A 56,621-nucleotide genomic window follows, 5' to 3' on the forward strand; every position below is an offset into this window, starting at 1 on the left:
CTCTGCCAGATGGCCATCGGCGCCGCCGAACAAGCCTTGCAGCGTGCCGGCAAAACCGCCGCGGACATCGACGGCGTGATCGTCGCCTGCTCCAACCTGCAACGCGCCTATCCGGCCATTGCCATCGAAGTCCAGGAAGCGCTGGGCATCCAGGGTTTCGGTTTCGACATGAACGTGGCGTGCTCTTCGGCCACCTTCGGCATCCAGGCCGCGGCCAACAGTGTCCAGTTGGGCCAGGCCCGGGCGGTCCTGATGGTCAACCCGGAAGTCTGCACCGGTCACCTGAACTTCCGCGACCGCGACAGCCACTTCATCTTCGGCGATGCCGCCACCGCCGTGATCATCGAGCGCGCTGACCTGGCCACCTCCAGTCACCAGTTCGACATCGTCAGCACCAAACTGCTGACCAAATTTTCCAACAACATCCGCAACAACTTCGGCTTCCTCAACCGCGCCGCGGAAGAGGGCATCGGTGCCAAGGACAAACTGTTCGTGCAGGAAGGCCGCAAGGTGTTCAAGGAAGTCTGCCCGATGGTCGCCGAGCTGATCGCTGCGCACCTGGAAGAGAACCAACTCAACGTCAATGACGTGAAACGCTTCTGGCTGCACCAGGCCAACCTCAGCATGAACCACCTGATCGTCAGGAAGCTGCTGGGACGTGAAGCCAACGAGCAGGAGGCGCCGGTGATTCTCGATACCTATGCCAACACCAGTTCGGCAGGTTCGGTGATTGCGTTCCACAAGCACCAGGATGATCTGGCTGCCGGCTCGCTGGCGGTGCTCAGCTCGTTTGGTGCGGGTTATTCGATTGGTAGCGTGCTGTTGCGCAAGCGCTGATTTTTTTCGCTGTCGCCGAAAAGATCGCAGCCTGCGGCAGCTCCTACATGGATCGATGTTCAATCGCGATATCGCGGTTGAAACCCGATCCTGTAGGAGCTGCCGAAGGCTGCGATTTTTTTTTGCGCCAATAGAAACAGCCCAGCGTTGAAATATCGGAGGATGATGGGGACCGATAAATCAACGCCAGGCTGTAAAAGGGGCTCAGGCATCCATGCCGGAGTCGTGTAGCGGGGTCATCAGAACTTCGCTTCGGCATCCAGTTGCAGGGTGTTGATGTCGGAGTCTTTCAGGTTGACGCTGGCGTTGGTGTAGTCGGAAGTCGCCATGAAGTACGTCGCACCCAGGGTGAAGTTCTTGTCCAGCTCGTAGCTGACTTTCAGCTTGCTGCCGCGCGAACCGGTGAAGCCGTTGGCGAAGTCGGAGTCGGTGAAGGCACCCACCACCGCGTTCTGCTGTATGTCGCGGTAGTTGTAGTCCAGGCCGAAGCCGTAGAGCTTGGTCTTGACCCCGGCCAGCCAGCCAGTGTCCTGATTGTTGCTGGCTTCGGCGTTGTGTACGTACTGGCCGTAGAGCGACAGCGGCATCGGCAGGCCGCCGATATCGATCTGGCTGAAACCTTCCCACAGGCGGAACTCTTCGCCCGGGCTGTTACCGTTGACGGCCAGAGCGCATGGCGAGGTGGTGGCGGTGCAGGTGCTGTCTTCGTCGTTGTCGTAGTTGTAGAGGCTGCCGCCGACGGTCAATTTCAGGTTGTCGGTAATGGCGAAACGCGCACCCAGCTGGCCAGCGTACAGACGCAGGTCGTGCTTGAACTGCACGCCGTCGCCATCGACGTTGTCCTTGAGGGTGTAGTGACCGGCGCTGCCGAACAGTTCGGTATTGCCCAGCGGGTACTTGTAGGTCAGGGCCAGGCCTTCAGGGTTGATGTCGCTGTCCCAGATGATGTCGCCCATGCTCACCCACGGTTGCAGCATCTTGCCGCCGATCACGTGCAGGTTCTTGATGGCGTCGGGGTGGTAGTCGACATAGCCCAGGTCCAGCCAGATCTGCTTCTTGTCGAAGTAGTTGTTCAGGTCCTGGTTGGTGGAGCGAGCGTCGTCGCTGCTGCCGGTGGCGATACGGATGCCGGTGTCCACTTGCGGGTTGATTTCGCTGAACGCACCCAGGCGGGCACGAATGCGCTGGCGGTCCTGGTCTTTGTTGTTGGAAACGCCGTCGTTGTGGACGTTTTCCTGACGGAAACGCACGTCGCCCTTGAATTGGGTCTTGGCCGCCCACGCCAGTTTCTGGTCGAAGGTGCTCAGCTCATTGGTTTTCTTCGCGGTGGCCGCGATCTGCTCGTTGGTCTCTTGCTGGGCCTGACGAGCGATTTGCTGGTCCTTCTGATCCCTTGCCAACTCGGCTTGCAATTCGCTGTACTGGGCGTTGGTAATCGAACCGTTAGCCCGGAGCATGTCGAGCAGTTTGGCGTCGACTGCGGCGCTGGCCGGAACACTCATGGCCAGCAACAGGCCGCCACACAAGGCCGCCGCAGTTTTCGTGGAAGCAAGACGCATATCAATCTCCGAAGATGAGAGTGGATGGCTGGACCATCCTGGGCACAACCGACCATGGGGTGGACGGAAAACAGTGGCCGGATATAACCCGGCGCTCTAAAAACAGGCGCCAGTATCGCGATGGTTTATTACAGTGCAGTGGCAGAGTGATGGCATGTCTGTGACGATGTACAGTCGTTGCGAACCCTTGATCTAGAGCGCTGTCGTCGAAATGCCCGTGTGCAATGCACACCGATAGGCGATACTCGCGAGGCTTTCACGCCATGAAGAGTGAGGATGGTGATGCCGTTGCAACGCTTGCAAAGTCTGTCCGAAATCGACCCGCAAACCTGGGACGCGCTGGTACCCGAGAATCAACCATTCCTGCGTCACGGGTTTCTCGGCGCGCTGGAAGACAGCGGCAGTGTCGGGCCCCATTCCGGCTGGCAGCCCGAGCATTTGCTGCACATGGAAGGGGATCGGCTGATCGCGGCATTGCCCAGCTACCGCAAATGGCATTCCTATGGCGAGTACGTGTTCGACCACGCCTGGGCCGATGCCTGCGAACGCGCGGGCATCGATTACTACCCCAAGCTGCTGACGGCCGTGCCTTTCAGCCCGGTCAGCGGCCCGCGCTTGCTGGCGGCCCGGGTCGAAGACGGTTTCGAATTACTCAAGAGTCTGCCGGGCTATCTGGAGATCGAACAACTCTCCAGTGCCCACATCAACTTCAGCGACCCGTTCACCGACGCTGCACTGGCCGAACAACCGGGCTGGTTGCAGCGCATCGGCTGTCAGTATCACTGGCAGAACCGTGGTTATCGGGATTTTCAGGACTTTCTCGACGTCCTGAGTTCGCGCAAACGCAAGCAGATGCGCAAGGAACGCGAGCAAGTGGCGGGGCAGGGGATCGATTTCGAATGGCTCGAAGGCCGGGAATTGACCGAGTCGCAGTGGGATTTCGTCTACGCCTGCTACGCCAATACCTACGCGGTGCGTCGGCAAAGACCCTACCTGACGCGGGCGTTTTTCAGTCTGCTGGCTGAGCGCATGCCGCAATCCATTCGCGTGGTATTGGCCAGGCAAGGGTCCCGTCCCGTGGCGATGGCGTTCAGCCTGGTCGGCGGTGACAGTTTTTACGGGCGTTACTGGGGCTGCCTGGCGGAGTTCGATCGGCTGCACTTCGAGACGTGCTTTTATCAGGGGATGGACTACGCGATCGCCAATGGCTTTGCGCGTTTCGACGCCGGAGCCCAGGGTGAGCACAAGTTGATTCGCGGTTTCGAGCCGGTCATCACGCATTCCTGGCACTACTTGCGCCATCCGGGTTTGAAAGCGGCTGTGAAGGACTTTTTGCAGCAGGAACGGGTCGGGGTATTGGCCTACGCGGATGAGGCGAAGACCGCCTTGCCTTACCGGCAAGGCTGATCTTCGCGGTGCTGCCGGTCAGCTGCTTTCCTTGCCGAGAAAGCGATACAGCACGCCGCCGACGACCGCACCGAGCAGCGGCGCGACCCAGAACATCCACAACTGCTGGATCGCCCAGCCACCAACGATCAGCGCCGGGCCGGTGCTGCGTGCCGGGTTGACCGAGGTGTTGGTGACCGGGATCGAGATCAGGTGGATCAGGGTCAGTGCCAGGCCAATGGCGATCGGCGCGAGCCCCGCTGGCGCACGGTTGTCGGTGGCGCCAAGGATGATCAGGATGAACATGGCGGTCATCACCAGCTCACAGACAAATCCCGCCGCCATCGAGTAGCCGCCAGGGGAGTGTTCACCGAAGCCGTTGGACGCCAGGCCCGACGCCAGTTCGAAACCGGGCTTGCCGCTGGCAATGAAGTACAGCAGGGCGGCGGCGATCACCGCGCCAAGCACCTGGGCGATGATATAGGCCGGCAGTTCACTGGCCGGAAACCGTCCGCCGACCACCAGCCCCAGCGACACCGCCGGGTTGAGGTGACAACCGGAAATGTGTCCGATGGCGAATGCCATGGTCAGCACCGTCAGGCCAAACGCCAGGGAAACCCCGAGCAAACCGATGCCGACGTCCGGGAAAGCAGCGGCCAGCACCGCACTGCCGCAACCACCCAACACCAGCCAGAAGGTACCTACCAACTCTGTAGCGGAACGTTTGAACAGAGACATGAGAGAGTGTCCTTTCGAGATTTTGCTGCCTTGTGCATCCAGCAGATGGACTGCAGAACCACCTCCAGAACCTTGGCTGAGTACAGCACTGTTTTTCCAAAGTTCCAGTGGGCATAAAAAAACCGCCAGCGCCCGGGGTAGCGGGCGTGGCGGTTTTTTAGCGGGTGCAGGGCCTAATCGATCCCGACAAAACCCCCAGTCTGGTGTTGCCACAACCGCGCATACAAACCGCCATGGGCCAGCAATTCTGCGTGGCTGCCGGTTTCGGCGATCCTGCCGTTTTCCAGCACCACCAGCCGGTCCATCCGGGCGATGGTCGAGAGCCGGTGGGCGATGGCGATCACGGTCTTGCCCTGCATCAGGGTTTCGAGGCTTTCCTGGATAGCCGCTTCGACTTCCGAGTCCAGTGCCGACGTGGCCTCGTCCATGATCAGGATCGGCGCGTCCTTGAGCAATACGCGGGCGATGGCGATGCGCTGGCGCTGGCCACCGGAGAGCTTCACCCCGCGTTCCCCGACATGGGCATCGAAACCGCTGCGGCCTTCGGCGTCCGAGAGGGTGGGAATGAAACCGTCGGCCCGGGCCTTGTGCACCGCCTCCCAGAGTTCGGCGTCGGTGGCGTCGGGTTTGCCGTAAAGCAGGTTGTCGCGGATCGAACGATGCAGCAGGGACGTGTCCTGGGTGATCATGCCGATGCGTTCGCGCAGGCTTTCCTGGCTGACGTCGGCGATGTTCTGGCCGTCGATGAGGATGCGCCCGCCCTCGACGTCGTAGAGGCGCAGCAGCAGATTGACCAAGGTCGATTTGCCCGCGCCGGACGGACCGATCAGGCCGATCTTCTCGCCGGGTTTGATCGTCAGGTTGAGCCCGCCGATGATCCCGCTCCGCTTGCCGTAGTGGAAGTCCACGTTGTCGAAGCGTACTTCGCCACGGGCCACCGCCAGCGGTTTGGCCTGGTCACGGTCGGTGACGCTGACTGGCTGCGAGATGCTTTGCAGGCCGTCCTGGACCATGCCGATGTTTTCGAAGATGCCGGTGACCACCCACATGATCCAGCCGGACATGTTGACGATGCGGATCACCAGCCCGGTGGCCAGGGCAATGGCGCCCACGCTGATCAGCGACTGCGTCCACAGCCACAAGGCCAGGCCTGTGGTGCCGACGATCAACAGGCCGTTCATGCTGGTGATGACCACGTCCATGCTGGTGACGACACGGCCGGCCAGCTGGGCTTTTTCGGTCTGCTCCTTGATCGCTTCGCGGGCGTATTGCTGCTCGAAGTTGGTGTGGGCAAACAGCTTCAGGGTGGTGATGTTGGTGTAGCCGTCGACGATCCGCCCCATGAGTTTGGAGCGCGCATCGGAGGACACCACCGAACGTTCCTTGACCCGTGGCACGAAGTAATAAAGGGCGCTGATGAACGCGACGATCCAGGTCAACAGCGGGATCATCAGGCGCCAGTCGGCTTCGGCGAACAGCACCAGCGAGCTGATGGCGTAGATCAGCACATGCCACAGCGCGTCCACCGCCTGCACGGCTGAATCCCGCAGGGAGTTGCCGGTCTGCATGATGCGTTGGGCGATGCGCCCGGCGAAGTCGTTCTGGAAAAAATTCAGGCTCTGCTTGAGCACGTAGCTGTGGTTCTGCCAGCGGATCAGGCTGGTCATGCTGGGGCTGAGGGTCTGGTGCACCAGCAGGTCATGCAGGCCGACGAACACCGGGCGCAACACCAGCGCCACCACCACCATCCAGGTCAGTTCAAGGCCGTGTTCCTTGAAAAAATCCGCGTTGGGCGTGCCCTGAGCCAGGTCGATGATGCGGCTCAGGTAGCTGAACAGCGCCACTTCGATCAATGCGCCGAACAGGCCGACGATCAGCAGGGCGGCGAAACTCGGCCAGACTTGCTTGAGGTAGTAGGTATAGAACGGCAGGACCCGATCTGGCGGGGCGGCTGTCGGGGCGTCGCGGAATACGTCGATCAGTTTTTCAAAGCGGCGATAAAGCATCGGTTATTCACCCGCGAACGGGCTCTCCTTCAACGGTTTGAGCGTTGCCGGCAGAAACCGGCAACGGCTCGGACATCCTTGTCCAGCTTGGTTTCAGTCGATGCGCTTGGCCGACTTGATGAACACCGGGTCTGCCGGCACATCCTTCATGCCGCTGCGTACGGTGGTTGGCGAATTGACGATGATGTCCACCACGTCCATACCCTTGACCACTTTGCCGAATACCGCGTAACCGTCACCCTGGTCGAGGAAATCGTTGTCCTTGACGTTGATGAAGAACTGGCTGGTGGCCGAGTCAGGCACCGAGGTACGGGCCATGGACAGGGTGCCACGCACGTTGACCAGGCCGTTCTTGTGCTCGTTCTTGATCGGCGCCTTGGTTTCTTTCTGCTGCATCTGTTGAGTGAACCCGCCGCCCTGGACCATGAAGCCCGGAATCACGCGGTGGAAAATCGTGTTGTTGTAGAAGCCGCTGTCCACATACTCAAGGAAGTTCTTGGTACTGATCGGGGCCTTGACCGGGTCCAGTTCGATTTCGATCTGGCCGTTGGTGGTGTCCAGCAGAACGTGCGGCGCCTTGGCAGGCGTTGCTGCCATCAGGTTGGCGGCAAACAGAACGGAGCCAGCGGCGAGGGCGATTTTTTTCAGCATGGGTCAGTGATCCTGAGGGGTGGTGTCGACTGCGGCGAGAAACTCCAGCAGCGTCTGGTTGAAGCGTTCGGGCTGGTCCAGCGGGGTGGCGTGACGCGAATCGGCGATCACTGCCAGCCGAGCATTGGGCAGCAGTCTTACGTAGTTTTCCTTCAGCGCGACCGGCGTGTAGTCACGGTCGGCGCTGACGATGAGGGTTGGACAGGTGACCTTCGACAGTCGTTCCTGAACCCCCCAGCCAACAATGGCGTCGAAGCTGGCGAGATAAGCACGTTTGTCGTTTTTTGCCCAGCGATCGGCCATCTTTTGTCGCAATTGGGCCTGCTCCGGCTTGGGAAACAATTTGCCGCCCAGGGCTTCGCCGATGGTGCGCAGGCTGAGCGCACGCATCAGGCTCCAGCGCTTGAACCACTGCCAGTAATCGTCGCGGCTGCGCAGCTTGACCTCGGGTGCGCTATTGACGATGCACAGGCTCTTGAGCAATTGCGGCTGGTCCACACCCAATTGAAAGCCGATCATGCCGCCCATGGACAACCCTACGTAGTGGGCCGGCCCCAGGTTCAGGTGCTCCATCAGCGCCACCAGGTCGGCGCTGAACCCCGCGATGCTATAACGCTCGCGGGGTTTGTCGGAGCGCCCGTGGCCGCGCACGTCCGGCACGATCACCCGGTAGCGGGCGGCCAGCGCCGGGATCTGTTCTTCCCAGTCCAGGGTGCTGGAACCCAGGCCGTGGACCAGCAGCAACGGCGTGCCGTGCCCATATTCCTCATAGTGCAGGTTGCAACCTTCGTGTTCGAAATAGGCCATGCGTTACCTCCGTGTCAGGCTTGTTCTGGGGCGGCGAACGGTGCGTCCAGGGGTGCGGTGTCGAAAGTGCGCAGCAGCTCGATGAGAATCTGCGTCGCCGGGCCGAGCGGCTTGTCCTTGTTCGAATACAGGTAAAAACTCGGGTTACGGCTGCCGCCCTGGTCCAACGGTAGCAGCTTGAGCGTGCCTTCCTTGAGTTCCCGTTCGATCATGTGCCTTGGCAACCAGGCAAATCCCAGGCCGCTGCCAACGAACGTGGCGGCGGTTGCCAGGCTACCGACGGTCCAGCGCTGTTCGGCACCGAGCCAGCCGACGTCCCGTGGCTGCTGGCGACCGGAGTCGCGGATGACCACTTGCAGCTGGCTTTCCAGATCCTGGAAATTCAGTTCGCGATTGAGCCGGTGCAGCGGGTGTTCCGGATGGGCGACCGCGACGAACTCGACGTCGCTCAACTCCGCGCCCAGGTAACCGGGAATGCTGAAACCGCTGATGGCCAGGTCGGCCACGCCTTCGAGCAGCACCTCTTCCACGCCCGACAGCACCTCTTCGCGCAGGCGCACGCGGCAGCCACGGCTTTGCGGCATGAACGCGGTCAGTGCGCGGACCAGGCGGGCGCTCGGGTAGGCGGCATCGACCACCAGGCGCACTTCGGCTTCCCAGCCTTGCTCCATGTGATGGGCCAGGTCTTCGAGCTGGCTGGCCTGTTTCACCAGTTGGCGGGAACGGCGCAACAACACGCCGCCAGCCTCGGTGAGGACTGCCTTGCGACCGTCGATGCGCAACAACGGCACGCCGAGCTGGTCCTGCATGCGCGCGACGGTGTAGCTGACCGACGATTGCGAGCGATGCAGCGCCTCGGCGGCCTGGGCGAAACCACCGTGGTCGACCACGGCCTGCAGCGTTCGCCATTGATCAAGGGTCACGCGGGGCGCTTTCATGATGGGCTCCTCTTGTCCTAAGCTGCGCAGTTCTTATTGGAGACTGCTGAATGAAAAAAATCTGTTGTTTGTTACTGGCAATGTTGCCGCTGACTGCGTTTGCTTATCCGATCGATGTACAGAAAGAGCTCAATGGACTGAAGATCGACTACACCACCTACGCCTCCGACTACGACATGGGTTCGATCACCGTGAACAACTACGGCGACACCGCTGCCGAATGTGCGGTGGTGTTTCGCAACGGTCCTGAATCGCCAAAGACCCGCAGGATCAATCTCGACGCCAGCAAAAGCGCCGATCTTTCCGCCAAGTTCAACCGCAAGATCATCAAGCTGTACATCACCATGACCTGCAAGCCGAAATGACCTTCAGCGGAGCACGCCCATCGCTGATGCTCCGCTTATAAACGAAATTATTGATCGGTTATAGCAGTTATTTGCGCTTTTTAATCGATATGACGCTGTTTAACCTTCACTCCATCGACCTACAGCATTCTCAGATGGAGGCTACAGCCCATGTCCCGCGTTCTGATCATCGAAAGCAGTGCCCGTCAGCAAGACTCGGTTTCCCGTCAACTGACCCAGACCTTCATCGCCCAGTGGCAAGCCGCGCATCCGAAGGACCAGATCACCGTTCGTGACCTGGCCGTCAACCCGGTGCCACATCTGGATATCAACCTGTTGGGCGGCTGGATGAAACCCGCCGATCAGCGCAGCGATATCGAGCAAGTATCCCTGGAACGCTCCAACCAGCTGACCGACGAGTTGCTCGCCGCCGACGTGCTGGTGATGGCCGCGCCGATGTACAACTTCGCCATTCCGAGCACGCTCAAGGCCTGGCTCGACCATGTGCTGCGTGCCGGCGTGACCTTCAAGTACACCGAAACCGGCCCGCAAGGCCTGCTCAGCGGCAAGCGCGCTTACGTACTGACCGCTCGCGGCGGGATCTACGCCGGCAGCACCGCAGATCATCAGGAACCCTACCTGCGCCAGGTCATGGGCTTCATCGGCATCCACGACGTGACGTTCATCCACGCCGAAGGCATGAACCTGGGCGGCGACTTCCAGGAGAAAGGCCTGAACCAGGCGAACGCCAAGCTTTCCCAAGTGGCCTGAGTCGTTAATCGCCAGATAATCACCGGATGGTCTAGTGACCTGGCGCGTTACCCTTCAAGCCTGCACGCGCATCGAACCTCCCTTTGCACTTGTTGCTCCTGAGTGCTCTGGCCCGATTGAACGCTTTAGCGAGATCGGGCTTTTTTTTGCCCAGGATTTTGTGGGAGCGGGCTTGCTCGCGAATGCGGTGTGTCATTCAGCATTTCAGTCGACTGACACACCTTATTCGCGAGCAAGCCCGCTCCCACAGGGTTTTCGTATCGTTTGACTGTTCGCGATCCCCGTCAAAAACCGCTATCTTCGCCGCCATTCAAAACGAGGCGAGCATGGGCTATCTACTTTTTGTCACGCTGATCCAGGCGTTTTCCTTCAGTCTGATCGGCGAATACCTGGCCGGTCATGTCGACAGTTACTTCGCGGTGCTGATACGCGTGCTGCTGGCGGGGCTGGTGTTCATCCCGCTGACCCGCTGGCGTTCGGTGGAACCGGCGTTCATGCGCGGCATGTTGCTGATCGGTGCATTGCAGTTTGGTGTGACCTACGTCTGCCTGTACCTGAGCTTTCGCGTGCTGACGGTGCCGGAAGTGCTGCTGTTCACCATCCTCACGCCTCTGCACGTGACCCTGATCGAAGACGCGTTGAACCGTCGTTTCAATCCCTGGGCCTTGATCGCGGCACTGGTGGCGGTGGGCGGCGCAGCGGTGATTCGCTACGACCGGATCAACCCGGACTTCTTCATGGGCTTCCTGCTGCTGCAACTGGCCAACTTCACCTACGCCGCCGGGCAGGTGCTCTACAAACACCTGGTGGCGCGCCATCCGAGTGACCTGCCGCATTACCGGCGCTTCGGTTATTTCTACCTGGGTGCATTGGCGGTGGCGTTGCCGGCGTTCCTGATGTTCGGCAAATCCAACTTCCTGCCCGAAGCACCGCTGCAATGGGGCGTGCTGCTGTTCCTCGGCCTGGTCTCGACCGCGCTCGGGCTGTACTGGTGGAACAAGGGCGCGTGCCTGGTCAACGGCGGGACGCTGGCGGTGATGAACAACCTGCATGTGCCGGTGGGGCTGCTGATCAATCTGCTGATCTGGAATCAGCATGAAGAGCTGGGGCGGTTGTTGCTGGGGGGATCGGTAATCTTGATGGCGGTGTGGATCAGTCGGTTGGGCATTCGCCAATCCGCGGTCGCACACTGAAAACCTGAGGGAGAGAGCCGGCGCTAAAAAAACAAAACCCCTGAGGCCATCAGGCATCAGGGGTTTGGAAATCATGGTGCCCAGAGACGGAATCGAACCGCCGACACGGGGATTTTCAATCCCCTGCTCTACCGACTGAGCTATCTGGGCCGCGGCGGCATTAAACGTTTTTACGGCTGAGGCGTCAAGCAAGAAATCACAAAAACCTAATGAATACCTAAGCTTACGACTAGATTACATGACGTGTTTTTCAGGTGTGGGGATGTGGCTCGCGCCCAACACCGCCGGTAGCAGCCCGGCGCGCAGATCCGTTCCACTGGGCTGCTGGTAAAGGCTCAAGCCAAATTCCGGCAACACCGCCAGCAGGTAATCGAAAATATCCCCCTGGATCCGCTCGTAATCGGCCCACGCGGTGGTGCGGGTAAAACAGTAGATCTCCAGTGGAATACCCTGGGCCGTGGTCTGCATCTGCCGGACCATGCAGGTCATGTTGGGCTGGATCTCCGGATGACTCTTCAGATACGCCAGTGCATAGGCGCGAAAAGTGCCGATATTGGTCATGCGGCGGCGGTTGGCTGACATCGCTGCGACATTGCCCTGGGCTTCGTTCCAGGCCTTGAGTTCGGCCTGCTTGCGGCTGATGTAGTCCGTGAGCAGATGAACCTGGGACAGCTTCAGCTCCTCGTCATCGCGGATGAACCGCACGCCACTGGCGTCGATGAACAGGCTGCGCTTGATCCGCCGGCCACCGGACTGCTGCATGCCGCGCCAGTTCTTGAAGGACTCGGACATCAGGCGCCAGGTCGGGATCGAGACAATGGTCTTGTCGAAATTCTGCACCTTGACCGTGTGCAGGGTGATGTCCACTACATCGCCGTCGGCACCCACCTGGGGCATCTCGATCCAGTCGCCGACCCGCAGCATGTCGTTGCTGGTCAGCTGCACGCTGGCGACAAACGACAGCAGGGTGTCCTTGTAGACCAAGAGGATCACCGCCGACATCGCTCCCAGGCCCGACAGCAGCAACAGCGGCGAACGGTCGATCAAGGTGGCGACGATGATGATCGCGCCGAATACGTACAAGACCATTTTCGCCAGTTGCACGTAGCCCTTGATCGAGCGGGTGCGGGCGTGTTCAGTGCGGGCATAGATGTCCAGCAGGGCATTCAGCAAGGCGGAGACGGACAGCAGCAGGAACAGGATGGTGAACGCCAGCGCCACGTTGCCGAGGAACAACATCGCGGTTTTGCCCAGCTCCGGCACCAGGTGCAGGCCGAACTGGATCACCAGCGACGGAATTATCTGCGCCAGACGCTGGAACACCTTGTTGTGCCGCAAGTCGTTGATCCAGTGCAGCGCGGGCTGGCGGCCCAGTATTTTGCTGGCGTGCAGGATCAGGTAGCGCGCCACTCGTCCGAGGACCAGCGCAATGAGCAACAACACCACGAGTGCCAGGGCGGCGTGCACGATCGGATGCTGGTCGAGGGCACCCCAGAGGTCTTGGGCATTGAGCCAGAGCTGTTTGATATCCATGGGCAAAAAACGATTCTTCTGTGGGACACGATGGGCGATTAGAGCATTTAAGACGCTTTGTATTACCGTCGGTGACAATTCGAGCAACAAAAAAACCACTGTTTACCGCCATTTGTATAAAGAAACTCGGCCTGAGCGCTCGAAACCGGTACCCTATGCAGCTGTTTTTTTGCATTTCTTCGAGGTAGCACCCGTGTTTTCCGAATTCGCCTTGCACGAACGCCTGCTCAAAGCCGTGGCCGAGCTGAAATTTGTCGAGCCAACGCCTGTGCAAGCAGCGGCTATTCCGCTGGCGCTCCAAGGTCGTGACCTGCGGGTGACAGCGCAAACCGGTAGCGGCAAGACCGCTGCATTCGTTTTGCCGATCCTCAACCGCTTGATCGGCCCGGCCAAGATCCGCGTCAGCATCAAGACCCTGATCCTGCTGCCGACCCGCGAGCTGGCCCAGCAAACCCTGAAGGAAGTTGAACGCTTCGCGCAGTTCACCTTCATCAAGTCCGGCCTGATCACCGGCGGCGAAGACTTCAAGGTCCAGGCTGCCATGCTGCGCAAGGTGCCGGACATCCTGATCGGTACCCCGGGCCGGATGATCGAGCAACTGAATGCCGGCAACCTCGACCTCAAGGAAGTCGAAGTGCTGGTGCTCGATGAAGCCGACCGCATGCTCGACATGGGTTTCGCCGAAGACGTACAGCGCCTGGTGGACGAGTGCACCAACCGCCAGCAGACCATGCTGTTCTCCGCCACCACGGGCGGTTCCGGCCTGCGCGAGATGATCGCCAAGGTCCTGAACAACCCTGAGCACCTGCAGCTCAACGCGGTCAGCCAGCTGAACGAAACCACCCGCCAGCAAATCATCACCGCTGACCACAACCAGCACAAAGAACAGATCGTCAACTGGCTGCTGGCCAACGAGACCTACCAGAAGGCCATCGTCTTCACCAACACCCGGGCCATGGCCGATCGCATCTACGGTCGCCTGGTGGCCCAGGAATACAAGGCGTTCGTGCTGCACGGCGAGAAAGACCAGAAGGATCGCAAACTGGCGATCGACCGTCTGAAGCAGGGCGGGGTAAAAATCCTGGTCGCTACCGACGTCGCCGCTCGCGGCCTGGACGTGGACGGCCTGGATCTGGTGATCAACTTCGACATGCCGCGCAGTGGCGACGAATACGTGCACCGCATTGGCCGTACCGGTCGTGCCGGCAACGATGGCCTGGCCATCTCGCTGATCTGCCACGGCGACTGGAACCTGATGTCGAGCATCGAACGCTACCTCAAGCAAAGCTTCGAGCGCCGCACCATCAAGGAAGTCAAAGGCACCTACGGCGGGCCGAAAAAGGTCAAGGCCTCCGGCAAGGCCGTTGGCGTGAAGAAGAAAAAGACCGACGCCAAGGGCGACAAGAAAAAAGTCGCCGCCAAGACCCCGACCAAACGCAAGAGCGTCAACCGCCCGAAGAGCGACTCTCTGGTGAGCAAGGACGGCATGGCCCCGCTCAAGCGCCGCAAGCCGGAAGCGCCGGCCGCTGAATAAGGCCCCGTAAAAATCAAAAGATCGCAGCCTGCGGCAGCTCCTACACGGGACCACCTGTAGGAGCTGCCGAAGGCTGCGATCTTTTGATCTTGTCTTTTTAGCTCTCGGCTTTCTTCTCTGCCGTCCCGAGCTCCTTCAATCGCTGATCGATCAACTGGCACTTGTCCGGCAAATCCTTGGAGGCCGTTCCAAGGTCCATCTTCTGCAGCTCGTCGTTGATTTCCTTGGCCTTGGCCGGGTTCTGTTCGGTGAGCCTGGTGACTTCCTTGGCCAGCTGCTCGCGCTTGAGGGTGGCCTCCTCGGGAGTGCAGGCCCACACGGGCAGGGCGCAGGCTAGGGTGGTGGCGAGGGTGAGTTTCAGCAGGATCTTCATCTGTCGGGCCTCAGTTCCGGTTAAGGCGGGTTAACCGGTTGAGGGCTGGAACAGGGAAAAAGTTCACCCTCATCCGCCATGGCAGCAGCTCTTGGGCGCCTGATCCTCATACCGGTCATGGTGCCGCACCCAATCCATGATTTCGTCTTCATTGCGCCCCTTGGGCGTCAGGTCCAGGTAGTTGTAGGTACCGACCAGCAGATCCAGGCCCCGTGCATACGTCGAGTAAGTATGGAAAATCTCGCCGGCCTCATTTCGATAAAACACGCTGAGACCGGGAAGTTCTTCTTCGCTGCCATCGGTTTTTTCGTAGTTGTAGGTGGCCTTGCCGGCGGCGACGTCTTCGGGGCGAGCCGTCACACCGAAGTCATAATTGAAATCGCAGCCTTCGGACGACACCCAGTCGAATGTCCAGCCCATGCGCCGTTTGAACGCCTGGAACTCGGCGAACGGTGCATGGGAGACCGCCACCACTGCGACGTCGTGGTGCGCCAGGTGCTGGTTGGCGCCGTCGATGTGGTCGGACAGGAACGAGCAACCCGGGCAGCCCTCATCCCAGCCTTCAGCGAACATGAAATGGTAAATGACCAACTGGCTGCGGCCACCAAACAGGTCGGCGAGTTTCAGTTCGCCGTCGGGACCCTGGAAGTGGTAGTCCTTGTCGATTTTTACCCAGGGCAGGGCGCGGCGCTCGGCGCTGAGTCTGTCGCGTTCCCTGGTGAAGGCCTTTTCGTGGGCCAGATGTTGCTTACGGGCGGCGAGCCAGTCTTCCCGGGACACGACCGGGTGATTCTGAATGTTCATCGGGCTTTCTCCTGCGTGAGGCGGGGAGGTGACTTACACAGCCTAGTCGTTTGACTTGCCGGTAATTCGACATGCCGCCGGTCGGTAGCGCTAAAAAGGTGGGCTGAACGGCTACCCCGCACTCGTGTCACAACCTATGAAGGCCCTCTCTCACGGGTACCGGAGGTTGAAACGGGATGACGACTTATAACTGGGATTTGATTGAACGCTTGCTGCACGAAGTCCAGAACGGTGCGAGCAGCTTCACGCCACGGCCCTACGCCGAGCAGTACGCCGCAGAAAAAGCATCGGAAGGCGAGCAGACGGAAAACCTGGATCACTTGAAGGCAGTGGCCGGCGAGTACGAAAAGCTGCTGCTGGAGCGAGGTTATATCGAACCTCGGCCGGAAGAGCAGGGTGGCACCGGTTCGAATTACATTCTGACGATCCGGGGTTCGAGGTTGTTGAGCCTGATCGACAGCAGTATTCCGGGCAATGACCATCCGCGGCAGGTTCTCGATGATCAGGAAGATGCGCTGGACGAACTGACGTTCGATGAAGTGGCTTCGAAGGCGCAGATTGCCTGAATAAAAAGATCGCAGCCTGCGGCAGCTCCTACATGGATCGAGTGATTCTGTAGCTGCCGCAGGCTGCGATCTTTTGATCTTTCAACCCTGCTTAGCCGCTTTCAGGCACTTCAAATCACTGAAATCCTTCCTCACGCCCTCGATTTTCGTCAGCAAGCGTTGACGTTGTTGCGGCGTACTTTCCGCCATCAAATCCACAAACAGCGCCCGCGCCTGGGCTTCGGTCTTGGCAAAAGCCTCGCGGTAAGCCGGTGTCCACAAGCTCTCGCGATTGACCAGAAGCGTCTCGATCCGCTGTGGGAATTGTGCGGTATGGCGCTGCGCCACGGCGGCACTGAATTGTTTCTGCCAGTGGATGCGGTTGGCGATCCATTGCGTATTCTGGTCGCCCAAGGCATTCGACCAGGCCATGACCCGCTGGTGTTGAGAGGCGTTGAGCGGTCCGAGCCATTCATTCAGGCGTTTTTCCATGCGCGCGCCACGCTGCTTGATCTGCTGCTCCAACGACGGTTTCAGGTATTGCTCCTGGCGCTTGCGCTGGTCCTTGGCGAAGGCCTCGTTCATTTCCGCGACCTGATTGTCATCCAGGCCCTGCAGCAATTCGATGGCCGATGGTGTGATTTCCCGGGCCGTCTCGGCAATCGCCGCTTCGGCTTCCGCGGTGCGCGCCTGCAGCGCGGCATCGGTCACCTGATTGGTCTCGATCATTGACTGCAAGCGGTCCAGCCAGTCGAGATACCCCGGCATTTGCGTGGTGCAATGCCAATCCAGGTGTTCCTTCAGGCGTTCGCTCAGCCAATTCTTTTGCTCACCGTTCATGTCCAGGTAGTCGCTGAGCGTCCAGGGAATGATCACGTCGAGGTTGCGATAGGCCAGGCCCATGCGGCTGCACGCGCCGAGGGCAAGGGTGAACATGAGCACAAAGGCGATGTTTTTGATCCAGCAAGACATGGGCGAATCCTTGCGAAAGCCTGGCTTCTGCAACTGTTTTTCATCTGAACGCAGAATCAACCCGGCAGTTCAGCCCGTCAGTAGAACGCGCGTTCGGCCTTGAGGGTGAGAAGCGCGTCGCACTGGCTATTTTGCCCGGTATAAGCTGAACAATAGCTGCTGCTGAGGCTGGAGTCGCTGTAGATCAGGTCGAGGTCGATGCCCATGAACGGTCGGGACAGTTTGACCGACCAGTCGGTGAAGCTGCCGACGTAACCGCCGTCTACCGCGACCGGCGTGTTCAGCTGATGGGTGGTGTATTTCATGCTCACCCCGATGCCGAACGGCTGGTTGCCGCGCAGGTCGGCAAACAGGGTGCTGTTCTGTTTGTCCGGGTCGTTGCTCAATGCTGCACCGAATCGGCTGCCCAGCAGGGTCAGGCCACCGAACACTTCCTGGCTGTCGAGGGTATCGACTTCGGGGTAGCTGTAATGGATGACGCCCACTTCGTAGCCAAGGACCTGGTCGAAGGGTTGCTTGAAGCCGGCGTAAGAGTCGATCTCGAGGTTTTTTCCCGGGCTGATGCCCATGCTCGGCGACCATTGGCCAAAGTAGAAGCCGCTGTCATGGGTCAGGTCCAGGCCGCCATGAAACGAGCCGACGGCCGATGGCTTGACGAGGCCCTGGGCCATGCTGCGGCTGGGGCTGGTTCCGAGCTTGAGGTCGAAATCCCCCAGCTCGCGCTGAAAGATTTGCCCATGCACCGCCGGACACGCCAGCAGGCCGGCAAGCAGCAAGGATAAACAAGAAGGTATGCGCATGCGTCACTCCATGAACAGCGAGCGCAAGCTTGGGCCTGCTGAAACGCTTGATCCAGACGCGTGCAAGGATACCGACGAATGACAGGCAGCGTGGCCCGTTCGTCGATTTCTACAAGATTGGAGGTTTTGCAGCGGGGGTGTAGCGGGGTTCCAGTCCAAGCGCTTCGAAGCTCAAAGCGCTTAGGGACCAGGTGCAGCGCAGGGTATTACTTCTTGCCGAGCGTGATCTGCTTGGACGGGCCGAATGTCTGGCCGCTGACACCTTTGGCAATTTGCTGGATTTCACCACCGGATTTGAGAAACGCAGCGATCTGGCTGTTGATCGACTCGCTGGTTTCGACGGCTGGAGCTGGCTTTGCTTTGCTGTTGGATGCTTTTACACGCATGGCGGCCATTAACCTGTAGAAAATTAACTTGGCCAGGCATCGTACAGGATTGACTGCCTATTTGCTTGGTAAATATCCGCTTGAGGACATTGGGTGGTGGTGCGACAAAATGCAAGTTGTTATTTGCGATATTGCCCTAAGCCGCTGTTTTAACTAAGAACCTGGCTTGGAAAACAGCGTTCCATCCAGCGTGGGCGGCAGGGAAACTGACGGATCAGTCAGACGAGCGGCCGATCAGTGAGCGCAAAACCGAGAAAAATTAAGGCTTTGCGGGGAATTTCTGGCTCCACCGGGCTGACCGCCGAACCTGACCGCTAAAACCGGGTAGAATGGCGCCACGCAATGAGGGTATTGGACATGGCTTTAGTCGGGCGTTACAACAGTTTGCAAGTAGTTAAACACACTAACTTCGGTTTATATCTGGACGGTGGCGCGGATGGCGAAATCCTGTTGCCGAATCGTTATATTCCAAAGGACATTCCCAGCGAAGATGAAGACTGGCTCAACGTTTTTGTTTATCTGGATAGCGATGACAAACTTATCGCAACTACTGAAAAGCCGAAAGTTCAAGTCGGTGAATTCGCCAGCTTGAAAGTTGTTGAAGTCAACAGCATTGGCGTGTTCCTGGATTGGGGGCTGCCCAAAGACCTGTTGCTGCCGTATTCGGAAGAAAAGCGCCAGATGCAGGCCGGTGAATACGCCGTGGTGCATGTCTACCTCGACAAGCACACCCGCCGCATAACAGCGACGGCGCGTCTGGACCGGTACCTGGACAAGACGCCCGCCAACTACACCCCCGGGCAGGAAGTTGACCTGCTGGTGGCCGAAGCGACCGACATGGGCTTCAAGGCGATCATCAACAACAAGCACTGGGGCCTGATTCACAAGAACGAAATCTTCAAGTTCATGCGCGCCGGCAAAGAAGAGAAGGGCTTCATCAAGGAAGTTCGCAGCGACGGCAAGATCAGCCTGAGCCTGCAACCGGTGGGCGTCGAAGCGGCCAGCAGCCTGAACTCGAAGATCCTCGCCAAGTTGCGCGAGAACAACGGTAGCCTGGCCGTCAGCGACAAGAGCGATCCGACCCTGATCAGCAGCATGTTCGGCGTCAGCAAGGGCAACTTCAAGAAGGCCATTGGTGCGTTGTACAAGAACGGCCAGATTGTCATTCATGCCGATCGTATTGAACTGAGCTGACCGTCCCATGTTCCGTGTTGCCGAGGTAGAACGGTGAGCGCCACCCGGCGCAGCGCCGATGGATTTGCCCTGCAAGTGATGGTGGGCTTGTGCCTGGTCTGGGGCATTCAGCAGGTGATGATCAAATGGGCGGCGCCGGATATTGCGCCGGTCATGCAGGCAGCCGGGCGTTCGGGCCTGTCCGCGCTGCTTGTGGGGTTGTTGATCTGCTGGAAGGGCGGCTGGGATCAGGTGGGCGCCACCTGGCGCGGCGGGCTGTTGGCCGGGGCCCTGTTTGGCCTGGAGTTCCTGTTCATTTCCGAAGGCCTGCAGCTGACCACGGCGGCGCACATGTCGGTGTTCCTCTATACCGCACCGATTTTCACCGCGCTGGGCGTGCATTGGTTGTTGCCCAGCGAGCGTTTGCGCCCCGTGCAATGGCTGGGCATTTTCCTCGCCTTCGTCGGGATCGGCATTGCCTTTGCCGGTGGAGTGTCCTGGGATAACCTCGATCGCCGCATGTTGCTCGGCGATGCCCTGGGCGTCCTGGCGGGTGCCTGCTGGGGGGCGACCACCGTGGTGGTGCGTGCATCGCGCCTGTCTGAGGCGCCGGTGACCCTGACCCTGTTTTACCAACTGATCGTCGGTTTCGTCGGCCTGTTGCTGATTGCGCTGCTCAGTGGCCAGATCACCCACGTCAGCCTGACCCGCGTGGCGGTGGCCAGCGTGCTGTTCCAGGGCGTCGTGGTGTCGTTCTTCAGCTACCTGGTCTGGTTCTGGCTGCTGCGTCGTTACCCGGCGGCCAACCTGGCGGTGTTTTCCTTCATGACGCCCTTGTTCGGCGTGACGTTCGGGGTTGTCCTGCTGGGGGAGGCGCTGAGCCTCAATTTCGTCATCGGTGCCGTGCTGGTGCTGCTGGGGATAACCTTTGTCAGCGCCGAACAGTGGGTACGTCGCCGTTTGCGCAGGGCGCTCGGGCAGTCTTGAGTATGCCGGTCGTCATCTGCAACGCGCCTGGCTGAACGCTTGTCGTCGGATTGTGATCCATTCAGTAACAGATCGTTGCTATGTTTGGCGAGCATTGCTCGGCACTTCGGACTATTATCAGTGCGAAGCGACTACAGAATTCCGGTCGCCCGGCACTACCCTGAAGGGGGCATCATGAAAGAGAAAATCCAAAACTGGCTGCACGACCTGGGTGTTGCGCTCGGTTTGATTGAACCGCCTCTGCAACCTGTGCCTATTCGTACCGACGACGAACAACGCCGTCGCCAGCAGCGTCGCCGGTAAACGCGACGCCGTTTTGCAGCAGCAGCCAAAGGCTGCTGCTCGATAAGCAATGAGTGCTTCCAGGGAGATCGGCCAGGTCAACGCCGTCCGATCTCCATCAAGAACCGGCTCAAGTCGTTCGCCGTCCTGGCGGTCTTGAGCATCCGGTTTTCCTCGACGGTGAACGCCGTCAAGCCGAGTTCGTCTTCCAGATGGAAGATCAGGTCTTCGGTATCCGCTTTGTCCAACCCCAACGACTTCAGGCGTGCGAGCGTTGCCACTGGTCAATCATGTGGCGCAGGTGCTCCCCGGAAAAACTGCCGAAATGCCCGCCATGCACCGTACGGATCGGCAGGGCGCGCAAGCGCTGCAGACTGTGTGCGTAGTCATCGAGGTTGGAGTGGTAGGCGTCTTCGATCAACGGCCCGTCGTAGATGATGTCGCCGCTGAACAGGGTCTCGGTGGCCGCTTCGTACAGGCTGATGCCGCCCGGCGAGTGCCCCGGCGTGTGCAGCACTTGCAGCACCCGGTTGCCCAGGTCCAGTACATCGCCTTCCTCGATGGTCCCGGTGGCCGGTGCGGCCTTGACCCGATATTCGGCGTAGCACAATGGGCAATCGGGGGGCGCTTCGAACATGTCGTCGCCGACGAAAGCCTTGCTCAAGTCATTTTCGCCGTCCGGTGCGGCCAGGATGTCCGCCTCCGCTGGATGCACCAGGCGCTCGGCGAATTCGTGGTGCCCGGCAATGTGGTCGAAATGGCAGTGACTGGCCACCGCCACCAGCGGCCGCTCGGTGATCCACGGCAGCTGTTCGCGCAGGCTGACCAGTCCCGAGCCGCTGTCGAGCAGCAGGTCTTTGTCGCGGCCTTGGATGTGCCAGAGGTTGCAGCGATAGAAGGGGCGAATCCAGGGTTCGTGAATCAGGCGGATGCCGTCACTGAGCTGTTTGACTTCGAACCACTGATCGCGGCTGACGATCTTCATGGGGCAGTTTCCTTCAGGCGAAAAAAAACGAGTGTGGCAACCGACGCCACACTCGTCGAAGAAAGCATCAAGTCGTTATATTCAGCTTAGGCGGCGCTGGCCAGTGTCATCGGGCGACGAGACAGCAGGCTGACCACCACGAAGCTCACCAGGCCTACGCCGAGGCTGTAGTAGATCGGCGTGTTGGCATCCAGGCCGTCCTTGAACATGAACACCAGCGCAGTGGCGAAGCCCAGGCCCATGCTGGCGATGGCGCCGGCGGTGGTGGCGCGTTTCCAGAAGATCGCACCGATCAGCGGCACCAGCATGCCGCCCACCAACAGGTTGTAGGCCAGGGTCAGGGCGCTGATCACGTCGTTCACCACCAGGGCGATACCCAGCACCACAATGCCGGTGAGCATGGTGACCAGGCGGTTCAGGCCCAGGCTCGACTGTTTACCGCCGCGCAGTTTTGGCAGCAGGTCTTCGGTCAGGGTGGTGGCGGCGGCGAGCAGGCCGGCGCTGGCGGTGGACATCATGGCAGCCAGTGCTGCAGCGATCACCAGGCCACGGATACCGTCCGGCAGGGACAGCTTCACGATGGCGGCGAAAGCGTTGTTGACGTTGTCCAGGTCCGGGATCAGTACGTGAGCGGCCATGCCGATCAGGGCACAGGCCAGGCCGTAGATGATGCAATAGATACCGGCAGCGGTACCGGCAACCTGGGCGACTTTGGCGGTCTTGACGGTGAACACCCGTTGCCAGATGTCCTGACCGATCAGGATGCCGAAGAAGTAGATCATGAAGTAGGTGATGATGGTGTCCCAGCCGATGGTGGTGAAGCTGAAGCTTGCCGCCGGCAGTTTCAACACCAGCTCATCCCAACCACCTACACGGTACATGCAGATTGGCAGCAGGATGAACATCAGGCCGACGGTCTTGATGACGAACTGGACGATGTCGGTCAGGGTCAGCGACCACATGCCGCCAATGGCCGAATAGATCACCACGACGCCACCGCCGAGCAGTACCGAGACCCAGAATGGCAGGCCGAACAGCACTTGCAGCACGGTGCCGATGGCCAGGATCGAGGTCACGCCGATCATCAGCGCGTACGCCAGCATGATCACCGCGCTCGCGGAGCGGGCCATCGGGTTGTAGCGTTTTTCCAGGACCTGGGTAACGGTGTAGATCTTCAGCTTGAGCAATGGCTTGGCGAGGAACAGGTTCAGCGCCACGATCCCGCAACCCAGGGCCGCGCACAGCCAGAAACCGGAGATGCCATGCACGTAGCCCAGGCGCACAGTGCCCACGGTGGACGCACCGCCCAGGACGGTGGCGGCCATGGTGCCCATGTACAGGCTCGGACCGAGGTTGCGACCGGCGACCAAAAAGTCTTCGTTGGTCTTGGCCTTGCGCATGCCGTAATAGCCGAGTATCAGCATCGCAGCGGCGTAGATGAGTACGACGAATAAATCCAAAGCCATGATGGCGTGTCTCCGATTGTCTTTTTTATGTGAGGCTGAAAATCAATCCCCTGTGGGAGCGGGCTTGCTCGCGAAGGCGGCGGCACATTCAAAATTAATGTGACTGACCGATCGCTTTCTCGAGCAAGCCCGCTCCCACAGGGGTAATGCGTTTACTCAGGCGACCTGTCGCATCGCCGGTTTAACGAGCGGGTCCGTGCTCTTGCTGCGTGGATCATTCGGGCCGAACACCGCGCGGGGTTCCGGGAACAGGCTCAGCAGCGCCAGGTACACCAGCGAAGCCAGGCCCAGGGTGACCGGCAGGCTGACGTCGATACCGCCGGCCAATTCGCCCAGTGGTCCGACGAACTGCCCCGGCAGGTTCACGAAGCACAAGCCGACGGCCGCGCTCGGGATCCAGGCGCCCAGGCCACGCCAGTTCCAGCCGTGGGTGAACCAGTAGCGGCCACCTTTCTCGCCGCGGGTGAACACTTGCAGGTCATCCGGGCAGTAGAAGCCGCGACGCACCAACAGGCCGATGATCATGATCACCATCCATGGGGTGGTGCAGGTGATGATCAGCACGGCGAAGGTCGACACGCTCTGCACCAGGTTCGCCGCGAAGCGTCCGATGAAGATGAAGGCAATCGACATCACCCCGATCAGCAGCGTTGCCTTGACCCGCGAAAGTACCCGTGGGAACACGCTGGACATGTCCAACCCGGTGCCATAAAGCGAGGTGGTGCCGGTGGACATGCCGCCGATCACCGCAATCAGGCACACCGGCAGGAAGAACCAGCTCGGCGAAACCGCCAGCAGGCCACCGACATAGTTGTTGGCCGCGATGTAGTCCGGTGCCTTGATCGCTACGATGGTGGCGGTGGTCAGGCCGAACAGGAACGGGATGAAGGTCGCGATCTGCGAAATCACCACCGCCGCCATGATCCGGCGCTTGGAGGTTTCACGCGGAATGTAGCGCGACCAGTCGCCGAGGAACGCACCGAACGAGATCGGGTTGCTCATGGCCACCAGTGCGGCGCCGATGAAGGCCGCCCAGAAACCCGGTTGCCCCATGTTCACAGTGCCGGCGTAGTTCGCATCGAAAGGCCCTGCAAACGCGAAGACGCCCAGCAGGAACAGCAGGCTGGCGCTCCACACCGCGATCTTGTTGACCCACAGCAGGAAACGGAAGCCGTAGATGCACACGGTCAGCACCAGGATCGCGAACAGACCGTAGGCCAGGCCCAGGGTCAAGTCGGTTTCCGGCAGGCCGATCAGGCGTTTGGCGCCACCGATCAGCGCATCCCCCGAACTCCACACCGAGAGCGAGAAGAAGGCGATGGCGGTCAACAGCGACAGGAACGAACCGACGATCCGCCCGTGCACGCCGAAGTGCGCACCGGAAGACACGGCGTTGTTGGTGCCGTTGATCGGACCGAACAGGCCCATCGGCGCGAGGATCATCGAACCCAGCAACACGCCCAGCACGATCGCCAGCACGCCCGCCTGGAAAGACAGGCCGAACAGTACCGGGAAGCTGCCGAGCACGGCGGTGGCAAAGGTGTTGGAACCCCCGAAGATCATCCGGAACAGGTCCGTGGGGCCGGCGGTGCGTTCGTTGTCCGGGATCTGTTCGACCCCGTGGGTTTCAATCTGCGTAAGGCTTTGGTCGTTGTTGTTGTTATTCATGATCTGCTCCGATCATAAAGGCGCGCTCATCGTGTGTGAGCGTCACCTGTTTGGCTAAGGGGTTGGCAGCCCTTCCGGCATCGCGGACAAATGTTCGTGGCAGGCCAGCCATAGGCCTTGTTGTTCTTGGCCAGACGCTTGTTTCTTGAAAACAATCGTCTCGCGCTCCTGGCTGAAGTGTTGCTCCCCTTGCATGCGCAGCTCGGTGGCCACGTCATGGATGAAAATCGCCACGTCACCCTGCAGGCTGACGAAGGCGTTGCTCGAGGTGCACGAAAGCACCTCGAAGCCGTCCTCGGCACGCCAGCTGTCCCACAACGCCTGGTAGGCATCGCGCGACAGCAGCGGCTGTTCGAGGGTGTAGAAGACGAAGCTGGCGTCGGCACTGAACGCGCCGAAGTAGGCTTCGCGATCGTTACGGGCGAAGGCGGACACCAGGTCGGCGGCCGCTTTCAAGACCTGATCACGTTCGTTCATGACCGACCCTCAGCGATGGACCACGCCAGGCAGTACGCAGAGCATTTCGTACAGCAGGTTGGCGGCCAGCAGCGAGGTGTTACCGGTGGTGTCGTAAGCGGGCGAGACTTCTACCAGATCGCAACCGATCAGGTCCAGGCCTTGGCAGCCGCGAACGATCTCGATGGCCTGAATGGTCGTCAGACCACCGATTTCCGGGGTGCCGGTACCCGGTGCCCAGGCCGGATCGATACCGTCGATGTCGAAGCTCAGGTACACCGGACCGCCGCCGACCTTCTCGCGTACTTCGGCCATCAGTGGCGCCAGGGATTTGTGCCAGCACTCTTCGGCCTGGACCACACGGAAGCCCTGGTTGCGGCTCCAGTTGAAGTCGTCAGCGGTGTAGCCCTGGGCGCGCAGGCCGATCTGGACCACACGGTCCGGATCGATCAGGCCTTCTTCAACGGCGCGACGGAAGGTGGTGCCGTGGGCGATTTTCTCGCCGAACATGTGATCGTTGACATCGGCGTGGGCGTCGATGTGCACCAGGCCGACCTTGCCGTGCTTTTTATGGATGGCACGCAGGATCGGCAGGGTGATGGTGTGGTCGCCGCCCAGGGTCAGCGGGATTACATCGTGTTCGAGGATGTTGTCGTAGGATTCTTCGATGATCCGCACGGCATCCAGCAGGTTGAAGGTGTTGATCGCCACGTCGCCGATATCGGCAACCGACAGCGAGTCGAACGGTGCAGCGCCAGTGGCCATGTTGTACGGGCGGATCATCACCGATTCGGCGCGGATTTCGCGAGGTCCGAAACGAGTGCCAGGGCGCAGGGAGGTACCGATGTCCAGCGGCACGCCGACAAAAGCAGCGTCCAGACCTGCAGCGGTGGGTACATGGGGGAGTCGCATCATGGTGGCGATGCCGCCGAAGCGCGGCATTTCGTTGCCGCCCAGTGGTTGGTGAAGAATCTTGTCCACGGGTAGGGCCTCATCGTCGTTGTTTTATTTATTGGGTTTCGCCGTTCGCGGAAGGCACGGGCGAACCTTGTGGCGGCGATTCTGCGAAATGTAGTGGCCGGGAAGAATCGCTACGGGCAAATACTTAGTTCAGATTTTTCTAAACTAATGGCGGGAGCGGCGATAGACTTCCCGGCTTGAGAGATGTGTTGTCTGGGCGGGCTGATCGCCAGCAAGCCGGCTCCTACAGATTTGCGTTACGTCGGACCTGATCGCTGAACCTGTAGGAGCCGGCTTGCTGGCGATCGGTTGCGCAGCAACCGCCCATCCGACAACGCGGACTCACCTGAACAGGTTACGGAGCCCCCATGGCCAACGCTTTACCCGACCTCAAACTTTTGCGCATTTTCGTCAGCGTGGTGCGCCATCAGGGCTTCGCCAACGCCCAGCAAGAGCTCAACCTCTCGACGTCGGCCATCAGCACCTACATGAGCCAGCTCGAATCCGCCCTGGGCCTGGTCCTGTGCCATCGCGGCCGTGGCGGGTTCAGCCTGACCAGCAAGGGTGAACTGTTTCATCAGGAAACCCTGCGCTTGTTAGCCGAGCTTGAAGGTTTCGAACAATATGCCGCCGCGCTCAAGGGCGAATTGCGCGGCACCCTGAACCTGGGGGTGATCGACTCCACGGTCAGCGACAAGGCCCTGCCGTTCGCCGAAGCCATCGGCGCCTACAGCCAGGAGCACCCGGCGGTGCACTTGCACCTGTCGGTGATGAGCCCCTATGAACTGCAATTGGGTGTGCAGGACAACCGCCTGGACCTGGCCATCGGCGCGTTTTCCACGCGCATGAGCGGCTTGGTGTACATGCCGCTGTACCGCGAACAGCACTGGTTGTATTGCAGCACCCGGCATCCGCTGTTCAATGAGCGGCGCATCCCCGAGCAAGTCATCACCCAGCAACGCATGGTCGGTCGCGGCTACTGGAGCCAGGCCGAACTGGCCCGTCATGGTTTCAAGCACAGCGCCGCAACCGTGGAGAGTATGGAGGCGCAGCTGATTCTGGTGCTGTCCGGCGCCTACATCGGTTACCTGCCGGAACACTACGCCCAGGCCTGGGCCGACAAGGGCGACCTGCGCGTGCTGTTGCCGGCCACCTTCGGTTACCAGGCGCCGTTCTCGATGATCGTGCGCCGGGGCCGCAGCCGCGAGCCGCTGATCCAGACCTTTCGCGATCTGCTCAAAGCACAACTCAACCAGGCGTGAAGAAGATGCCGAGAATTCAATGTCCCCGCTGCCTGCGCCCGCAAAGCCATTGCCTGTGCCCGCTGATCCCCAGCCTCGACAGCCGCACCCGGGTGTTGCTGTTGCAACACCCCAGCGAAGTGAACCATGCCCTGAACACCGCGCGGTTGGCGGCGCTTGGTTTGAAGAATGCCGAGTTGATCGTCGGTGAGGTGTTCAAGGATCTACCGACGTTGTTGAACCAGCCGGGCTATCGGGCGCGGTTGCTGTTTCCCGGGGACGACGCGCAGCCGATGCAGGCCTGTGCCGCCAGCGATGAGCCGCTGTTGCTGGTGGTACCGGATGGCACCTGGCGCAAGGCGCGCAAGATGCTGCATCTGAATCCGTTGCTGGCAGCGTTGCCGAGGGTGACGCTGGCGGAGGGCGGGGTGTCCCGTTATCGCTTGCGCAAGGCCCCGGGGCCTGGGGCGTTGTCGACGGTGGAGGCGATTGTGCAGGCGTTGGAAACCCTGGAAGCGCCAACCCGCTTTGCGCCGTTGCTCAGACCGTTCGAGGCGTTGATCGAGGGGCAGATTGCGGCGATGGGGGAGGAGGTTTTTCAGCGTAATCATGCTGACAGGTAAGGGTTGATTGTGCCGGCCTCATCGCGAGCAGGCTCGCTCCCACATTTGACCGAGTTCCTTCAGGACAAACGCGATCAAGGGTGGGAGCTAGCCTGCTAGCGATGACGGTATAACAGCCACCAAAAAACTCCAGCCAGACTACCGCTCTCGCATCGCCTCGGTCCGCGCTTTCAACACCGGTTTCAGCAGATAATCCAACACCGTCTTCTCCCCGGTAATGATATCCACCGTCGCCACCATCCCCGGAATGATCAGCAACGGTTTCACATCCCCACCCAAGTGGTTTTTGTCGGTGCGCACCTGGATCAGGTAGAAACTGTTGCCCTTGTCGTCGGTGATGGTGTCGGCGCCGATCAGCTCCAGCTTGGCACTCAAGCCGCCATAGATCGTGTAGTCATAGGCACTGAACTTGACCATGGCTTTCTGGCCCGGATGCAGGAACGCCACGTCCTGTGGCCGGACCTTGGCCTCGATCAGCAGGTTGTCTTCCAGCGGCACGATTTCCACCATGTCACTGCCCGGCTGGACCACGCCGCCGATGGTGTTGACCTTCAGCATCTTGATGATGCCCTTGACCGGCGAGAGCACCGTGGTACGGGTCACGCGGTCGTCGATGGCAATGCTCGAGGCTGTGATTTTCGACAGGTCGGTGCGTTTCTCGTTCAGCTCTTTGGCCGCCTCCGAGCGGAATGTCTGTTCGGATTCATCAATCTTGCTGCGGATCTCGGCAATCGCCGATTCCGCCCGGGGAATGGCCAGGGTGGTGGCGTTCAGCGAACCACGGATTTCCACCGCGCTGCGCTTGAGCCGCAGGATCTCCACCGGCGACACGGCGCCGGTCTTGACCAGGGGCTCGGACATGGCCATTTCCTGGTTGACCAGCGCCAGGCTGGAGCCGTATTGCCCGGCTTTGGAGCGAAATTCCGCCAGTTCCTGGGTTTTTTGCCGCAGTTGTTCGGTCAGCGTGCGTTGTTCGCTGGCCAGTCGACGTTGCCGCTGTTCGTACAGCGAGCGTTCGTCTTCGGCCACTTGCGGCGCCTTGGCGATCACTTCTTCCGACAGCTTGAAGGGCCGGCCTTCGGCTTCGGCCGACAGGCGTTCGACCTGCGCGGTCAGCGTGTAGCGATCGACCTCGCTTTCGCCCTTGTTCGACAGGTAGCGCGTGTCATCCAGGCGCAGCAAGGTGTCGCCCTTGTTCACCATCTGCCCTTCACGCACGAAGATCTCGGTGACGATGCCGCCCTCGAGGTTCTGGATCACCTGGACCTTGCTCGACGGAATCGCCTTGCCTTCGCCCATGGTGACTTCCTGCAGCACCGCGAACCTGGCCCAGGCCAACGCGCTGATCAGCAACGCGGCGGCCAGCCACACGGTAATCCGCGACCAGCGTGGGGAATCCTGCAACGCGGCGCCGGCCGTTTCCGGCATGAACTCGGCTTCGGCACTCTTGCTGAAGCTGTCGAAGTAGCCACGTGCTTTCGAAGAATCCGATGAAGCGGACATAGGCAACTCCTAGACGGCCGCAGAGCCGACACGGCCCTTGCGCAGTGCATCGATGACCGCTTCTTTCGGGCCGTCGGCGACGATCCGCCCGTTGTCCAGCACGACCAGGCGATCGACCAGGCTGAGCATCGAGGTGCGATGGGTCACCAGCAGCAGGGTCTTGCCCTGGACCCAGGTGTGGAGTTTTTGCCGCAGGGCGTCTTCGCTGCTGTTGTCCATCGCACTGGTGGGTTCGTCGAACAGCATGATCGGCGGGTCGAGCAGCAACGCCCGGGCCAGCAACACGGCCTGGCGTTGACCACCGGAGAGCAATTGCCCGCGCTCGCCGACAGGACGGTCGAAGCCTTGCGGGTGTTGCCGGGCCAGTTCGGTGACGCCGGTCAGTTCGGCCACTTCGAGCATGCGCGCGTCACTGATGTAGCGCGCCCCCAGGGTCAGGTTGTCGCGCAGGCTGCCGGCCAGCAGCGGCAGGTCATGGGCGACGTAGCCGATCTGATGGCGCAGGTCCGCGACGTCCAGTTGCCGCAGGTCCAGGCCATCGAGCAGCAATTGGCCCTGGGCCGGTTCGTAGAAGCCCATCACCAGGCGCGCCAGGGTGCTTTTGCCCGAGCCGCTGCGACCGATGATGCCGATCCGTTCGCCGGGTTTCACGCTGAAGCTGACATTGGCCAGCGCCGGGGCATTCTGGCCGTTGTAGTGGAAGGTCACGCCGACCACATCCAGCGCGCCTTGCAGTTGCGTGCGCTCCAGCGGCCTTTGATTGGCATCGCGCTCCTGAGGCAGGGACATCAGCGCGTCGGTGCTTTTCATGGTCAGTTGCGCCTGCTGGTAGCGCGTGATCAAGCCGGCGATCTGTCCCAGCGGTGCCAGTACCCGGCTGCCGAGCATGTAGGTCGCCACCAGCGCGCCGACGCTGAGGTTGCCGGCGATGATGCTGTAGACCCCGGCGACGATGGTCGCCATGCCGGAAAACTGCTGGATGAACAGCGTGCCATTGGTGGCCAGTGCCGAGAGGTTGCGCGCATGGCTGTCGAGGCGGGTGAGGGCGCCGTGGGTGCTTTCCCATTTGTGCTGGCGCTCGCTTTCGGCGCTGCAGGCCTTGAGGGTTTCCAGGCCGCCGAGGGTCTCGATCAGCAGGGCCTGGCGTTCGGCGCCCAGGCTCAGGCTTTTCTGCACGGTGTCGCGCAAGCGCGCCTGGATGATCATGGCGAAAATGATCGTGATCGGAAACGCCAGGACCGGAATCACCACCAGCCAGCCGCCCAGCAGGCCGATCACCACCAGCATCAGCAGGGCAAAGGGCAGGTCGATCAGGCTGGTGAGGGTCACGGCGGTGAGAAACTCGCGCAGCCCCTGGAAATCGTGAATGCTCTGGGCAAAGCCACCGATGGTCACAGGCTTGGCCTTCATCGCCATGCCGGTGATGCGTTCGAACAGGGTCGCCGAGAGAATCACGTCGGTCTTCCTGCCGGCGGTGTCCAGCAAGTGCGCGCGCACCACCCGCAGCACCAGTTCGAAACCGGTACCGATCAGCAGGCCGATGGCCAGCACCCACAGGGTCGAGGTGGCCTGGTTCGGCACCACGCGGTCGTAGGTCTGCATCACGAACAGCGGCACCATCAGGCCCAGCAGGTTGATCAGGAAGCTCGCCAGGATCGCGTCGCTGTACAGCCATTTCGACAGCTTCAACGTGTCGCGAAACCAGGCCTCTACCCGCGGCACCAGGGGGGAACGGAGGTCTTCGAGTTCATGCCGGGGCCGGGCGAACAGCGCCTGGCCACTATAGTGTTCGGCAAGCTCTTGTGTGGTGGTCCATTGCTCGCCGCCATCGGCTTCGCTGGGCAGGACCAGGACCCGGCCATCCTCGCCAAAGCGGCGCAGCACGGTGGTGCGGCCGTTGTTGAGCAACAGCAGCACCGGCAGGTTGAGCGCGCTGATGTCTTTCAGGTCGCGGCGCAGCAGGCGTGCCTGCAATCCCGCCCGGGCCGCTGCGCGGGGCAGCAGGTCCAGGCTCAGGCGTTGGTGTGCCATTGGGAGCCCGGCACTGAGGCTGGCGCGACTGACCGTCGCGCCGTGGAGTTTGCAGAGGATCAACAGACCGTCCAGAAGCGGGTCATCGAAGCTCAGGCGTGGATCGACACCGGTGTTGGCGGTTTCCATGCTGGTCACATTGATCGCTCCCGTTGCGCTACGGCATCTGGCATGGGTATCTGCACATCCCCCTGTTCACATCTCCTTGTGTTCATCTGAGTTCAGGCAGGCGAGCTTCGCTTTTCACTTCCGCCTGGGCGACGGCGTCGGCCGGCAGCACCACGTGTTGCTTGCTCAGCAACTGGCCCATGTTCGCCAGCACACGGTACATCGAATACTCCTCGGTGTAGCGGACCTCGGTGTAGCGGCGGTTGGCGTTGTACAGCTCGTTTTCGCTGTCCAGCAGGTCGAGCAGGGTACGTTGGCCGAGGCCGAACTGATCCTGATACGCCACGCGCACGCGTCGGCTGGTCTCGGCGTACTCGCGGGCGGTCGGCGTTTGTTTCTTGGCGTTGACCATGGCGTTCCAGGCCAGGTTGATGTTTTCGTTGAGCTGGCGCAGGGCGTTGTTGCGGATGTCCATCGCCTGATTGATCTTGTGGGCATCGGACTGCAGGCGCGCCTTGTCGCTGCCGCCGCGGAACAGGTTGTAGTTCATCACCACGCCGACCCGCCATTCGTTGTCATGGCCTTCTTCGCCGGCGATGTTGTTGTTCGCGCCCACCGCGGCTTCGGCGTCGAAGCGTGGGTAGAACGGCGATTTGGCGACTTCGTACTGGCTCTCGGCCGATTGCACGTCGGCCTGGGCGGATTTCAGGTAGGGGTTGTTGTCGACCATGCTTTGCTGGGCATCGGTCAGCGAGGCTGGCACTTCACCACGGATCGACGGCGGTGCTTCGAGTTCATCGGGCAGGCGCCCGACTACGGCGGCGAAGTTCGACTCGGCGTCGGCCAGATCGACTTCGGCGGTGTCGAGGTTGTTTTCCGCCAGGGCTCGACGGGCGCTGGACTGGTCGGCGTCGGCGTTGCTGCCGACCCCGCGCTCGGTGCGCAGGCCGATCTGATCGTTGACGCGCAAGTGCGCTTGCAGGTTGTTCTTGGCCAATGTCACCAGCTCGCGGCGCTTGAGCACTTCGAGGTAGACCTCGGTGGTGCGCAGGGCCAGGTCCTGGGCGGTGCCCTGGGCGTAATACGCCCGGGAGTTGACGACGCCCTTGGTGCGCTCGACTTCGTTGGCGGTGTTGAACCCGTCGAAGAGCATCTGCCGCAGACGCAGTTCCGACTGGGTGTAGTTGAGGATTTCGGTGTGGTGATTGCCCAGCGCCCGGGTGTTGGTGTTGTCGCTGTACCCGCGCCCGTACGCGGCATTCAGGTCCACCGATGGATAAAAACCGCCCTTGGCGACTTTGACGTCTTCATCAGCCGACAGACGGCTGTCCACCCGCGATGCCAGCTCCGGGTGGGTCGCGATAGTGCTCTGGATCGCTTCGGTCAGTGACATGGCATGCGCTTGGGAACTGCAGGCAATTGCCAGCAAAACCGCGCTGCAGAGGGGGTTTAAAAGGCGCATGGTCCATCTCCCTGAATCCTAGTGGTACTTTATGCGTCGCCAATTATTTGACGACATTTATAGGTCAAACCGTTTCATGCTTGTAACAAGAGAGCTAAGAACATTTTCAGGCGAACCTAAGAAGTTTTTCTCATAACGCTTATGCCAAAAAAAACTTATGTACTCTGCCAAATCCAGCACATTGTTCACTGCGAAAGCCCTTGATTTATGTGCCTTATGGCGCTCATCACGGCTTGAGGAAAGTTCAAGTCCACTTATCGACAAAGAGCGGAGAAGTGCTGGAGGGGAGGGATGCGAGGCAGACTGGGGTGACGGTTTTTTGTCGCCAAGGTGATTCAGGACTGTTACGCAATGCTGGCGGATGACGTTATTTTCGACAGGTAGCCCAATGCCATTGATTGCAAAGGGGTTATCCGGTTCGCGAACAGCGGCGGCAATTCGCCAGGCAACCTGCTTGAGCCCATGTGCATGTTCTCCGCATTCAGACAGGGTGCCGACAAAGCGTTGGCAGCGGAGGGAATGCACATGGCTACGCTCATCGGTATCGTCAGCAAGGTTATCGGTCAGGTCTTCGCGGTAGCGGGTGATGGCGCCCGTCGAGTGCTGGTCGAGGGGGACCGGTTGTTTGCCGGCGATCAACTGGTGACCGGGGCCGAAGGCGCGGTGGCGGTGCATCTGCAGAACGGCCAGGAATTGACGCTGGGCCGTGGCAGTAGCCTGCAAATGACTGACCAGTTGCTGGCGCAAACTTCGCCCCATGTGGATACCGCTGAAGCGACGACCCCGAGCCAGGCGCAGTTGACCGATGTCGAGCAACTGCAAAAAGCCATTGCCGCCGGTGACGACCCGACCCAGACCGCTGAAGCCACGGCGGCCGGCCCGGGTTCGACCGGACCTGCTGGGGGCGCACTGGGCGGGGGCCACAGTTTTGTCATGCTTGAGGAAGTGGGGGGGCATGTCGATCCGACCATCGGTTTCCCCACCGCCGGGTTCAACGGTATTCCGGAGTTTCCGCGGGAGCGGCACGACGGCGATCGCAACCCTGAGGATGGCGCCTCTGCACCGCTGATTACGCCGCCAGTCATTACACCGCCTGTGGTGGTAGTACCACCCTTGGTAACACCACCTGAAGTCACGCCGCCGGTAGTCACACCACCGGAAGTCATACCCCCTGTCGTCACCCCGCCCGAGAACAATCCGGTCAGCCTCAACGGGCTGTCGGTGGCGGGCGGTGAACTGACCGTCAAGGAAGCCAACCTGGCCGAAGGTTCGGCGAGCAATCCCGACGCGCTGACCCAGAGCGGCACCTTCACCGTCACGGCACCTGACGGCCTGACCAGCCTGAGCATCGGCGGGATCAGCGTGATCAGCGCTGGCGTGGCCAACGGTTTTCCGCAATCGATCACCACGCCGCTGGGCAGCACCCTGACCATCACCGGCTACAACCCGACCACGGGCGTGGTGAGTTACAGCTACACCCTCAACGGCAGCGAAAACCATTCGACCGGCGACGGCACCCAACTCAGCGAACATTTCACCGTGGTTGCCGGTGATAGCAACGGCGACACCGCCACCGGCACTCTGGACGTCAACATCACCGATGACCTGCCCAAAGCGATCGATGACAACAATCTCAGCACCGCCTCGGAAACCCGACTCACCCTCGAAGGCAACGTCCTGGGCAACGACGTGCAAGGCGCCGACCGCGTAGCGACGGGACCCAACAGCGGCCCAATCACCCCCGGCACCTTCGTCGGCACCTACGGCACCCTGGTGCTCAACGCCAACGGTACCTACACCTACACCCTCAATCCCGGCGACGCTGACTTCAAGGCCTTGCACGCCGGCGGCAACGGCACCGAGACCTTCACCTACACCCTGACCGACGCCGACGGCGACAGCAGCACCGCCAACCTGGTGCTGAACGTACACAACAACGACGACGGGGTGACCCTCGGCGGCCTGGACGTCGCAGGCGGCGAACTCACCGTCTACGAGAAAAACCTCACCTACGGCAGCGACCCCGACGCCCCGGCGCTGACCCAGCACGGGACCTTCACCGTGAACGCCCCGGATGGCCTGCAGAGCCTGAGCATTTCCGGCGTCGAGATCATCAGCGGTGGCGTGGTCCAGGGCTTGCCGATCTCCGGCAGCACCTGGATAGGCAGCACCCTGACCATCACCGGTTTTGACCCAGCCACCGGCGTGGTGAGCTACAGCTACACCCTCAACTACACCGAAACCCATCCCAACGCCGACGGCGCCAACAGCATCACCGAGAACTTCGAAGTCATCGCCGTGGATGCCGACGGCAGCGAGGCGCGTGGCGAAATCAACGTCAAGGTGGTCGACGACCTGCCGACCGCCAAGCCCGATTCGACTTCGGTGGCCGAGGGCGGCACCGTCACCGGCAACGTGCTGGTAAACGATATCGGCGGCTCCGATGGCTCCGGCGGTGGCGTGGTCGGCGTGCGTGCCGGCTCCGACACCTCGACCCCGGTGCATGGCGGCCTGAACAGCCAGATCAACGGCACCTATGGTTACCTGACCCTGGATGCGTCGGGCAACGCCGTGTACCACAGCTACCCGAACTCGGTGAGCGCGCCGGGCGCGAGCGATGTGTTCACCTACACCTTGCGCGATGCCGACGGTGACGAAAGCACCACCACGGTGACCATCGACGTGCACAACAGCTGCCTGGTCGCGGCCAGCGATCACGACGTGACCGTGTATGAAAAAGCCCTGGACCCGTACCAGGACGGTCAGGACCTGGCGCCCGGCAGCGTGACCGGCAGCCAGCCATACAACACCGGTGAAACCGCCAGCGGCACACTGGTCGGTGCAGTTCACGGCGGCAGCGGCGCCATCACCTACAGCCTGCTCAGCAATGCCATCGGCACCTACGGCCAGCTGCTGCTGAACCCGGACGGCAGCTACACCTACACCCTGACTTCGCCGGCCAGCACCGCACCGCAAGCCAACGACGGCGCCAACACCCTGCACGAAAGCTTCACCTACCAGGCCGTCGATGGCCTTGGTAATGTGGTCACCAGCACTATCGTGATCAACATCGTCGATGACGTGCCAACCGCTATCCCGGACATCGCCTCGGTGGGCGAGGGCGGCTATATCGGCGGCAACGTGATCTGGAACGACACCGTGGGTGCCGATGGCCAGTTCGCTGGCGGTGGCGTGGTGGGCGTGCGCGCAGGCTCCGACACCTCGACCCCGGTGCACGGCGGCCTGAACACCCAGATCAACGGCACCTACGGTTACCTGACCCTGGATGCGGCAGGCAACGCGCTGTACCACAGCTACCCGAACGCGGTGAGCGGCCCGGGTGCGAGCGATGTGTTCACCTACACCCTGCGCGATGCCGACGGTGACGAAAGCACCACCACCGTCACCATCGACGTGCACAACAGCTGCCTGGTCGCGGCCAGTGACCAAGACGTGACCGTCTTCGAAAAAGCCCTCGACCTGAACCAGGATGGCCAGGACCTTGCCCCCGGCAGCGTGACCGGCAGCCAGCCTGGCAATAGCGGCGAAACCGGCAGCGGTACCCTGGTCGGCGCGGTGCATGGCGGCAGCGGCAGCATCACCTACAGCCTGGTCAGCAATGCCATCGGCACCTACGGCCAGTTGCTGCTGCACCCGGACGGCAGCTACACCTACACCCTGACCTCACCGGCCAGCACCACGCCGCACGCGGACGACGGCGCCAATACCCTGCACGAAAGCTTCACCTACCAGGCCACTGACGGCCTGGGCAACATCGTCACCAGCACCATCGAGATCAACATCGTCGACGACGTGCCCCAGGCGATCGATGACCACAACCTCAATACTGCCTCGGAAACCCTGCTCACCCTCGAAGGCAACGTCCTGGGCAATGACGTGCAAGGCGCCGATCGCGTCGCGACCGGCGCCAACAGCGGCCCGATCACCCCCGGCACTTTCACCGGTACATACGGCACCCTGGTGCTCAACGCCAATGGCACCTACACCTACACCCTCAATCCCGGCGACGCTGACTTCAAGGCCTTGCACGCCGGCGGCAACGGCACCGAGACCTTCACCTACACCCTGACCGACGCCGACGGCGACAGCAGCACCGCCAACCTGGTGCTGAACGTGCACAACAACGACGACGGGGTGACCCTCGGCGGCCTGGACGTCGCAGGTGGCGAACTGACCGTCTACGAGAAAAACCTCACCTACGGCAGCGACCCCGACGCCCCGGCGCTGACCCAGCACGGGACCTTCACCGTCAACGCCCCGGATGGCCTGCAGAGCCTGAGCATTTCCGGCGTCGAGATCATCAGCGGTGGCGTGGTGCAGGGCTTGCCGATCTCGGGCAGCACCTGGATAGGCAGCACCCTGACCATCACCGGCTTTGACCCGGCCACAGGGGTCGTGAGCTACAGCTACACCCTCAACTACACCGACACCCACCCCAACGCCGATGGCGCCAACAGCATCACCGAGAACTTTGAAGTCATCGCCATCGATGCCGACGGCAGCGAGGCGCGTGGCGAAATCAACGTCAAGGTCGTCGACGACCTGCCGACCGCCAAGCCCGATGCGACCTCGGTGGGCGAGGGCGCAACCGTTACCGGTAATGTGCTGGTGAACGACGTTGGCGGTTCCGATGGCTCCGGCGGTGGCGTGGTCGGCGTGCGTGCCGGCTCCGACACCTCGACCCCGGTGCATGGCGGCCTGAACAGCCAGATCAACGGCACCTACGGTTACCTGACCCTGGATGCGGCGGGCAACGCCGTGTACCACAGCTACCCGAACTCGGTGAGCGGACCGGGCGCGAGCGATGTGTTCACCTACACCCTGCGCGATGCTGACGGTGACGAAAGCACCACCACCGTCACCATCGACGTGCACAACAGTTGCCTGGTCGCGGCCAGCGACCAGGACGTGACCGTCTATGAAAATGCCCTGGAGCAGCCATGCAACACCGGCGAAATCGCCAGCGGCACCCTGGTGGGTGCGGTCCATGGGGGCAGCGGCGCCATTACCTACAGCCTGGTCAGCAACGCCATCGGCACCTACGGCCAATTGTTGCTGCACCCTGATGGCAGCTATACCTACACCCTGACTTCGCCAGCCAGCACCACGCCGCTGGCCAACGATGGCGCCAACACCCTGCACGAAACCTTCACCTACCAGGCCATCGACGACCTGGGCAACATCGCCACCAGCACCATCGTGGTCAACATCGTCGATGACGTACCGACCGCTACTGCCGACATTGCGTCCGTGGGAGAGGGCGGCTACATCGGTGGCAACGTGATCTGGAACGACCACGTGGGGGCCGACGGCCAGTTCGCCGGCGGTGGTGTGGTCGGCGTGCGCGCTGGCGACGACACCTCGACCCCGGTGCATGGCGGCGTGGGCAGCCAGATCAACGGCACCTACGGCTACCTGACCCTGGATGCGGCAGGCAACGCGCTGTATCACAGCTACCCGAATACGGTGAGTGGCCCGGGTGCGAGCGACGTGTTCACCTACACCCTGCGCGATGGTGACGGTGATGAAAGCACCACCACGGTCACCATTGACGTGCACAACAGCTGCCTGGTCGCGGCCAGCGACCACGATGTGACCGTCTACGAAAGTGCCCTGGAGCAGCCGTGCAACCCCGGCGAAATCGCCAGCGGCACACTCGTCGGCGCGGTCCACGGCGGCAGCGGCACCATCACCTACAGCCTGGTCAGCAATGCCATCGGCACCTACGGCCAACTGCTGCTACACCCGGACGGCAGCTACACCTACACCCTGACTGCGCCAGCCAGCACCACACCGCCGGCCAACGATGGCGCCAACACCCTGCACGAAACCTTCACCTACCAGGCCATCGACGACCTGGGCAACATCGCCACCAGCACCATCGTGGTCAACATCGTCGATGACGTGCCGACCGCAATCCCGGACATTGCGTCCGTGGGAGAGGGCGGCTACATCGGTGGCAACGTGATCTGGAACGACCACGTGGGGGCCGACGGCCAGTTCGCCGGCGGTGGTGTGGTCGGTGTGCGTGCTGGCGACGACACCTCGACTCCGGTACATGGCGGCGTGGGCAGCCAGATCAACGGCACCCATGGCTACCTGACCCTGGATGCAGCAGGCAACGCGCTGTACCACAGCTACCCGAACTCGGTGGGCGGGGCGGGTGCGAGTGATGTGTTCACCTACACCCTGCGCGACGGTGACGGTGATGAAAGCACCACCACGATCACCATCGACGTGAACAACAGCTGCATGGTGACGGCCCACGACAGCGGTGCGAGCGTCCACGAAAAAGCCTCGGAGCCCGCAAAAGGGGCAGACTTTACCGGGACCAAACCGAACTACAGTGTCTCCGGCGACAATGCCGATATCGCCCGCAGCGCCTTCGTCGCGAATACGGCGGCCATGACCGCGGTCCTGGTGGTCAGCGGAGCGCTGGGTGCGGTCAACGGTCACAACAGCGATGACCTGATCACCGTCAATCTCAAGCAGGGGGAAACCCTCAACCTGGATCACAACCTCACTGCCGGTCAGGTCAGCCTGGAGTACTCGATCAACGATGGCGCCTACACGCCCATCGCTGACGGCCAGACCATTACGGCGAAGGAGGATGCGACCTATCACATCCACATCACCAACATCCCCGACGGTCCGGGCCCAGGCGCAAACAGCGCTGAAAACTACGAGTTGAAGATGACCGTCGATTACTCCGCGGCCAAGGACACTGCGCCGGACCACAGCTACTCCGCCAGCGACCCCCATGGCGGCAGCGACAGCATCAGCTACCAGGCTGACCACATCCTCACCGGGACAGCGGGGGATGACGCGCTGGTCGCCGACACCGGAAACAACGAGCTGCACGGTGGAGCCGGCAACGACTTGCTCTACAGCGGACCGGGCAACGACCTGCTCGATGGCGGCACGGGCATCGACACCGCGAGCTATGCCCACGCCACCGCCGGGGTCACGGTCAATCTCGGCGAGAGCGGCGCACAGAACACCATCGGTGCCGGCACCGACACCCTCACCGCCATCGAAAACCTGACCGGCTCCAACTTCAATGACTCGCTCACCGGCGATCACAACAGCAACATCATCACCGGTGGCCTGGGTAACGACGTGCTCAACGGCGCGGGTGGCGACGACTTCCTGATCGGTGGATTGGGCAATAACACCCTCACCGGCGGAAGTGGCGCCGACACCTTCCAGTGGCTCAACGGCAACAGCGGTCACGACGTCATCACCGACTTCACACCGGGTGCCGACAAGCTCGACCTGTCGCAACTGCTGCAAGGAGAGACCAGCACCGCGGCTTCACTGGATGACTACCTGCATTTCACCGTCAGCGGCAGCGGCGCGTCACTGGTGACCAGCATCGACGTCAGCGCCATGGCCGGCGCCGCGCCGAACCAGACCATCGACCTGGCCGGCGTCAACCTGGCCAGCCACTATGGGGTCATGCCGGGGGCGGGCGGGGTCGTTGGCTCAGCGGATGCGGCCACCATCATCAACGGCATGCTCAATGACCATTCATTGAAGGTGGATACCGTGTGACCTGAAAACCGCAATAAAAAAACCGCTCTTCCTGTGACAGGGGAGAGCGGTTTTTTTTGCCTGCGACCGTCCGCAGATCACATCGGCTGCGGCTCACCGATCAAGCGCCCCATCACGCCAAACACCCCCAATGCCCGGATCGCTTCCAGCTCCCCCTGGGTTTCCACTTTTTCTGCGATCAAGGGTAAGTCGATGCTGTGGGTCGTGCGGCAAACCGCCTCGATGAACAGCCGTTTATCATGCTCGGCATCGATGCCACGGATGTAGGCGCCGTCGATTTTAAGGTACGCCAGCCCCAGTTGCGTGAGGTTGCCGATCTGGCTGAAATGGCCGCCAAAATGCTGCAGCCCGATACGGTAACCGGTGGCGAGCAGGCTGTGGCTCAAGCGTTGCAACGGGTCTGGCGGAGGCAGTTGGCGCTCATCGATTTCCAGGGTCAGGAAGGGCGCCAGTTCCGGCAGGGATTCAAGCATGTCGAGGATCAGTTGCACCTGCGCCTGATCGCGCAAGGTGCTGCCGGACAGGCTCAATGCCAGGGGCATCCGGTTGATGACGAGGTATTCGAGGGTGGCTTCGAGCATCGCCAGGTCAAAGCGCGCCGACCAGCCAAACCGCTCGATCCACGGCAAGAACTGGCCGGCGGCGATCGCTTCGCCCTGTGGATCGAGCAGGCGTGCGAGGACCTTGTGATGCAGCACCTGACGAGTCTCGGCGCATAACACCACCGGTTGAAAATACAACTGCAGCTGGCCTTCGTTCAGGGCAGCGTCAAGCCAGGTGTGCCAGTGGTGTTGGGCCTGCTTTGGTGCGCTGTCGCTGTGGCCCAACACGGCCCAGGGGCGCTCGGGATGTTGCCGGGCTTCGTTCAGTGCCTGGTCAAGTTGATGCAGCACGTGGCTCGCCGGGTCGCCGGGATGGAAGGCGACGACGCCCAGATGGGCGACGGGCATGCAGTCACTGGCACCGGTGAGGCGCAGGTTTTCCAGGGTGGCGCTGAGCTCGGCAGCCAGGCGCGTTGCCTCCTCGGTATCGAGATCCGGTGCCAGCAGGCTGAATTCGCCACCGCGATTGCGCGCTGCCAGCCAGGTGCGCCGTTGCGGTACCTGAGTCAGGCGCTTGAGCAAGTCGCCGACCGCGCCAATCAACGCATCGGTGCGTTGCCCGCCAAGGCGTTGATTGAGCCCGGCCAAATCGTTGAGCTGCAGCATCAGCAGATGACCGTCGCCATTTTGCTCGGCGATCCGCAATTGATCGGCCAGTTGTTCATCGAGCAATCGCCGGTTGGCCAGCCCTGTCAGGCTGTCCCGGTAGGACTCGCCGAGCAGTTTTTCACTGCGCGCCGCCTCTTCGGCGAACAGCGTCTTGAGCTTCTCGACCATCTGGTTCATCGCCAGCACCACGCGTTTCAACTCCGGTGTGCGCGGCAGCGTCGGCAAGCTGAGAAACTCGCGTTTGCTGATGGCGTCGGCCTGCCGGACCATGGTGTCGAGCGGGCGTAATTGCCGACGCAGCAGCCAGCCACCGAACACTGCACTGAGCAGCCCGCAGAGCAGCAACCAGACGAGGCTTCCCAGTGTGCTGTCCCAGAGTTTGGCCAGGGCGAACTGGGGATTGCTCAACACTTCAACGCGCGCCACCTGTTGCCAGCCACGGGTGATCAATGCATCGCCGCCCTCGGGGCGCAAATTCACCAGGTTGACGAACCAGCCGGGCACGCCGTCGATTTGCTCGGGGACGCTGCGCTGCACCAGCACCTGCCGATTCTCCAGGTGGGTGACGCGGATGTCGCTGTAATAGCCGCTGTCGAAAATCGAGCTGACCATCAACTCCATCATCGCCGGGTCGTCGACCTGGGTGGTCAGGGTCAGGCCCAGGGCGGTCGCGGCGTCCTGGGCATGGGCGCGCAACTGGCCCAGCGTTTGCTCGCGAGAGCTTTCCAGGCTGGCATAAAAACTGCCGCTGAACGCCACCAGCAAGAACAGGCAGATGGCAAGAAACAACTGGTTGCGCAGTTTCATCGAGCGCTCCTTGGCGTGGCGACTAACCGTCGCCGACGGCGAATCCTTCGGTTTGCATTTTTTTCAGGACGTCTTGCCAGCGCGACAGTTTTTTCGAGTCGCCGCTGCGCGGGTGGCCAGGTTTGCCGGGCAGGTACAGGCCTTCGGCGTTGAAGGCATACACCGGCAACAGGTCCTTGCGCTGCGAGGCGGGGCGGATTTCGCCGATCAGGTTGTCGAGCACCAGCGGTTCGGCGCCAGGGCTGCTGTAATAGGTCAGCACCATGTGCGCCTGGTTCTGTTTCAGGGCCTTGACGTAGGTAATGCGCAGCTTGTCGCTGGGAATGCCCAGCTGGCGCAGGCTGAAATATTTCGCCAGGGCATAGTCTTCGCAATCGCCCGCGGCCTTGATCAGCGCCTCGACGGGCGTGGCCCAGTAATCGGCCTGGCGCCAGAGGCGGGCGTCGTCCTGGAAATCCAGCTGCTGGTTGAAGAAGCGATTGACCGCAGTTAATTGCTCCAGCTCGGGCAGGTTGCGTTCACCTTGCAGCATTTCACTCCAGGGTTGGAGACGTCCCTGGGTCGGCCCCAGGCTGGCATAGCGCTTTTGTGCGGTATGCGAAATCTGCGCGAAATCCCAGGCGGGCCAGGCGCTGGCAAGCCCGGCCAGGGGAAAACTGGCCAGCAGCAGCCATCCGCCAAACCGAAGTCGGAGTGTTGGCCATCCTGGACTACCCGGACTGCGCGGCATGACTGGCTGCTCGAGTGCAGAGACCTGAAGTCTAGGTGGTGGTCGGGTCAGCGTCGACCTGCAGGCGGGGGAATCTCAGGACTTGTGCAGGGTTTTCTGCTTGAGGATGTACAGGGTCACCAGCACCGCACTGGTCAGCATGAACGCCCGCGCCCAGGGCATCGGCACCAGGTAGCAGGAGAACAGGATGCTGGCCCACATCAGGCCAATGGCATAGACCTTGCCCTTGAGCGGAATGCCATTACCTTCGAGGTAGTCACGAATCCACGGCCCGAGCCGCGGGTGATTGACCAGCCACTGATAGAAACGCGGCGAACTGCGGGCGAAACAGGCAGCCGCCAGCAACAGGAAGGGTGTGGTGGGCAGCACCGGCAGGAAAATCCCGATCACCCCCAGCGCCACGCTCAGCCAGCCGATGGCCAGCAGCACGTAGCGCAACATCAGGGAGCGGTTGCCTATGGGGTTGTCCATAGGCGGGACCTTAGTGATGGCGTGGCTTGAGGATCGCCGGTTTTTCGTCTGGTGCGTTGCACAGCAGGTACAGCGCAGTCAGGGCTTCCGGGATCTGCACGATCATGTCGTCCATCAGGTTGGCGTCGGCGGCAATGTCGGAGAACTCCGGTTGCTCGTCGAACAGGCCCGAACCGACCATGATCGGCAGGAGCATTTCGCTGACTTCGTCTTCGGCGGTTTCGAACCAGGCTTCTTCGCGCAGGAACACGCCTTCCATGAATCCGATGCACCAGCCGCGCAGCTCGGAATCGTCCGGGTCGTCGCCCAGGTCGAGGTCGCACGGCAGCTCGAACTCTTCATCGGAGGCCAGCTGGCGGGCGATGTGAGCCTTGAGACCGATCAGCGTGGCTTCGATTTCTTCGCGTTGGGCTTCGCCGCTGTAGTGCGGCTCTTCGGCGAAGAGGGCGTCGATCCATTCACGGTCGGGAACGTCTTCGGAACAGATCGACAGCGCGGTGAGGTAGCCGTGGGCGGCCACGTAGTCCAGCGCCTCGTCATGCAGTTCATCGGCGTCGAGGAAGACTTGCAGGCGGGTTAGTTGCTCAGCGAAGGACATTAAAGGGCTACCTTGGGGAATATTCGATGCGGGAATTCTAGGCCTTCTTGAGCGCTTGGGCCAGCCGCGCGGCATATTTGCCCCTCTTGGATGCAGCATTCCCTGTAGGAGCAGCCTTCGGCAGCTCCAGGGGTTCATCTTCATCCGCTCTTATCAGCGGTGCCCTGCGCGAGGGAGGGCTCGGGTATACTCGCGCGTTTTGTGATGCCCTGCTGGCGTCATGGCTGAAATGTGAAGCGACATGCAATGCGCACTTACGATTTGTCGGTGCAAAGTTGCGGGTTCTGCACCAGCCTTGCAGGGATGTTTCGGTGATTTTTGGAGTTTTTATGCTCGAACAGGCTCAGCGCGTCCTCAAGGACATCTTCGGCTACGACAGTTTCCGTGGCCGCCAGGGTGCAATCATTGAGCGCGTGGCCAGTGGCGGCGATGCCCTGGTCCTGATGCCTACCGGTGGGGGTAAATCCCTGTGCTTCCAGGTGCCGGCGCTGCTGCGCGACGGCCTGGCGGTCGTGGTTTCGCCGCTGATCGCGCTGATGGACGATCAGGTCGCGACCCTGGAAGAACTGGGTGTGGCCGCCGCGGCATTGAACTCCACGCTCAGTGCCGAGCAACAGCGTGACCTGGCGGCACGGATCCGCCGCGGTGAAGTGAAAATGCTCTACCTCGCGCCCGAGCGTCTGGTGCAGCCGCGCATGCTGAGCTTCCTGCAAGGGCTGAACATCTCGCTGTTCGCCATTGACGAAGCCCACTGCGTGTCCCAATGGGGCCATGACTTCCGCCCGGAATACCTGCAACTGGGCCAGTTGGCGGAACTGTTCCCCGACGTACCGCGCATCGCCCTGACCGCCACCGCCGACAAGCGAACCCGGGAAGAGATCGTCACCCGCCTGCACCTGCAGAATGCCGAGCGCTTCCTGTCGAGTTTCGACCGGCCGAACATTTTTTATCGCATCGTGCCCAAGGAGCAGCCGCGCAAGCAGTTGCTGGCGTTCCTCACCGAGCGTCGCAGCGATGCCGGTATCGTCTATTGCCTGTCGCGCAAGAAAGTCGAGGAAGTGGCGACCTTCCTCAGCGAGCAAGGCTTCCCGGCGCTGCCGTATCACGCCGGCCTGCCCAACGATCTGCGGGCCCACAACCAGAAACGCTTCCTCAACGAGGAAGGCCTGATCATGGTCGCTACCGTGGCCTTTGGCATGGGCATCGACAAGCCCAACGTGCGCTTTGTCGCGCACCTCGACTTGCCGAAGTCGCTTGAGGCCTATTACCAGGAAACCGGGCGCGGCGGCCGTGACGGTCTGCCCGCCGATGCCTGGATGGCCTATGGCCTGCAGGACGTGGTGATGCTCAAGCAGATGCTGCAGAACTCCGAAGGCGACGAGCGCCACAAGCGTCTGGAGCAACACAAGCTCGATGCCATGCTCTCGCTGTGCGAGGAAACCCGCTGCCGTCGCCAGACGCTGCTGGCCTACTTTGACGAAGACATGCCAGAGCCCTGCGGCCATTGCGACAACTGTGTCGATGGCGTGCAGACCTGGGACGCCACCGAACCCGCCCGTCAGGCCCTTTCGGCGATCTACCGCACCGGCCAGCGCTACGGCGTCGGGCACCTGGTGGATGTCCTGCTGGGCAAGGACAACGAAAAGGTGCGCAGCTTCGGGCACCAGCACCTTTCGGTGTACGGGGTCGGCAAGGCGATGGCCGAAGGCGAGTGGCGTTCGCTGTTCCGCCAGTTGGTGGCTCGCGGCCTGGCCGACATCGACCTGGAAGGCTACGGCGGCCTGCGGCTGAGCGACACCTGCCGTCCGCTGCTCAAAGGCGAAGTGACCCTGGAACTGCGTCGCGACCTGAAGGCGCAAACCACTGCCAAGAGCAGCAAGAGCCAGGCGAGCCAGCTGGTGCGGGGCGAAGAGCGCGAACAGTGGGAAGCCCTGCGTGCCCTGCGGCGCAAGCTGGCCGAAGAACACGGCGTACCGCCGTACGTCATTTTCCCCGACTCGACCTTGCTGGAAATGCTGCGCAGCCAACCAACCTCGCTGGCGCAAATGGCCCGGGTCAGTGGCGTCGGCGCACGCAAGCTGGAGCGTTATGGCGAGGCGTTCCTCGAAGTCCTCGGTGGCCAGGTCGAGGCACCGAAAGTTGTCGCAGACCTGCGCCACGAGCTGATCACCCTGGCCCGTGCCGGCATGACGCCGTTGCAGATCGCCGGTCAGTTGCAATGCTCGGAAAAGAACGTCTACACCCTGCTCGCCGAGGCGATCGGCAAGCAGCAGTTGTCGCTGGAGCAGGCGCTGGACTTGCCGGAGGACTTGATGGGCGAAGTCCAGGACGCGTTCCTCGACGGAGAGGGCGAACTGCCGCCGGTAGCGGAAATTTCCGCGCTGTTCGCAGGGAGGGTGCCCGAAGGGGTCCTGTACTGTATTCGGGCGGCTTTGCAGTCCGAATTCGAACTTTGAATGACCAGCCTCATTGATGTAACGATTCAGTACAGAACAAGCCTTGCCTCCAGCCAAGGCTCATGCTTAGCTGACTAATTATTAGTATTTCTCTTATTTCAGTCTGATCATGAGTGTTTTATGTCGTTGACCGATCAACACCGTTTTGGCATGCAGTTGGCACAAATGTCCCGTGGCTGGCGCGCCGAGCTCGACCGCCGCCTTGCCGGACTTGGCCTGTCCCAGGCCCGCTGGCTGGTGCTGCTGCACCTGGCGCGCTTCGAGCAAGCCCCGACCCAGCGTGAGCTGGCGCAAAGCGTCGGCGTCGAGGGGCCAACCCTGGCGCGGCTGCTCGACAGTCTGGAAAGCCAGGGCCTGGTGCAACGCCAGGCGGTGGTGGAAGACCGTCGGGCGAAAAAAATTGTGCTTTGCGCGCCGGCGCTGCCCCTGATCGAACAAATTGAAACCATTGCCACCCAGCTGCGTCATGAACTCTTCGAAGGTGTCGATGAGGCGGACGTAAAGGTCTGCATGCGTGTTCACGGGCACATCCTGGCCAACCTCGAAAAATCCTGAGACACAACCTCCCGCCCAGGCTTTTGAGCCAGGGCATTGGGCGGACTATAAGAACTAGTCGGCAATATCGTGTTCGTACCGCAGGTGCGAACACGTGCAGATTGGTTTTTGGTTTACCTAAGGGATGTTCATGCTCCAGAGTCGGCTATTGGTTGTACGGTTTGGCGCCAGGCTGTTGCTGGCCTGTGCCGCTGTTACTTATTCGGCCTGGGTGCCGGCGTTGGGCCTCGGTGAAATCACCCTGCACTCGGCACTGAATCAGCCGCTGCGCGCGGAGATCGCCCTGGTGGATGCCGCCGCAGTGACTGAGGGCGAGCTGTCGGTCAGCCTGGCGACGGCGGACGAGTTCAGCCGCGCCGGCGTCGAGCGCGTGGCCTTCCTCAACGACCTGACATTCACGCCCATCCTGCGGGGCAATCGCAGCCTGGTCCGGGTCAGCTCCAACAAACCGGTCAAGGAACCCTACCTGGATTTTCTGGTGCAACTCGACCAGCCCAATGGCCGCGTGTTGCGCGAGTACACCGTGCTGATCGATCCTCCAGGTGCAGAAAACATGGCGCCGATCAGTGATGAACCAGCGGTGAACCGTCCCTCTTCAGCATTCCCGAGTGTCGAGCCGGCAGTCGCACCATTACCTGCACGCACGGAATCGGCGGCAAGGCCTGTCGCCGATCCCCTGGCTGAACAACTGGCCACCAGCGTCCTGCACAACCAACAGTTGCAGGCGAGCGTCGATGAACTCAACGTGAAACTTCAGGCCCGGGACGAGCAGATCGCCGTTGAGAAAAAGCAGGTCGCCGAGTTGCAAGCCCGATTGGCCGAGGTCAAGCAGGCACCCACGGAACCTGTTGCGTCGGTTGACGTGGCGCCAGCGCCAGTGGCGGAGCCTGGGTCGAACTGGCTAGCGATCGGAGGGTTGCTGGCGCTGGTGGCGTTGGCGTTACTGCTGGTGCGGGTTCGTCGGCAAAGACAGCAGGACCAGGTATCGCTGGAACCATCGCAACCAGACCCGCAGCCCGATGGGCAGAGCCTTCAGGAAGTGCCCGTCCGCCAATCGCCATTGCAACCTCTTGCGCCGGTTGTGCTTGCAGCACCGGTACTTTTGCCCCTGGTGACGCCATCGCCGCCATTACCCTTCGATGAGTTCCAGCTGAATCTGGACGACTTGTCGATGGAAACGAACTGGGATCTGGGCCCGATGGACCCTTCTCCTACCGCCGAGCAGCCGCCGAAAGCGCCAGCGCTGCCCGAGCCTGAGATTGAATGGGTAATCGAACCCGCCGAACCGGGTAACAGGCAGTAAACACCGTTATCATGGTGGCGCCCTCTGCCTCAGGAGTTTCGCCGATCATGACCGCCAGCAAACCGGAAATCGTCATCACCTATTGCACCCAATGCCAGTGGCTGCTGCGTGCGGCCTGGCTCGCCCAGGAGCTGCTCAGCACCTTTGGCGATGACCTGGGCAAGGTGTCCCTGGTGCCCGGCACGGGTGGGGTCTTTCACATTTTCTGTGACCAGGTGCAGCTCTGGGAGCGCAAGGCTGATGGCGGTTTCCCCGAGGCCAAGGTGCTCAAGCAGCGGGTCCGCGACCAGATCGATCCGGACCGCGACCTGGGGCACAACGATCGCACTCAGTGAGACACCGCCTCGGCGGCAACGGTTTTCTTGCTCGCACCACTCGATAGCCTGCTGGACACCACGATCGCGACGATGATCAATGCGCCACCCAGCAGCATGCGCAGGGTCGGGTTTTCATCGAACAGCAGCCAGGCGATGGTGATCCCGTAGACCGGCTCCAGGGCGAAGACCACGGCGGCGGTCCGTGCCTTGATCACCGCCAGGCTGGCGACAAACAGGCTGTGGGCGACGCCGGTGCAGAACACCCCGAGCAGGCCGATCCACAGCCAGTCGATGGCGCGCACTTCACTCAGGTGCGGGGCTGCGGCTGGCAGCAGGCACAATCCGACCACCACGTTCTGGCACAACGCCGCCTGCACCGGCGGGATGCGCGCGGAGCTGGCGCGGTTGGTCAGCGACAACAAGGAAAACAGCAAGCCCGAGGCGATCGACCAGAGCAGGCCGGTGGTGGCGCCACTGCCCAGATCGAACGCAGGCGTGACCAGCACCAGCCCGACACTCACCAGCGCCACCAGCATAATTTCATTGGCGCGGATGCGCTCACGGAAAATCAGCCCTTCAAGGATCACGGTAAAGGCCGGGAAACTGGCAAAGCCCAGCGTCGCGATGGCAACGCCGGCGACCTTCACCGAGATGAAGAAACTCACCCAGTGCCCGGCCAGCAGCAAGCCGCTGAGCAGCAGTCGGCGCACATCCACCGCTTCGAGTCTTCGCCATCGGCTTTGGCTGGCAAAGCGCGCAAAGAACGCCAGCGCCAGCACCGCGAACGCCGCCCGGCCGAAGACGATGATCGCCGGCGAAGCGGCGGCGAGTTTGCCGAACACGCCGGTCAGGCCGAACATCAATGCGCCGATATGCAGGGCGCCCAGGGCGGTACGGGGAGTCATGGCAATCCTTGATAAACGTGGCCGACAACACCGCCGACCCTTGTAGGAGCTGCCGCAGGCTGCGATCTTTTGATCTTGATCCTGAAAGCAAGATCAAAAGATCGCAGCCTGCGGCAGCTCCTACATTGAACGTGTAAACGAACCCTGTGTCTGTCGCCAGACTCGCGTCATTTGTCGCCAGCCTCGCGCCGCAATTTACCCGGCGATGCGCCGAACTCGCGCAGCACCGCTGCGGCAAAGGCACTCTGGGAGCTGTAGCCGACCCGACAGGCAATCTCGCCAATGGGCAGCGCCGAATTGCGCAGCAGTCCCACGGCCTTGTGCAGGCGTCGGCTGCGGATGTAGTCCATCGGCGTCTGCCCGCATTCGGCCACGAACCGGGCATGCAAACGGGCGCTGGAAAGACCGGCCACGCGCGCCAGGTCGGCGACTTGCAGCGGGTAGGCGGCGTATTGGTCGATGTGTGCATTCAGGGCGGCGTAGGGCAGGCGCCGGCCGCCGACCGAGTCGGGCCTGGCGTTGTTGAGGCTCGCCAGCAACAGCACCGCGCCCTGTTGCGCAATGACCGGATCATCGACCGGGCTGTTGGCCAGCCACTCGACCAACTGGCTCTGTCCCGCATCCAGCGACAAGCGGCCGGCGTTGTCGAGCAGGCGTCGACTGGCATCGGCATGATCGCCCAGGGACTGGCCAAGCCATTGATCGCCGGGCACGTCGAGGACCAGGCAGCGGCTGCCGTTGGGGCTGCCGCAGGCATGATGAAAGCCGCCCGGAATCACCACGAAGCTTTGCTGGACCACCTGGCTGCCATGCCCGTCGACTTCGAAATCCAGCGCACCCGACAGCCCGAACACCAGTTGCGCATGCTCATGGCTGTGGACGATCAGGTCGTGGGTGTACTGGCGCAGGGTGAGGATCGGTCTCATCTCGGCTCTCGTTGCAGGGTTGATGCGTCAGGTCGCAGTCTACACCGACACCACCTGCGCGCGCTGTCACAGGACTGACTCGGCGCTGTCATGGGCCATTAACCCGGACGCGGCAAGCTTGCCAAAACTTGTCCTGAGGGTTGCCCATGACCAGCGCCGAGCTCGCCAAACCCAGTCGTAAGCAACGTGTGCGGACCCTGTGGATTTCCGATGTGCACCTGGGCACCCGCGATTGCCAGGCCGAGCATCTGTCGCAGTTCCTCAAGGGTTATCACGCGGACAAGGTCTACCTGGTCGGTGACATCATCGACGGCTGGAAACTGCGCGGCGGCATGTACTGGCCCCAGGCGCACACCAACGTGATCCGGCGCCTGTTGACCATGAGCAAGCGCGGCACCGAGGTGATCTACGTCACCGGCAACCACGACGAATTCCTGCGCCGCTATTCGAAGCTGATCCTGGGCAACATCCAGCTGGTGGACGAAGCGGTGCACGTGACCGCCGATGGCCGACACTTGCTGGTGATCCACGGCGATCAGTTCGATGTGATTACCCGCTACCATCGCTGGCTGGCGTTTCTCGGCGACTCGGCCTACGAATTCACCCTGACCCTCAACCGCTGGCTCAACCACTGGCGCGCCCGATACGGCTACGGCTACTGGTCGCTGTCGGCGTACCTCAAGCACAAGGTGAAAACCGCGGTGAGCTTCATCAGCGATTTTGAAGAAGCCATCGCCCACGAGTGCGTCAAGCGCGAACTCCACGGCGTGGTGTGCGGCCATATTCACCATGCCGAGATTCGCAAGGTGGGCGGGGTCGACTACCTCAATTGCGGCGACTGGGTGGAGTCGTGCACGGCGCTGATCGAGCATTGGGATGGCACGATCGAGTTGTATCGGCTGGCGGATGCGCAGGAGGCGCAATTGAAGGCAGTTAAAATGGCAGAGCCTGCGTAGACAGGTCCGGCGCCTTCGCTGTAGGAGCAAGCTTGCTCGCGATGGAATTCAACGATGACGCGGGAAACCAGACACCCCGCGGCGACCTCAGGTTTTTCGTCGGAACGCCGCCCGGAGCAAGCTCGCTCCTACATCGCCGCCTTGTAGATCGAGTTCTTCGGCTGCGCAAACAACCGTTCCATCATCGGCTCGAAGAAACTCAACGGCAGCGTGTCATACGCCGGGTCAAACGCCGCCGCATCGTATTTGGCGCAGAATTCGATGGTGGCCTGATACTGCGGGTGATCGCAGAATTGCTCGCGCAGATGCCGGTCCATGCCCAGGTGATGGAAGAAGTAGTAGCCCTGGAAAATCCCGTGTTTTTCCACCATCCACAGATTCTCGGCGCTGACAAACGGCTTGAGGATGGCCGCGGCGATGTCCGGGTGGTTGTAGGAACCCAGGGTGTCGCCGATGTCGTGGAGCAGGGCGCAGACCACGTACTCTTCATCGCGGCCATCGCGCCAGGCACGGGTGGCGGTTTGCAGCGAGTGGGTCAGGCGGTCCACGGGGAACCCGCCGAAATCACCTTCGAGCAGCTTCAGGTGCGCCGCGATCCGAATCGGCAATTGGCGAGCGTAGGCGCTGAAGTCCGCGGCGATGATCGCCCAGTCTTCCTGCGTACCATCCTTCATGTGGGTAAAACGGGCATTGGCATTCATCGGCAATCCTCTGCTGATCTAGAACGGCACGCGTCCCAGGATCATGTCGCGATACATGACGAAATCGCCGAGAAGGCTGTAGAAAGGGTGCTGAAAGGTTGCAGGACGATTCTTCTCGAAGAAGAAATGGCCAACCCAGGCGAAGCTGTAACCCGCCAGCGGCAATACCCACAACAAGGTCCAGGCGCCACGACCGACGGTCAGCGCCAGAATGAAAATAACCAGCGTGGTGCCGATGAAGTGCAATCGTCGGCAGGTACTGTTGCTGTGTTCGCTGAGGTAATACGGATAAAACTCAGCGAAGCTATTGAAACGCTTGATGTTTTCCACGACCGCGATCTCTGTGGTTATTGTTCTGGCTGCAACTTGTTCTGCGGGTAGCTTATTTGAGTCTAGAGTGATCATTGGCGCGAGCCAGTGACAATAGGCGCCACTTTAGTATCCTTCGGAAAATTTGCCGCGACAGACGGCTCACCAAGACAGTAGACGCCATGAGCGAACGAACGACTTCTGCAAGCTGGGCGATGGGGATTGTCAAAGCACTGGAAATGGACGGCCTGGATTGCCGGGTTCTGTTCAATCAACTGGGGCTCGACTACGCGGCACTGGATGATCCGGATGCGCGCTTCCCGCAAGATTCCATGACACGACTGTGGCAACGGGCGGTTGAACTGTCCGGCAACCCGGCGATTGGCCTGAACATGGGCAAGGTGGTGCGACCGGCACAGTTCCATGTGACCGGATACGCCCTGATGTCCAGCCAGACCCTGGCCGAAGGCTTCAGGCGACTGGTGCGTTACCAGCGGATCATCGCCGAAAGCGCCGACCTGAGTTTTCGCCTGCTGGATGAGGGCTATGCGCTGATCCTGACGGTGCACGGCGACCATTTGCCACCCACCCGGCAAAGCGCCGAAGCCTCGTTGGCCTGCGCCCTGGCACTGTGCGGCTGGTTGACCGGACGCACGCTGCACCCGCGCAAGGTGCTGGTGCAGGGTGATCAACCGGCCGATCTCGAACCCTATAAACAAGCCTTCCATGCGCCGCTGGTGTTCAACGCGCCCTACGATGCGTTGATATTTGAACGCGCGGACATGGAAGCACCGCTGCCGACGGCCAACGAGGCCATGGCGCTGTTGCATGACCGGTTTGCCGGCGAATACCTGGCGCGGTTTTCCGAGAGTCGGGTCACGCACAAGGCGCGCCAGGTGCTGTGCCGTCTGCTGCCCCAGGGCGAACCCAAGCGCGATGCCGTGGCGCAGACGCTGCATTTGTCGCAACGCACCTTGCAACGGCGTCTACAGGAGGAGGGCACGAGTTTTCAGACGTTGCTCGACGACACCCGTCGTGAACTGGCCGAGCAGTACCTGGCGCAACCGAGCATGACCCTGCTGGAAATCGCCTACCTGCTGGGGTTCGCTGATCCGAGCAATTTCTTCCGCGCTTTCCGCCGCTGGTTCGACACCACGCCCGGCGAGTACCGGGCGCGCCTGATGGAAACGCCGGCGCCGGTCAGTGACGCCAGAACGCCGGTATACACAGCACAAACACGGTAATGATCTCCAGTCGGCCCAGCAGCATACCGAACGAGAGAATCCACTTGGCCGCGTCCGGCAGGGAAGCGAAGTTGCCTGCCGGGCCGATGGTCTCGCCCAGCCCCGGGCCGACGCCGGACACGGTGCTGGCGGCGCCGGTCAGGGCGGTCATCCAGTCCACCCCGAGCAGTGACAGCAACAACGCGATCACGCAGATGGTGATGGCGAAGAAGAACGAAAAGGTCAGGATCGAACGCACGATCTCTTCATCGAGGCGGTGGCCGTTGTACTTCTGCTTGATCACCGCACGGGGGTGGATCAGCTGGTTAAGGTTGGCCTTGAGCAGGATGTAGGCGACCTGGAAGCGGAAAATCTTGATCCCGCCGGCAGTCGAACCAGAGCAACCGCCGACGAAACCCAGATAGAAGAACAGCATCAGCGAGAAATTGCCCCACAGGCTGTAGTCCCCCAGCGCGAAACCGGTGGTGGTGACCACCGACGTCACGTTCAGCGCCACATGCCGCAACGCCTCCAGCCAATGCAGCTGGGTGGTCCACCAGTACCAGGTGCCAAGTACCAGCCAGGTCACCAGCAACATGCCGAGCAAGCCCTGGACCTGCTGGTCCTTGATCAGCGCCCGGCGGTTACCGCGCAGGGTCGCCACGTACAGGGTGAACGGCAGGCTGCCGAGAATCATGATGACGATGGCCACCCAATGCACCGCCGGTTGCGTCCACTTGGCCAGGGACTGGTCCGAGGTCGAGAACCCCCCGGTGGAAATCGCCGACATCGCATGGTTGATCGCATCGAACGGGCTCATCCCGGCCCACCAGAAGGCCAGGCTGCCGAAAATGGTGATGCCGACGTAGGCCGCCACGATCAGGCGCGCCACCATGTGCGAACGGGGCATGACTTTTTCAGAACGGTCCGAGGACTCGGTCTGGAACAGCCGCATGCCACCGATGCGCAGCAGCGGCAGGATCGCCACCGCCATGCCGATAAACCCGATGCCGCCGATCCAGTGCAGCAGCGAGCGCCACATCAGGATGCCGGGGGACATGTCGTCCAGGTGGTTGAGCACCGTCGAACCGGTGGCGGTGATCCCGGACATGCTTTCAAAGAACGAGTCGGTGTAGCTGATGTGCTGGGTCAGCAGGAACGGCAGCGCGGCGAAGATACACACCACCAGCCAGCTGCTGACGGTCAGCAGGTACATGTCCCGTGGTCGCAGATGGACATGCTCGGGGCGCCCGGGAATGACCAGGGCGAGGCCGGCGACAAAGGTGATCATGCTGGCCCAGAGGAACGACGGCAGGTCGCCGGTGCGATCGAAGATCACCAGCGTGGCCATGGGCACGACCATGGCGATGGCCAGGGTTATCAGGAAAATGCCGATGATGAAACCAATGAGACGTAAGGTCGGCAACGCCATGAAATCCGCTCGGCTGAAGTAAGGAGGGCGCCATTCTACCTGCGGGGCGGGGCATGTAAACCGCACTGCCTCAGTAGTTACAGCTAGAATAGCCGCACATTTTTTTCTGGAGGTGGCCGATGCAGGCTCTCGACGTTTTGCTCAACCGTGTTTCCGTGCCGCGCCTGATCGAGCCGGCACCTACCCAGGCGCAACGCGAAGTGCTGTTTGCCGCAGCCATGCGCGCCCCGGATCACGGCCACTTGCAGCCTTGGCGCTTCCTGACGGTCGAAGGCGCGGCGCGTGAGCAAATGGGCGAGTTGCTGGCCGAAGCGGCAAAGCTGCAGGACGCTGAAGTCGCTGAAGCGGCCATCGACAAGGCGCGTAATGGACCGCTGCGGGCACCGCTGGTGGTCGTGGTGATTGCGCGGGTGCAGGAGCACGTCAAATATCCGAAGTCCGAACAGTTGCTGGCCGCGGGTTGTGCGGCCCACGGGATTTTGCTCGCGGCCTATGCGCAGGGTATCGGCGCGGTATGGCGCACCGGTGACCTGGCCTATTCGTCCCATGTGGCCAAGGGGTTGGGACTGGCGGAAGGGGAGGAGGTGATTGCCTTCCTGTACCTCGGCACGCCGCAAAAAGAACCGCGGGTGGCGGAGAAGGTTGATCTGGCCGAATTTGTCAGTGCCTGGCCCGGTAAAGCCTGAAGATCAAAAGATCGCAGCCTGCGGCAGCTCCTACAGTGTTACATCCGTAGGAGCTGTCGAGTGAAACGAGGCTGCGATCTTTTCAGGTCACCGCCCCCGGCACCAAAGGAAATTCCAGACTGGCAATAAATCCACCCTCAGGGTGATTGGCCAGCATCAGGCTTCCGCCATGGCGTTCCGCCGCACGGCGCGCAATCGCCAGTCCCAGGCCGTGCCCGGCTGCCGTCTGCCCGGGCGCGCGATAGAAGGGCTCGCCCAGCTGGCGCAAATGTTCAGCTTCCGCCCCCGGCCCATGGTCACGCACGGTCACCACGATCCGCTCCCCCTGGCGCAAGGCC

Annotated in this window: 51 protein-coding genes, 1 tRNA gene and 1 pseudogene (2 of these 53 cut by a window edge); 20 read left to right on the plus strand and 33 right to left on the minus strand. The window is 61.5% G+C overall.

All coding sequences use genetic code 11. The features are described from left to right. A protein-coding gene (locus tag ACM6I6_RS10955; protein ID WP_414919878.1) for a beta-ketoacyl-ACP synthase III crosses the window boundary here: on the plus strand, window positions 1-837 show its 3' portion. 285 nt of this gene lie to the left of the window's left edge; the window shows 837 of its 1,122 coding nt (coding positions 286-1,122); its start codon lies off the left edge, out of view; it ends in the stop codon at window positions 835-837. A gap of 239 nt (window positions 838-1,076) precedes the next feature. Here ACM6I6_RS10955 and ACM6I6_RS10960 read toward each other — a convergent pair whose 3' ends face one another. Beyond that, the gene (locus tag ACM6I6_RS10960; protein WP_274073572.1) at window positions 1,077-2,396 is read right to left on the minus strand and encodes a putative porin; all 1,320 of its coding nucleotides are present in this window, start codon (window positions 2,394-2,396) and stop codon (window positions 1,077-1,079) included. A 282-nt stretch (window positions 2,397-2,678) separates the two neighbouring features. Between ACM6I6_RS10960 and ACM6I6_RS10965 the strand changes: the two genes are divergently transcribed. Next, window positions 2,679-3,803 carry a GNAT family N-acetyltransferase gene (locus tag ACM6I6_RS10965; RefSeq protein ID WP_414919879.1) on the plus strand — a complete coding sequence of 375 codons (1,125 nt, stop codon included), beginning with the start codon at window positions 2,679-2,681 and terminating at the stop codon, window positions 3,801-3,803. A gap of 18 nt (window positions 3,804-3,821) precedes the next feature. Here the strand turns inward: ACM6I6_RS10965 and aqpZ are convergent, their stop codons facing one another. From aqpZ to ACM6I6_RS10990, 5 genes are all read right to left on the minus strand, one after another. Further along, complete coding sequence (gene aqpZ / locus ACM6I6_RS10970) at window positions 3,822-4,520, minus strand: aquaporin Z (protein ID WP_274073574.1); 699 nt, start codon at window positions 4,518-4,520, stop codon at window positions 3,822-3,824. A gap of 173 nt (window positions 4,521-4,693) precedes the next feature. Continuing rightward, window positions 4,694-6,526, minus strand: a complete 1,833-nt coding sequence (locus ACM6I6_RS10975) for an ABC transporter ATP-binding protein (protein WP_414919880.1) — start codon at window positions 6,524-6,526, stop codon at window positions 4,694-4,696. A gap of 93 nt (window positions 6,527-6,619) precedes the next feature. After that, window positions 6,620-7,177, minus strand: a complete 558-nt coding sequence (locus ACM6I6_RS10980) for a peptidylprolyl isomerase A (RefSeq protein ID WP_008060092.1) — start codon at window positions 7,175-7,177, stop codon at window positions 6,620-6,622. A gap of 3 nt (window positions 7,178-7,180) precedes the next feature. After that, window positions 7,181-7,984, minus strand: coding sequence for an alpha/beta fold hydrolase (locus tag ACM6I6_RS10985; protein ID WP_406592101.1), 804 nt, complete (start codon window positions 7,982-7,984; stop codon window positions 7,181-7,183). 14 nt (window positions 7,985-7,998) lie between these two features. Next, window positions 7,999-8,922, minus strand: a complete 924-nt coding sequence (locus tag ACM6I6_RS10990) for a LysR family transcriptional regulator (protein WP_110964427.1) — start codon at window positions 8,920-8,922, stop codon at window positions 7,999-8,001. A gap of 50 nt (window positions 8,923-8,972) precedes the next feature. Here ACM6I6_RS10990 and ACM6I6_RS10995 point away from each other — a divergent pair, with 50 nt between their 5' ends. From ACM6I6_RS10995 to ACM6I6_RS11005, 3 genes are all read left to right on the plus strand, one after another. Continuing rightward, window positions 8,973-9,287 (plus strand): 3-phosphoglycerate kinase, encoded by a 315-nt coding sequence (locus ACM6I6_RS10995; RefSeq protein ID WP_414919881.1) that lies wholly within the window; start codon window positions 8,973-8,975, stop codon window positions 9,285-9,287. 150 nt (window positions 9,288-9,437) lie between these two features. Continuing rightward, window positions 9,438-10,037, plus strand: coding sequence for an FMN-dependent NADH-azoreductase (locus tag ACM6I6_RS11000; RefSeq protein ID WP_274073578.1), 600 nt, complete (start codon window positions 9,438-9,440; stop codon window positions 10,035-10,037). A gap of 326 nt (window positions 10,038-10,363) precedes the next feature. Next, the gene (locus ACM6I6_RS11005; protein WP_274073579.1) at window positions 10,364-11,230 is read left to right on the plus strand and encodes a carboxylate/amino acid/amine transporter; all 867 of its coding nucleotides are present in this window, start codon (window positions 10,364-10,366) and stop codon (window positions 11,228-11,230) included. A gap of 74 nt (window positions 11,231-11,304) precedes the next feature. Here ACM6I6_RS11005 and ACM6I6_RS11010 read toward each other — a convergent pair. Further along, a tRNA-Phe gene (locus tag ACM6I6_RS11010) sits at window positions 11,305-11,380 on the minus strand. 84 nt (window positions 11,381-11,464) lie between these two features. Next, a complete protein-coding gene (locus ACM6I6_RS11015; protein ID WP_414919882.1) occupies window positions 11,465-12,763 on the minus strand; it encodes a mechanosensitive ion channel family protein in 1,299 nt (432 codons plus the stop codon). A gap of 193 nt (window positions 12,764-12,956) precedes the next feature. Between ACM6I6_RS11015 and ACM6I6_RS11020 the strand changes: the two genes are divergently transcribed. Next, window positions 12,957-14,297, plus strand: a complete 1,341-nt coding sequence (locus ACM6I6_RS11020; RefSeq protein WP_046816823.1) for a DEAD/DEAH box helicase — start codon at window positions 12,957-12,959, stop codon at window positions 14,295-14,297. Between the two features lie 97 nt (window positions 14,298-14,394). Here ACM6I6_RS11020 and ACM6I6_RS11025 read toward each other — a convergent pair whose 3' ends face one another. Continuing rightward, window positions 14,395-14,670: a hypothetical protein gene (locus ACM6I6_RS11025; protein WP_274073581.1), complete on the minus strand. Its 276-nt coding sequence runs from the start codon at window positions 14,668-14,670 to the stop codon at window positions 14,395-14,397. A gap of 69 nt (window positions 14,671-14,739) precedes the next feature. Further along, window positions 14,740-15,474: a DUF899 domain-containing protein gene (locus ACM6I6_RS11030; RefSeq protein ID WP_274073582.1), complete on the minus strand. Its 735-nt coding sequence runs from the start codon at window positions 15,472-15,474 to the stop codon at window positions 14,740-14,742. Between the two features lie 176 nt (window positions 15,475-15,650). On the opposite strand from ACM6I6_RS11030, the gene ACM6I6_RS11035 reads away from it, so the two are divergent. After that, window positions 15,651-16,040 carry a transcriptional regulator gene (locus ACM6I6_RS11035; RefSeq protein ID WP_274073583.1) on the plus strand — a complete coding sequence of 130 codons (390 nt, stop codon included), beginning with the start codon at window positions 15,651-15,653 and terminating at the stop codon, window positions 16,038-16,040. Window positions 16,041-16,121: 81 nt separating this feature from the next. Here the strand turns inward: ACM6I6_RS11035 and ACM6I6_RS11040 are convergent, their stop codons facing one another. The 3 genes from ACM6I6_RS11040 to ACM6I6_RS11050 form a co-directional block, all read right to left on the minus strand. After that, the gene (locus ACM6I6_RS11040; protein ID WP_406592103.1) at window positions 16,122-16,991 is read right to left on the minus strand and encodes a DUF6279 family lipoprotein; all 870 of its coding nucleotides are present in this window, start codon (window positions 16,989-16,991) and stop codon (window positions 16,122-16,124) included. 77 nt (window positions 16,992-17,068) lie between these two features. Continuing rightward, window positions 17,069-17,791, minus strand: coding sequence for a TorF family putative porin (locus ACM6I6_RS11045; protein ID WP_414919883.1), 723 nt, complete (start codon window positions 17,789-17,791; stop codon window positions 17,069-17,071). A gap of 206 nt (window positions 17,792-17,997) precedes the next feature. Further along, entirely contained in the window at window positions 17,998-18,186 is a 189-nt protein-coding gene (locus tag ACM6I6_RS11050; protein ID WP_172668627.1) for a hypothetical protein, read from the minus strand. Between the two features lie 348 nt (window positions 18,187-18,534). Here ACM6I6_RS11050 and ACM6I6_RS11055 point away from each other — a divergent pair, with 348 nt between their 5' ends. The 3 genes from ACM6I6_RS11055 (at window position 18,535) to ACM6I6_RS11065 (ending at window position 20,640) form a co-directional block, all read left to right on the plus strand. Continuing rightward, complete coding sequence (locus ACM6I6_RS11055) at window positions 18,535-19,371, plus strand: S1 RNA-binding domain-containing protein (protein WP_008060121.1); 837 nt, start codon at window positions 18,535-18,537, stop codon at window positions 19,369-19,371. A gap of 33 nt (window positions 19,372-19,404) precedes the next feature. Then, the gene (locus ACM6I6_RS11060) at window positions 19,405-20,337 is read left to right on the plus strand and encodes a DMT family transporter (RefSeq protein WP_414919884.1); all 933 of its coding nucleotides are present in this window, start codon (window positions 19,405-19,407) and stop codon (window positions 20,335-20,337) included. A 174-nt stretch (window positions 20,338-20,511) separates the two neighbouring features. Beyond that, window positions 20,512-20,640: a PA1414 family protein gene (locus ACM6I6_RS11065; RefSeq protein WP_007914492.1), complete on the plus strand. Its 129-nt coding sequence runs from the start codon at window positions 20,512-20,514 to the stop codon at window positions 20,638-20,640. 77 nt (window positions 20,641-20,717) lie between these two features. Here ACM6I6_RS11065 and ACM6I6_RS11070 read toward each other — a convergent pair. From ACM6I6_RS11070 to speB, 6 genes and pseudogenes are all read right to left on the minus strand, one after another. After that, a pseudogene (locus tag ACM6I6_RS11070) lies at window positions 20,718-20,882 on the minus strand (acyl carrier protein); the annotation flags it as partial. After that, entirely contained in the window at window positions 20,879-21,604 is a 726-nt protein-coding gene (locus ACM6I6_RS11075; RefSeq protein ID WP_414919885.1) for an MBL fold metallo-hydrolase, read from the minus strand. The pseudogene ACM6I6_RS11070 and the gene ACM6I6_RS11075, both read right to left, overlap by 4 nt. Before the next feature lie 86 nt (window positions 21,605-21,690). Continuing rightward, complete coding sequence (locus ACM6I6_RS11080; protein ID WP_274073588.1) at window positions 21,691-23,070, minus strand: sodium:solute symporter; 1,380 nt, start codon at window positions 23,068-23,070, stop codon at window positions 21,691-21,693. A gap of 156 nt (window positions 23,071-23,226) precedes the next feature. Then, window positions 23,227-24,738, minus strand: a complete 1,512-nt coding sequence (locus ACM6I6_RS11085; protein ID WP_406592105.1) for a purine-cytosine permease family protein — start codon at window positions 24,736-24,738, stop codon at window positions 23,227-23,229. A gap of 54 nt (window positions 24,739-24,792) precedes the next feature. Continuing rightward, on the minus strand, window positions 24,793-25,215 hold the full coding sequence (locus tag ACM6I6_RS11090) for a YybH family protein (protein ID WP_077047813.1): 423 nt from the start codon (window positions 25,213-25,215) through the stop codon (window positions 24,793-24,795). Window positions 25,216-25,224: 9 nt separating this feature from the next. Continuing rightward, window positions 25,225-26,175: an agmatinase gene (gene speB / locus ACM6I6_RS11095; protein ID WP_110752643.1), complete on the minus strand. Its 951-nt coding sequence runs from the start codon at window positions 26,173-26,175 to the stop codon at window positions 25,225-25,227. A 347-nt stretch (window positions 26,176-26,522) separates the two neighbouring features. Between speB and ACM6I6_RS11100 the strand changes: the two genes are divergently transcribed. After that, on the plus strand, window positions 26,523-27,416 hold the full coding sequence (locus tag ACM6I6_RS11100; RefSeq protein ID WP_046816836.1) for a LysR family transcriptional regulator: 894 nt from the start codon (window positions 26,523-26,525) through the stop codon (window positions 27,414-27,416). 5 nt (window positions 27,417-27,421) lie between these two features. Beyond that, complete coding sequence (locus tag ACM6I6_RS11105) at window positions 27,422-28,018, plus strand: tRNA-uridine aminocarboxypropyltransferase (protein ID WP_414919886.1); 597 nt, start codon at window positions 27,422-27,424, stop codon at window positions 28,016-28,018. 138 nt (window positions 28,019-28,156) lie between these two features. Here ACM6I6_RS11105 and ACM6I6_RS11110 read toward each other — a convergent pair whose 3' ends face one another. From ACM6I6_RS11110 to ACM6I6_RS11125, 4 genes are all read right to left on the minus strand, one after another. Then, the gene (locus ACM6I6_RS11110) at window positions 28,157-29,521 is read right to left on the minus strand and encodes an HlyD family type I secretion periplasmic adaptor subunit (protein WP_414919887.1); all 1,365 of its coding nucleotides are present in this window, start codon (window positions 29,519-29,521) and stop codon (window positions 28,157-28,159) included. A gap of 9 nt (window positions 29,522-29,530) precedes the next feature. Next, the gene (locus tag ACM6I6_RS11115) at window positions 29,531-31,690 is read right to left on the minus strand and encodes a type I secretion system permease/ATPase (RefSeq protein WP_414919888.1); all 2,160 of its coding nucleotides are present in this window, start codon (window positions 31,688-31,690) and stop codon (window positions 29,531-29,533) included. A 73-nt stretch (window positions 31,691-31,763) separates the two neighbouring features. After that, window positions 31,764-33,122, minus strand: coding sequence for a TolC family outer membrane protein (locus tag ACM6I6_RS11120; RefSeq protein WP_274073593.1), 1,359 nt, complete (start codon window positions 33,120-33,122; stop codon window positions 31,764-31,766). Between the two features lie 57 nt (window positions 33,123-33,179). Further along, on the minus strand, window positions 33,180-33,647 hold the full coding sequence (locus ACM6I6_RS11125; protein ID WP_414919889.1) for a hypothetical protein: 468 nt from the start codon (window positions 33,645-33,647) through the stop codon (window positions 33,180-33,182). Between ACM6I6_RS11125 and ACM6I6_RS11130 the strand changes: the two genes are divergently transcribed. Beyond that, on the plus strand, window positions 33,648-40,697 hold the full coding sequence (locus tag ACM6I6_RS11130) for a retention module-containing protein (RefSeq protein ID WP_414919890.1): 7,050 nt from the start codon (window positions 33,648-33,650) through the stop codon (window positions 40,695-40,697). A 77-nt stretch (window positions 40,698-40,774) separates the two neighbouring features. Here the strand turns inward: ACM6I6_RS11130 and lapD are convergent, their stop codons facing one another. From lapD to ACM6I6_RS11150, 4 genes are all read right to left on the minus strand, one after another. Then, window positions 40,775-42,715: a cyclic di-GMP receptor LapD gene (gene lapD, locus ACM6I6_RS11135; protein WP_414919891.1), complete on the minus strand. Its 1,941-nt coding sequence runs from the start codon at window positions 42,713-42,715 to the stop codon at window positions 40,775-40,777. Between the two features lie 22 nt (window positions 42,716-42,737). After that, window positions 42,738-43,445 (minus strand): cysteine protease LapG, encoded by a 708-nt coding sequence (gene lapG, locus ACM6I6_RS11140; protein WP_274074806.1) that lies wholly within the window; start codon window positions 43,443-43,445, stop codon window positions 42,738-42,740. A 75-nt stretch (window positions 43,446-43,520) separates the two neighbouring features. Continuing rightward, complete coding sequence (locus tag ACM6I6_RS11145) at window positions 43,521-43,916, minus strand: YbaN family protein (protein WP_274074807.1); 396 nt, start codon at window positions 43,914-43,916, stop codon at window positions 43,521-43,523. Window positions 43,917-43,926: 10 nt separating this feature from the next. Next, the gene (locus tag ACM6I6_RS11150; protein WP_274074808.1) at window positions 43,927-44,514 is read right to left on the minus strand and encodes a YecA family protein; all 588 of its coding nucleotides are present in this window, start codon (window positions 44,512-44,514) and stop codon (window positions 43,927-43,929) included. A gap of 329 nt (window positions 44,515-44,843) precedes the next feature. On the opposite strand from ACM6I6_RS11150, the gene recQ reads away from it, so the two are divergent. The 4 genes from recQ (at window position 44,844) to ACM6I6_RS11170 (ending at window position 49,163) form a co-directional block, all read left to right on the plus strand. After that, window positions 44,844-46,970 carry a DNA helicase RecQ gene (recQ, locus tag ACM6I6_RS11155; RefSeq protein WP_406592970.1) on the plus strand — a complete coding sequence of 709 codons (2,127 nt, stop codon included), beginning with the start codon at window positions 44,844-44,846 and terminating at the stop codon, window positions 46,968-46,970. A gap of 120 nt (window positions 46,971-47,090) precedes the next feature. Further along, on the plus strand, window positions 47,091-47,525 hold the full coding sequence (locus ACM6I6_RS11160; RefSeq protein WP_274074810.1) for a MarR family transcriptional regulator: 435 nt from the start codon (window positions 47,091-47,093) through the stop codon (window positions 47,523-47,525). Window positions 47,526-47,655: 130 nt separating this feature from the next. After that, window positions 47,656-48,828, plus strand: coding sequence for a FimV family protein (locus ACM6I6_RS11165; protein WP_414919892.1), 1,173 nt, complete (start codon window positions 47,656-47,658; stop codon window positions 48,826-48,828). A gap of 47 nt (window positions 48,829-48,875) precedes the next feature. Beyond that, window positions 48,876-49,163 (plus strand): SelT/SelW/SelH family protein, encoded by a 288-nt coding sequence (locus ACM6I6_RS11170; RefSeq protein WP_046816858.1) that lies wholly within the window; start codon window positions 48,876-48,878, stop codon window positions 49,161-49,163. On the opposite strand, the gene ACM6I6_RS11175 is transcribed toward ACM6I6_RS11170, so the two are convergent. Beyond that, window positions 49,157-50,050: a DMT family transporter gene (locus tag ACM6I6_RS11175; protein ID WP_414919893.1), complete on the minus strand. Its 894-nt coding sequence runs from the start codon at window positions 50,048-50,050 to the stop codon at window positions 49,157-49,159. The genes ACM6I6_RS11170 and ACM6I6_RS11175 overlap by 7 nt on opposite strands. 167 nt (window positions 50,051-50,217) lie before the next feature. Beyond that, window positions 50,218-50,976 carry an AraC family transcriptional regulator gene (locus ACM6I6_RS11180; RefSeq protein ID WP_323627457.1) on the minus strand — a complete coding sequence of 253 codons (759 nt, stop codon included), beginning with the start codon at window positions 50,974-50,976 and terminating at the stop codon, window positions 50,218-50,220. Window positions 50,977-51,122: 146 nt separating this feature from the next. On the opposite strand from ACM6I6_RS11180, the gene ACM6I6_RS11185 reads away from it, so the two are divergent. Next, the gene (locus tag ACM6I6_RS11185) at window positions 51,123-51,932 is read left to right on the plus strand and encodes a UDP-2,3-diacylglucosamine diphosphatase (protein WP_274074814.1); all 810 of its coding nucleotides are present in this window, start codon (window positions 51,123-51,125) and stop codon (window positions 51,930-51,932) included. A gap of 128 nt (window positions 51,933-52,060) precedes the next feature. On the opposite strand, the gene ACM6I6_RS11190 is transcribed toward ACM6I6_RS11185, so the two are convergent. Next, a complete protein-coding gene (locus ACM6I6_RS11190) occupies window positions 52,061-52,633 on the minus strand; it encodes an HD domain-containing protein (RefSeq protein WP_274074815.1) in 573 nt (190 codons plus the stop codon). A gap of 18 nt (window positions 52,634-52,651) precedes the next feature. Beyond that, entirely contained in the window at window positions 52,652-52,963 is a 312-nt protein-coding gene (locus ACM6I6_RS11195; RefSeq protein ID WP_274074816.1) for a DUF962 domain-containing protein, read from the minus strand. Between the two features lie 161 nt (window positions 52,964-53,124). Here ACM6I6_RS11195 and ACM6I6_RS11200 point away from each other — a divergent pair, with 161 nt between their 5' ends. Continuing rightward, on the plus strand, window positions 53,125-54,186 hold the full coding sequence (locus ACM6I6_RS11200) for an AraC family transcriptional regulator (RefSeq protein ID WP_274074817.1): 1,062 nt from the start codon (window positions 53,125-53,127) through the stop codon (window positions 54,184-54,186). On the opposite strand, the gene ACM6I6_RS11205 is transcribed toward ACM6I6_RS11200, so the two are convergent. Beyond that, entirely contained in the window at window positions 54,143-55,597 is a 1,455-nt protein-coding gene (locus tag ACM6I6_RS11205; RefSeq protein WP_274074818.1) for a TrkH family potassium uptake protein, read from the minus strand. The genes ACM6I6_RS11200 and ACM6I6_RS11205 overlap by 44 nt on opposite strands. Window positions 55,598-55,716: 119 nt before the next feature. On the opposite strand from ACM6I6_RS11205, the gene ACM6I6_RS11210 reads away from it, so the two are divergent. Further along, a complete protein-coding gene (locus ACM6I6_RS11210) occupies window positions 55,717-56,283 on the plus strand; it encodes an NAD(P)H nitroreductase (protein WP_274074819.1) in 567 nt (188 codons plus the stop codon). Window positions 56,284-56,365: 82 nt separating this feature from the next. Here the strand turns inward: ACM6I6_RS11210 and ACM6I6_RS11215 are convergent, their stop codons facing one another. Next, window positions 56,366-56,621, minus strand: partial view of a HAMP domain-containing sensor histidine kinase gene (locus tag ACM6I6_RS11215; RefSeq protein ID WP_323608660.1) — the final stretch only. Its footprint extends 1,082 nt past the window's final position; 256 of the gene's 1,338 nt are visible here — the last part of the coding sequence; its start codon lies off the right edge, out of view; it ends in the stop codon at window positions 56,366-56,368.

The sequence above is a fragment of the Pseudomonas sp. IT-P218 genome, from assembly GCF_949767605.1.
Taxonomy (GTDB): Bacteria; Pseudomonadota; Gammaproteobacteria; order Pseudomonadales; family Pseudomonadaceae; genus Aquipseudomonas; species Aquipseudomonas putida_AE.

Excerpts from the sequence above, each read along its gene's own strand:
- ACM6I6_RS11180 (WP_323627457.1), bottom strand. The coding sequence starts at position 50,976 with ATGAGACCGATCCTCACCCTGCGCCAGTACACCCACGACCTGATCGTC.
- ACM6I6_RS11005 (WP_274073579.1), top strand. The coding sequence starts at position 10,364 with ATGGGCTATCTACTTTTTGTCACGCTGATCCAGGCGTTTTCCTTCAGT.
- ACM6I6_RS10995 (WP_414919881.1), top strand. The coding sequence starts at position 8,973 with ATGAAAAAAATCTGTTGTTTGTTACTGGCAATGTTGCCGCTGACTGCG.
- ACM6I6_RS11175 (WP_414919893.1), bottom strand. The coding sequence starts at position 50,050 with ATGACTCCCCGTACCGCCCTGGGCGCCCTGCATATCGGCGCATTGATG.
- ACM6I6_RS11035 (WP_274073583.1), top strand. The coding sequence starts at position 15,651 with ATGACGACTTATAACTGGGATTTGATTGAACGCTTGCTGCACGAAGTC.
- ACM6I6_RS11085 (WP_406592105.1), bottom strand. The coding sequence starts at position 24,738 with ATGAATAACAACAACAACGACCAAAGCCTTACGCAGATTGAAACCCAC.
- ACM6I6_RS11080 (WP_274073588.1), bottom strand. The coding sequence starts at position 23,070 with ATGGCTTTGGATTTATTCGTCGTACTCATCTACGCCGCTGCGATGCTG.
- ACM6I6_RS11050 (WP_172668627.1), bottom strand. The coding sequence starts at position 18,186 with ATGGCCGCCATGCGTGTAAAAGCATCCAACAGCAAAGCAAAGCCAGCT.
- ACM6I6_RS11205 (WP_274074818.1), bottom strand. The coding sequence starts at position 55,597 with ATGGCGTTGCCGACCTTACGTCTCATTGGTTTCATCATCGGCATTTTC.
- ACM6I6_RS11055 (WP_008060121.1), top strand. The coding sequence starts at position 18,535 with ATGGCTTTAGTCGGGCGTTACAACAGTTTGCAAGTAGTTAAACACACT.
- ACM6I6_RS11090 (WP_077047813.1), bottom strand. The coding sequence starts at position 25,215 with ATGAACGAACGTGATCAGGTCTTGAAAGCGGCCGCCGACCTGGTGTCC.
- ACM6I6_RS11030 (WP_274073582.1), bottom strand. The coding sequence starts at position 15,474 with ATGAACATTCAGAATCACCCGGTCGTGTCCCGGGAAGACTGGCTCGCC.
- ACM6I6_RS11015 (WP_414919882.1), bottom strand. The coding sequence starts at position 12,763 with ATGGATATCAAACAGCTCTGGCTCAATGCCCAAGACCTCTGGGGTGCC.
- lapG (WP_274074806.1), bottom strand. The coding sequence starts at position 43,445 with ATGCCGCGCAGTCCGGGTAGTCCAGGATGGCCAACACTCCGACTTCGG.
- ACM6I6_RS11170 (WP_046816858.1), top strand. The coding sequence starts at position 48,876 with ATGACCGCCAGCAAACCGGAAATCGTCATCACCTATTGCACCCAATGC.
- ACM6I6_RS11165 (WP_414919892.1), top strand. The coding sequence starts at position 47,656 with ATGCTCCAGAGTCGGCTATTGGTTGTACGGTTTGGCGCCAGGCTGTTG.
- ACM6I6_RS10965 (WP_414919879.1), top strand. The coding sequence starts at position 2,679 with ATGCCGTTGCAACGCTTGCAAAGTCTGTCCGAAATCGACCCGCAAACC.
- ACM6I6_RS11200 (WP_274074817.1), top strand. The coding sequence starts at position 53,125 with ATGAGCGAACGAACGACTTCTGCAAGCTGGGCGATGGGGATTGTCAAA.
- ACM6I6_RS10985 (WP_406592101.1), bottom strand. The coding sequence starts at position 7,984 with ATGGCCTATTTCGAACACGAAGGTTGCAACCTGCACTATGAGGAATAT.
- lapD (WP_414919891.1), bottom strand. The coding sequence starts at position 42,715 with ATGAAACTGCGCAACCAGTTGTTTCTTGCCATCTGCCTGTTCTTGCTG.
- ACM6I6_RS11145 (WP_274074807.1), bottom strand. The coding sequence starts at position 43,916 with ATGGACAACCCCATAGGCAACCGCTCCCTGATGTTGCGCTACGTGCTG.
- recQ (WP_406592970.1), top strand. The coding sequence starts at position 44,844 with ATGCTCGAACAGGCTCAGCGCGTCCTCAAGGACATCTTCGGCTACGAC.
- ACM6I6_RS11100 (WP_046816836.1), top strand. The coding sequence starts at position 26,523 with ATGGCCAACGCTTTACCCGACCTCAAACTTTTGCGCATTTTCGTCAGC.
- ACM6I6_RS11185 (WP_274074814.1), top strand. The coding sequence starts at position 51,123 with ATGACCAGCGCCGAGCTCGCCAAACCCAGTCGTAAGCAACGTGTGCGG.
- ACM6I6_RS11110 (WP_414919887.1), bottom strand. The coding sequence starts at position 29,521 with ATGTCCGCTTCATCGGATTCTTCGAAAGCACGTGGCTACTTCGACAGC.
- ACM6I6_RS11000 (WP_274073578.1), top strand. The coding sequence starts at position 9,438 with ATGTCCCGCGTTCTGATCATCGAAAGCAGTGCCCGTCAGCAAGACTCG.
- ACM6I6_RS11150 (WP_274074808.1), bottom strand. The coding sequence starts at position 44,514 with ATGTCCTTCGCTGAGCAACTAACCCGCCTGCAAGTCTTCCTCGACGCC.
- ACM6I6_RS11040 (WP_406592103.1), bottom strand. The coding sequence starts at position 16,991 with ATGTCTTGCTGGATCAAAAACATCGCCTTTGTGCTCATGTTCACCCTT.
- ACM6I6_RS10975 (WP_414919880.1), bottom strand. The coding sequence starts at position 6,526 with ATGCTTTATCGCCGCTTTGAAAAACTGATCGACGTATTCCGCGACGCC.
- ACM6I6_RS10980 (WP_008060092.1), bottom strand. The coding sequence starts at position 7,177 with ATGCTGAAAAAAATCGCCCTCGCCGCTGGCTCCGTTCTGTTTGCCGCC.
- ACM6I6_RS11075 (WP_414919885.1), bottom strand. The coding sequence starts at position 21,604 with ATGAAGATCGTCAGCCGCGATCAGTGGTTCGAAGTCAAACAGCTCAGT.
- ACM6I6_RS11210 (WP_274074819.1), top strand. The coding sequence starts at position 55,717 with ATGCAGGCTCTCGACGTTTTGCTCAACCGTGTTTCCGTGCCGCGCCTG.
- ACM6I6_RS11120 (WP_274073593.1), bottom strand. The coding sequence starts at position 33,122 with ATGCGCCTTTTAAACCCCCTCTGCAGCGCGGTTTTGCTGGCAATTGCC.
- ACM6I6_RS11190 (WP_274074815.1), bottom strand. The coding sequence starts at position 52,633 with ATGAATGCCAATGCCCGTTTTACCCACATGAAGGATGGTACGCAGGAA.
- ACM6I6_RS10990 (WP_110964427.1), bottom strand. The coding sequence starts at position 8,922 with ATGAAAGCGCCCCGCGTGACCCTTGATCAATGGCGAACGCTGCAGGCC.
- ACM6I6_RS11130 (WP_414919890.1), top strand. The coding sequence starts at position 33,648 with ATGGCTACGCTCATCGGTATCGTCAGCAAGGTTATCGGTCAGGTCTTC.
- ACM6I6_RS11065 (WP_007914492.1), top strand. The coding sequence starts at position 20,512 with ATGAAAGAGAAAATCCAAAACTGGCTGCACGACCTGGGTGTTGCGCTC.
- aqpZ (WP_274073574.1), bottom strand. The coding sequence starts at position 4,520 with ATGTCTCTGTTCAAACGTTCCGCTACAGAGTTGGTAGGTACCTTCTGG.
- ACM6I6_RS11025 (WP_274073581.1), bottom strand. The coding sequence starts at position 14,670 with ATGAAGATCCTGCTGAAACTCACCCTCGCCACCACCCTAGCCTGCGCC.
- ACM6I6_RS11045 (WP_414919883.1), bottom strand. The coding sequence starts at position 17,791 with ATGCGCATACCTTCTTGTTTATCCTTGCTGCTTGCCGGCCTGCTGGCG.
- ACM6I6_RS11160 (WP_274074810.1), top strand. The coding sequence starts at position 47,091 with ATGTCGTTGACCGATCAACACCGTTTTGGCATGCAGTTGGCACAAATG.
- ACM6I6_RS10960 (WP_274073572.1), bottom strand. The coding sequence starts at position 2,396 with ATGCGTCTTGCTTCCACGAAAACTGCGGCGGCCTTGTGTGGCGGCCTG.
- ACM6I6_RS11105 (WP_414919886.1), top strand. The coding sequence starts at position 27,422 with ATGCCGAGAATTCAATGTCCCCGCTGCCTGCGCCCGCAAAGCCATTGC.